A 56128-nucleotide genomic window follows, 5' to 3' on the forward strand; every position below is an offset into this window, starting at 1 on the left:
GGGTGGGGGCGGGAGTCGCGGGGGCGGGGACGGGAGCGGGGGCGGACGGGGGGTATCGGGTGCGGGGGACGAGGGAGTAGGGGACGGGGGCGGTGGGCCAGGGGTGGGGCCGCCGGGCCGGCCGGCCACCCAACCACCCGGCTGCCTGGCCACTCGGTTACCTGGTCACCCGGCCACCGGTCTCGGATTACTCGGATCACTCGGATTACGGTGGGCTTGCCGCGATCGTCGCGAGCGCCGTACCGGAGAGCCGATGCCAGCGAACCCCATGCCCGAGTCCCAGGAGGGCACCGCCCCGCCGGCCGACGAGTGGGGGCAGAGGGACGTCCCCGAGGAAGCGGTCACCCCCCTCGTCCGCGGCATCGCGGCCCTGCGGGAACTGACGGAGGCGGGCGGCACGCTGAGCCTGAGCGGCCTGGAACGTGCCACCGGCCTCGCCCGCTCCACGGTGGACCGCATCACGGCCACGCTCGCCCGCATGGGCTACGTCCGCTTCGACGGCCGGGACGTCCACCTGTCGCCGCGTCTGATGGCACTGGGCAACGCCTACCTGTCCGCCCTGCGCCTGCCCGCTCTGCTCGCCCCGCACGCGGACGCCCTGGCCGACGAACTGGACGAGTCGGTCTCGCTCGCGGTCGCCGACCTCGACGGCATCCGCTTCATCCACCAGGCGACCCGCCGCCGCGCGATGTCCCTCAGCTTCCGCATCGGCGACCTGCTCCCCGCCGAACGCACCGCGCCCGGACCGCTGTTCGCGACGGAGTGGGCGGACACGGACTGGCAGCGCTGGCGGCACCGCAGGGCGGCGGACCCGAGAGACCTGTCCTTCACGGCCGTACCGCCGCGCCGGCCCGGAGCGGACGCGCGGGACGACGAGACGTTCGCGCGCCGCACGCGAGAGGCGGCGGCGAACGGCTGGTCCCTGGACGACCAGCTGATCGAGCCAGGTCTGGTGGCGATCTCGGTACCGGTCCGGGCGCCGGGAACGGACGGCAGGATCGCGTGCGTGGCGAGCGTGGTCAGCCACACGAGCCGCCACACCGCACCCCACCTGCGCACGACGCTGCTCCCGAGACTGCGGTCCGCGGTGGAGACGATGGAACAGGAACTCCGCATCACCCCTCCCCCCGAGCCCGGCCCTCCCCCCTCGGACCTGGCGCGCTGGACGGGGGCGTCCAAACAGCGACTGGGACGCGAGTTCATCGAGTCCCTGGCCCGCGGCCTGACGGTCCTCACGGCGTTCGGCGAGGGCAGGCCGGAGCTGACCCTCACGGAGGTGGCCCGGGCGACGGGCCTGGCCCGGGCGACGGCCCGCCGCGCCCTGATCACCTACGACCATCTGGGCCTGGTGGCCACGACGGGCCGCACGTTCACCCTGACCCCCCGGGTCCTCTCCCTCGGCTTCCCGCCCCTGTCCCGTACGTCCCTCCCCGAGATCGCCCAGCCCCATCTGGCCGATCTGACGTCCCGCATCCACGAATCGACGTCACTGGCGGTGCTGTCGGACTCCGGCGAGGAGATCCAGTGCACGGCCCGGGTCGCGACGGCCCGGGTGATGAGCGTGAACATCGCGGTGGGCACACGCCTGCCGGCGTACGCGACGGCACTGGGCAGGGTCCTGCTGGCGGACGCGCCCGCCGGCACGGCCCCGGACACCGCTGACGAAGGGGCCCTGGCCTCGGTCCGCTCGCAGGGCTACGCCCTGGTGGACGAGGAACTGGAAGAGGGCCTCCGCTCCCTCGCGGTCCCGATCCGCGACCGGTCGGGCCGGGTGGTGGCGGCCCTGAACACGGCGATGCACGCGAGCCGCCACACCCCGAGTGCATGCGTGACCGGCCTCCTCCCGGAACTGACCACCACGGCCACGCGCATCCAGACAGACCTCCACACGGCGTCCCGCTTCACCCGGGTCCCGCTGTCCTGACCGCCCCCGTGTCCGCCGCCGCCCAGGCCACTTCACCGCCGCCCACGCCACTTCGCCGGCGCTCTCACCCACCTCGACGGCCGGGCTTATTCCACTTCCCGCACAGCGCCGCCTTCGCTCGCGAGCACCAGTTGGGTGATGGCGTGGCCGTCGATGGTGCGAACCTTGACACGGTACAAGCCGGGAGCAGTCACGGTGGTCCTGGCCTTGATATGGCCGTCACCCCAGCCTGCCTTGAGGATCCGCGGGTTCTGACCCGCGACGTCGGCTATCTCGCACCGGAGACCGGCCACGGAATCCACGCCGCTGAGTGTGATGTCCCAAGCGGCTCCGACTTCTACCAGGTCAGGGACGTCCAACCCGCAGCCGGGGGCGCCCTGAGGCGGACCCAAGTGTTCGTCGTCCCGCAGTACTTCCGCTACGGCCTTGAGCGCGATGCGATCGGAGGCGACAGCTCCATGCTGGAGGGGCAGTGGTGTGACCGCGGGTCCGACCGCTGCGGACTCCTTGTAGACGGTGCCGTCGCCCTTGACGTCGTAGAACCTCAGGGCGCCGCGCGAGTCGCGAATGAAGTCACCACTGGTGTGCCGGCGAACTCCGTGGTGATGCGGGTGAACCACGCCGTCGCGGATGGTGAGACTTTGCATGGTGGCCTGGTTGGTGCCCGCCACCGCCCAGTGCCCGGGCAGCCTCACGTTGGCCTGCTTCTCCTGGAACTCGACGGCGTTCCGGGCGAGATCGGCGTTACCGCCGATGCCTGTCACATCGCCGGGGGTGAGGCGACGGGCCTCCTTGCCGTCGATGAGACAGGCGTAGTGCGGAAGAAGGTCGTGAAGGCCCGGCATGGTGGCTGCGATGGACTGCAGTTGCCGGTGCGGGAGCGGGACCGGCGCACCGCGCCCGGTGTTGAGGATCGCTGTCGCCTTCACCGCGCCGTAGAAGGGCGTACCAAGGGTGAGGACGGCGCGGGTGTCGTCGGCCAGGGCACCGTCGTACGTGGAATCGAGGGCGGCCCGGGTGACGAGACCTCCCATGGAATGGGCGACGAAGACGAGGCGTGCGGGACGCTCGTCGACGCGGTTGCGCCGGGCGGCGTCGTGAGCGGGATGCAGTCGCCAGGCGGTCAGGTGGCGGCGGGCGGCCTGTGCCAGCAGACGGCCGTTGACGGCGACGGGCAGGCGCCAGTCGTAGGCGAACTCCAGGACGGCGGCCGGATCGGCGACACAGCCCCGGACAGCGTTGATCAGGTCGGTGTAAGGCTCGAACCCCTGGAGGTAGGGAGTCCAGGACGAGTGGCGCATCAGCTGAGTGGGCTTGATCCGGGTGGTCTCGCCTTCCAGCTCCTCCGGAGTCAGGCGCAGCGGCTCGAGGCCCTTGGGCCGTGTCCATGCCTTCAAGAGCCACGACACGCCGGATAAGCCCCAGACGGTCCTCTGGGTGACGGTGTCGTAGAGCTCACTGCCCATGATGCCCGGGACGATGACAACGGCGTCCTGGGTGATGTCGGCAGTCACGGCTGACGCGGCGGAGGAGTTCGCGGGTTCCGGCCCGTGGCGATTCATGGCTGTGAACAATAGAGAACATGCAGGGGGAGCACGGGGAGATTGGCTTAGCCGGGCAGGCCGAACCGTCACAGGGTGAGAAGGACGCGGGGCCGGCCGCCGGCTCACTGGTCATCCTGACCGTGGAGGACGGAGACCCGGAGTTCGCCAAGGCGATCGAGGAACAGCTCTCGGTCGTGACTGCCTGGTGGAAGGCCGGGCCCGCGCCGGGCGAAGGGTTTGTACAGACCGTTCTGCGTGCGCCGGAAGAGCGCCACGATGTGGAGCGTTTCCTGCACAGCTCCGGCCTCCGTGAGGCGGCGGAAGACGAAGCGCTGGTCCTCTACGTCACGTCACACGGCGCTGTCGGCACATCCACCAGGCACTTTCTGCTGCTGCCCGGCACCGACACCGACCGGCTGCCGGCGACGGGCATGCCGACGAACGAGGTCGTCATCGCGGCTCTCGACTCGCATGCCCGCCATGTACTCGTGATCGTCAACGCGTGTGAGGCGGAAGGCATCGATGCGGAGCTCAGGAAACTGGCCCGCGACCTTGTCCGTCCGGGTACGCCGGCGAGGGCGCTGAACGTCGTGGCGACGACGGGGGTGCGTTCCCCGGTGCTGGGCCGCGAGTTCGCCGTCGTCCTGCGCATGGCCTTCGAGTGGTTCCAGGACGCGGCCGGAATCACCCGTCCGTACCTGTCGATCTCCGAGTTCATGCAGGCTCTCGAGCAGGCCACCGAGCGACTCAACGAAGAACGGGATCTCTCACTCGCGGGCCCTCGGACGGTCCTCCAGGGCAAGCTCGGTGCCCCGATCCCCACCCTGCCCAACCCTGGCTACCGGCCCCGGCCGCAGGTGGTCACAGAAGCCAGGGAGGAAGTCGCGGCCACGCCCCAGGAACTGGAGTACTGGCTGGACCGCGCCAGCGGCCGTGCCAGCCGCGACGATCCCGGCTGGTACTTCTCCGGCCGCCAGGAACTGAACCGCCGGCTGACGAGCTTCGTCAAGGGTCCCGCGGGCGTCCTCATCGTGACCGGCACGGCCGCCAGCGGGAAATCCGCGGTACTGGCCCGGGCAGTGACGCTCAGCGATTCCGCCTTCCGGGCCTCACCCCGCTACGCGGAGGCAGTGGACAAGGCGCCTGCGGACACCGTCCCGGACGAGGGATCGATCCACGTGGCGGTGTCGGCCCGCAACCGTGGGCCGCTGAGTCTGATCGAAGCCATCGGTACCCGGCTGGGCGGTGAGCGGGACCGTACGCAGCCCGCGGCAGATGCCCTTCGGCAGTGGCAGGAAGGGATGCGTGCCTTCTTCACGGCACGTCAGGAGGGCACGGTCACGGTGGTCGTCGACGGGCTCGACGAATCCCCGGATGCCGGTGCCTGCATCCGGGATGTCCTCGTGCCCCTCGTCGGCTATGCCGGCGGGGCCGGTGGCGCGGGCAGCATCCCCATCCCCGTGCAGGCTGCCGACTCCAGGCCGGCCGAACCGCCCTCCGGCCACTGCGGCCTGCGTCTGCTCATCGGGGTCCGCAGCACCAGTCCGGGCACCCCGATCGCAGCCGCCGCCACCGGCCTGCGAGGGCTGTTGCAGGAACTCCTGCTCGTCTTCCCGGCGGCCCAGGTGGTGCGCACGGACGGAGAGGGGGTCCAGGAGGACATCGCCGCCTACGTGACTGCTCTGCTGGCCGGGGCACCATGGGGCGCCGACCAGAAGGTGATCGCCTCCGCAGCGGAGCGAGTGGCACGTCATGTCGGCCGGTCCTTCCTGGACGCCCGCCTGGCCGCCGAACAGGTGCGTCGCGGTGACGGAATCACACTGCTCCGCGACCGGCTGTGGCTGTCACGGCTCGACCGGGGCACCGTGGGTCTGTTCGAGCAGGATCTCAACCAGGTCGGCGACGACGGTCTGAAGAAGGAGGAGGCGCTCGCGCTGCTGCGCGCCACCGCCTTCGGGCTGGGGCGTGGGATGCCGTGGGCGCAGGTGTGGCCGGCCGTGGCTTCCGCGCTGCTGGAGGCCCGCATCGATCACGCCGACGAGAAGATCCGACGGCTCCTCGAAGGCCGGCTCGCCGGCTACCTCACGCATGACATCGAGGATGAGCACGTCGTGTACCGCCCCGCCCACGAGCAACTCGGGGTGATGCTGCGCCAGTGGCCTCAGCCGCCGTACGAGACGAGGAGGGCCTTGGATGGATCCGGATGAGCGGCAGGGGCATGCCCACGCCGGTGAGCAGCAGGCCCACGCACGCATCGCGGCCGCGCTGGCGCGTCTGGTCAAGCATGATGCAGCGACCGTGCCACACCCGTATCTGACCCGGCATCTGGCTCATCATGCCGCGCTCGGCGAGACACTGGACGACAGCCACGTTCCGCCTGGTCTGCTGCCGTGGATCTCCGGCGGCCGGGTCCGGGGACTTCTCGGTCTCTCACCCGCCCGCCGAACGGACCGGGCATGGCTCACCGCATGGGCCGCCATCGAACCCTACGTCCAGGACGCGGATCTCCCCTCCTGCTGCTCCAGTCTGCATCTGGCCTACACGGCCTTGTGGTTTCCCGGTGTTCCCCGTCAGGGCCTGCCTCGAGAGGCGGCGGAGTTCGCGGGCTCCCGTCTGCGTGTCCTCTGGTCGCGATGGGCACCGCCCTCCAACGTGCTCGCGACACTCGGCCGTCGCAGTACGTCGCTGGCCGCGGCCGCATCGCCCGGTGGTACTGAACTGCTCGTTGTGGGAGATGAGTCGGGCGGCATCGAGCTCATCGACACGGCCGGCGGTACGGCTGTCGGGGATCGGATTCCCGCGCACGACGGCGAGGTGCGGTGCCTGTTCTCCGTGGCGAACCCCACCGGCGAGGGAACGCTCGTCTCCGGCAGCACCGACGGCACGGTACGCGTCTGGGACACGATCCGAGGAACACTGCTCGACCGTATGACGTTCGGCGGGCGCACCTGGACCGCCGCTGTCACCGGATACCACGACGACGCCGGGACACTGACCGTGGCGGCGGTCAGTGGTGAGGGCGCGGTGAAACTCTGGCGGGAGCACGCGGAGGAAGTCCACCTGGCCGACCTGAGCGCTCATCCGGGGGAACGGGCCGCATTCGCTCTGGCCCTCGCCGTCGGCGACGACGGTCGGCGGCTGCTGATCGGCGCCGGCCGCACACTGAGAGTCTGGGACACCACGGATCACCGGTTACTGCGCGAATACCCTGTCGGCGCTCCGGTCAGGTGCCTGACCGACACGACCGCGCCGGGCCGGGTCGCAACCGGCCACGGCGACGGCTCCATCACCCTGTGGGATACGGCCTCAGGCTCCCGAGCCACCTTCCGGGGGAAGGAGGAACCCGTCACCGCCCTGGCGGCACTGCGCGTCGACGGCGCGCACCTGCTCGCCTCGGCCGGCTCCGGGCCGACGATCGACCTGTGGGACGTGGACACCGGGCACAGGACCGGTCAGCTCACCGGACACACGGACGCCGTGACCGCCCTGCGCACGATCTCGGCCGACGACCGCGACCGCCTCGCCTCCACCGCCCGGGACAACACCGTCCGGCTGTGGGACACGCATGCCATCGAACGCGCGATCCGGGGCACCGCCACCGCCCCCGCCGCCGTGGCTGCGGCAATCACCCCGGAGTCCGTCGACCCGCCCCACCTGGCCGTCAATTACAGCACCGCGCAGACCCAGGTCTGGGACACCCTCACCGGGACGGTCACCGGCTCGTTCGGCAGGGACTCGAAGCATGCCTCGTCAGCCCTCGGCTGGGCGCCGGAGAAGGAGGGCCGGCGCTTACTCCTGTGGGCGGCATCCGACCACAGCATCAGGTCCTGGGATCCTGTACGCGGTGCCGCCGCGGGCATCCTTCTCGACGGGCACTCCCAGCCCATACGCGCCCTCGCCTCGACCGCGGCCCGCGACGGACGGCGATTGGCCATCAGCAGCGACGATTTCACCGTCCGGCTCTGGGACCTCGACGGAGAACGACCGCTGCGGCTGTGGCGGCACCCCTACACGGTCCGAACCGTAGCGGCGGCGTCCGACGGAGTCACGGCGGACTGGTTCGCCTTCGGCAGTGCTGACGGGACGGTGCGCCTGTGGGACACCCCTGACGATGCGCACGGACGCGTTCTCTACTGCAGGCAGGGAATCATCAACGCCGTGGCCATCAATGCGGGTTCCTCCCCATTGCCGCCTTTCCTCGCCAGCGGTGGAGACGACCACACGGTGCGCCTGTGGGACCTGTGTACGCTCGCGCCCATCGGCGGAGGGCTTCGAGGGCACACGGCTGCCGTCGAAGCCGTCGCCACCTGGACGACGTCGGCTGATGTCCCGCGCTCCTACGTCGCCAGTTCCTCCCGGGACGGCACGATCCGGGTCTGGGATGCGGCGACATCACGGTGTGTCCTGCAGCTGGCCACAGGCAATCCTGTGCACACGCTGTCCGTGCGCCTGCCGGGCGATTCCGTCAGCGAGGTCGTCCTCGCCATGGCGGGTGAGGCCGGAGTGGCTGTTCTCGAGTTGGACCTGGAGGACCCGTCGCCTGCGAATGAGGCCGTGCGCCCCCTCTGATCCTTCATGCGCCCCTCATGGGATCGGCAGGACCAGTCGCTCTCGTCTGTCCAGCAGCAGAAAATGATCGTTCGGCTGTGCTCGGACATCCGGACACCCGGCAGGACGTGCCGACGCCCGTCCCTGCCGGTCCACGGCAAGCAACGAGCCAAAACCCGATAGAGCCACATGTTCGAGTTCGTACCTGAGCGAGGAGCGGCCCATGAGTGAGGGCACACCGTTAGAGGCAAGTCTCATACCGGCACCGGAACGCGGGGTGTGGCGCCTGGGCAAGGCGGAGAACCCCCGCAAGTACAACAAGATCAGCCGGGAGGACGACAGCCGCTCGGGGGGCAACAGGTGGAGCCTGGTGAGCTACGGCACCCTGTACTGCGCCTCCGATCTCGACGGGTGCTTCGCCGAGGCGCTGGCTCCTTTCCGTGTGGATCCCGAACTGCGTGAATTCATCGGCGACGACTGGAACGAGCCCTACTTCATGAGGCCCGGCCACCTTCCCCAGGACTGGCGCACCCGGCACACGCTGGTGCGGTTACAGCCGGCCAAGGAGGCGCGGTTCCTGGACGTCGACGACGAGCGGACGCTGCGCACGTTGTCGCGAGAGCTCAAAGGAGAGCTGGAGCGGTTCGGCATCACCGACCTGACAGCCGAACACATCCAGGGCACGAACCGCAGGGTGACCCGCCAGCTCGCGGCCTGGGCGATCGCGCAGCGTGACCCGCAGCAGGGCCGGCTGATTCACGGGATCGCCTACCGCTCCCGCTTCGGGATGCGTCAGTGCTGGGCCGTCTTCAGCGATGTCGATCTCGAAGAGGTGGAGAGACAGCCGATCTGGCCGGAGACGGAGGGGCTGCGCAGAGTCGCCGACGAGTACGGACTCACCATCCGCTGACGCCGCGATGCCACACTCGCCATTCCCCGCTCGCATCCACCTCGAAACCTCCACCAACCGCGTAGCCCGAACGAAGTAAAACCTCAGTGACCACCAGATGCCCTCAGGCCACCGGATAGAACGAAGCCGCATGTCAGCGCCCCAACCTGGCTGCGCAAAACCGATCTTGACGGTTCTTCAGGCAGCAGAAGTTAGCGCAAAAGCGGTGGAGTTAGAGGTGGATTCTGGGTAGCCTTAACTCATGAACCATTGGGGAGGGTCCATGAACACAGTCAGCCACCGGTTACAAGCAGCCGCCATCGCCACACCTGCGATCGCGCTGATACCTCCTGACGGCGCTCCGCAGGCCGGCCAGCCGAGCAACCGGCGTCGCAACAAGCTCCTGCACAGCCTGCACCCCCTCAGTCAGCCCAGCACCGGATCCGTCTCCGAGACCGGCATGCAGCGATGCTGACCACAGGCGTCTAGCGCCGTCGCGGTCCGCAGAGGTCACGCTTCCCCGCGGATCCCCCTTTCAGAAGCGTCACATCAGTCAGCGGCGCCGAGCCCGCATCTGCACTCCATCGGACGTGCGGCAGGCCGAGTTGTCCGCGATCAAGTCCTGCACCCGTTGCCTGACACGCGACCAGTCGGCCATCCGCCAGGCGTGCAGTCAGAACACGAGGGAGGAAGTGCCATGGTCACCACAGCCAACAATCCCGCAGCCGCCAAGAGCGCAGCAAGCGCCGAGCGAGCCCACGCCACCACGGTACGCATGTCCATCGCGGACATCGCCCGTTTCCTGCAGGACAACCTCGGCCAGCGCCTGACGGCTCGCATCACCAACATCAACGATCCCCGACAGGTCGGCAAATGGGCCTCGGGAGATTCAGCACCCCGCCAGGACGCCGAAGACCGTCTCCGCGCCGCCCTGCAGGTGTTCCAACTCATCCAGGACGCTGAGAGCCTTTACACAGCACGTGCCTGGATGATCGGGATGAACCCCCAACTCGAGGACGAAGCCCCGCTGACGGTGATCGCCGAGGGGCGCTTCCGGGACGTCATGGTCGCCGCGCGCGCTTACGTCGACGGCGGCTGACCCACCGCAGCCGGACACGCGCGGCAGAGGGACTTCCGGGCCGCGGGAAGGCTCAGATCCTCGGCACCTGGCCGCTCATCGGCTCCCTGGCGGCCATGGCCAGGTGCTCCCGCCCGCGGCTGCCGCGCCCAACAGATCACCGAGGCACCGCCGGGCGGTCGGCCAGTTCGCACACGGGCCCCTGGCCCGGAACGCCGAGCGCGGTCCGGCGGCGATCACACCCTCTCCCCGGGGTCGGCTGCCCCGCCTGCACGACATGGCGGACGGAGACCGGCGAGCGGTTACCGCCAGCACTCTCTGACCGCAGCACACGCGCATTCAACCGTCACCCGAGCTCTCGACGGCGACGTCCTGCCGATCGGCACCGTGCCGCGGATGGCGGCGGAACTCAAGGCGCACCCGTCACGACCGCAGCTCCACGCCGACGACGGAACGGACAAACCGAACCTCCGTCACACGCGGCCGGGGACGAAAGCCGGCCAGCCCAACCCATAAACCCGCAGCTCAAGCCCTTCGCACCGCCCCACCCCCCTACTCCACACCTCCGCTCCGCCTCGATCCGCTACGCTGTTCACGTCAGCGGTCAGGTCGCGCCAGCTGCCCGCCCGGGAAACCGAGGCGAGCACCAGCACACCCCCGCTGATCAGCGGGCCTGTACACCTCGGCCGAAGATCCCTCGCTGGTTCTTCGCTAAGGTTTCCTACAAGCCACTGCTTGCCTTCGTAGCTCAGGGGATAGAGCACCGCTCTCCTAAAGCGGGTGTCGCAGGTTCGAATCCTGCCGGGGGCACCGGCCAAAAGGCCCTGGACCGATCATGGTCCGGGGCCTTTGACGGCACCATTTGACGGCGACGGGCGTGACGTCTACTGGTCGGCGCGCTCGTCCTCCGGTGCAGCCAGCTCGATTCCTCGCACACCACGTAGCCAACGCGCCAGGACAAACAACGCCGCGCCAGCGATGCCACAAGGCTCCCAGACATCTGTAGCTAGGGCAGTTACGCCCCCGTCGCCGACGATGTAGACGGCTTGTGCACCCACCACCGCAGTGATGAATGCGTTGGTGCGTGCGGGCACTCGAAGCAGCCAATCCACTGGGCGCCACGCTGGCCGGCCGAAGTCATGCAGCCGCATGCGGATGGCCGCGACGAGGAAGCCCAGAGCCAGTACGCGTTGGCGGGCACTGGACAGCGACATGCCGTCCTCGGGACTGCCTGCCAACAGCGACTGCCACTCGTCGTGGAGGTGGGGGCGGCTCACTCCTGCGATGCGAGCAGCGAGGCCCGTTGTGGAACGGGCGATGGGAGGTGGTTGGCGGCTGGACACCTCCTCACTGTTGTCCAGTACCTCTACGTCTCGGATACGCAAGATTCCCCGATCGAAGTCAGGGATGAAGGTGACGGCGAGTGAAAGCCCGCGCGATTCATTGCCAGCCGTTACGCGCAGTTCCCTTCCAGAATGCTCCCGCAGGTTCAGTTGCTCCGGGATTCGGCGGAGGATCGTTTCGATGAGTTCTTGAGTCATTGGCGCGTCGGAGCAGCTCTGGCGCGCTGACCCTGACCACACCAGCCTCAGCGGAGAAGTGTCGCTCATGCACGACCGCCTGCAAGGCCGAGACCGAATCGGCGCATTCGACGGCTCGCCAGTGCGTCACTGGCCTGCTGACGTCCAGTTCCAGTGAGTTCGTAGTAGCGGCGGGGAGGTCGGCCAGGATGCGAGCCGGTCTCTCCGAAACTCATGACCCAGCCGCGTTCAGCGAGGCGATCGAGGATGGGGTAGACGGTGCCGGGGCCGAGATCAGCATCCCGGCAGATGCTGAGCCCCCAGGCCGGGTTGTCGCTCGTCGCGGAGATGAGTGCCTCCAAGACAGCGATCGTCGGCTTGGTGAGCCGGATGTTCGTCATGTCACCAGTGGAGCATGTATCGAGTACGAGATACATGCGTATATCGAGTACGGCATTTGGGCCGCTCGAGTGGACACCGTGCGCAGTCCACCGGAGCGGCAAACCAACCGGACACGGCTCCGCCTACGCGGCAGGCAGGCGACGTTTGAGCAGCCGATCCATGTGGCTGACCGCTTCTCGCTGGGTGTCGCGCACAACGTGCGTGTACATGTCCATCGTGATGCTGATCTGGCTGTGTCCGAGGATCTCCGTGATGACTCGGGGGGCGACGCCGGCCGCCGTCAGCAGCGTGGCGCAGCCGTGCCGGGCATCGGCCTCGGATGCGTGGCACGGAGGCTACTCTGGAAAGCTGGCTTGTCGGGGGAGGGGAGCGCATGGTGGGGGTCTGGGGCAAGCGTCGGAAGGACCGCAAGGCACGCGCAGGTGAGGTCTCGGCAAGCGGCGACAGGTCTGTCGCAGTCGGCGGAGAGATCGGCGTGGTTGTAACCGGGGGCAACGTCACTCTCAACCAAGTTCCACAGCTACAGGGAGCCGCCGCCGACCTCCAAGGGCTCGCCATCGAGCGACAACGTCTCCGGATGGACACGTTCCGTCAGGCTCTCCGACACGCTGAGGCCACGTTTCGCTTGAGCGTCGCGTTTATGGCGGGGGGAGCAGCCATCATCCTCGCCGGCGGCGTCCTGGCCCTAATTCACGCAGGTAACCCAGACCTTAGCTACCTGCCGATTATTACCAGCCTGTTAGGAGCTCTCATCACCGGAGGTGGTGGAGCTCTCGCGATCCACGCCAACAGGGCACGTAAGCACTTGACTGAACAGGGCGAACGCCTGGACGCGCAGATCGCAGAGGATCACAAGGTGGAGAGGCTCAGAGGCTGGATCGATCGTGTCGTAAACCCAGAGACGAGAGATCAGTTGAACACAACCGCAGCGATCAAGGATATGGGTCTTGATCCGGACCCGGCAGCTATTACCGATCGCGTACTTCCAGAGACCCAACAAGCCTCCGGCGAGATCGAAGCAAGTCGGCCCGACACCGGCACGCCAGGTCAGCCCTGACGATCCTTGCGCACCGGATCTGGCGGGGAGCAGCGGGGAATCACGGTGAAAGCAGCCGTGTCGGACTGAGGGCCTTTTTCCCCCCGGAGCCAACAGGCTGGGTTGCCGGGATGCCACCCGAGTCCGTGCGGACCCTTCCCGGGTGCGGTTGCAGTCAAGGCCGATGCGATGGCGCATTGTCATCGTGAGGGGAAGCGGGCCGATCGTCCGACCGCCGACTTAGAACTCCGTCCCTCTTCGCCTCTGTTGCACCAGGACCCCGGGGAACCGTCGTCCCGGTATGCGAACCACTGCGTCGTTGCCACCATCTGTGAACAGCTCGGCCTCAATGCGTTCCATCGGATCATCCAACCGACATCACCGGCTGGCATCAACGGCGGTGGACGCAAGGGGCTTTGAGCGATCGCCCACGCCGTACCGACAGGACGGCCTGGGCCGTTTGAGGGCCGCTCGTTCGAATGCCCCCGCCGGGACGCCGCCAGAAGGGCCCGCGCGATGCTCCCCGTCTGGCCCTTCTGCCGTTTCCGGCGCCCTGCCACACCGATACGGTCCCGTCATGGCGAATGGCAGCGGTGTGCCGGAGAAGGTGGCGTGGGTGCTGGTCCGGGACGGTGCGGTGCTCGTGGCGCGTAGTCACGGCAGGGATCGCTTCTACCTTCCGGGCGGTCACCGTGAGCCGGGTGAGTCCGACGGCGAGACCCTGGTGCGGGAGATCGACGAGGAACTGCGGGCGGCGATCGACCCCAGGTCCATGGTGCACTTCGGCTCCTTCGAGGTCGGCGAGGGCCATCCGGAGCACGGCCCGTTCCGGATGATCTGCTACACCGCCGATCACCGCGGCGAGCTGACCCCTGCACGGGAGATCGCCGAGAAGGCGTGGTTCCGCTACGCCGATCGGGACCGCGTCTCCGTCATCGACGGGTTGGTCTTCGACGCGTTGTACGAGGCCGGCCGGCTGACCTGACCTCGTGGCCGTTATACGGGATCGGGACAGGCCGGAGTCGTGGCCGACGCAGGTTGCAGCCACGGTCCACGGCCATGCGGGGCGCGTGCGGCCGAAACTCCGTCGAGTCCGATCTACGACGGCTCTACTCTGGCCGCATGGCCCACGGAAAGTCCTCGTATGTCTGCCTGCCCTGCCGGGCCTCGTACAAGCAGCCCTACCCCGGCTACCACGACCACGACCGGGTCTGTCCACGCTGCGCCGAACCTCTGATCCATGTCGGCTCCGCCTTCGCGGCACCCAAGAGGCGGGACGCCGCCGCCTGGCGCACTCTCTCCGTGCTGCTGCACGCCGGTGTGCGCTTCCACAAGAGCTGTTGCGGTGGACCCGGATACCGCCCACGCACCCTCAGCGAACTACGCGAGCGGATGGCCTACGCCCGGGCCACCGGAGAACCGTTCGCTCGGGCGTTGGTCCGCCGAGACCTGCCCTAGCTTCCCGGAAGCGGGGGGCGCGCGGGTGGGCGGCCGGTCGCTGATGGCACCCACCCGGCTGTGTTGTGCCCGGGGCGGACCGAGACGACCAGGCGGCCCCGCCGGGAACAGCAGGCCCCGCCCGCACGGTTGGATCGGTCGAGGGACCGGTGCCGCGCGGGCGACGGGCTCGGGGGCCCGGGGGTCGTCCGTTTCATCAGGGTGGGGCCCGGGGTCGCGGTATGCCCGCCACGCACTCGGGCCGAAGACGTATCTCTCCAGGAGGACTGCTGCATGACTGACCGGCCCTTGACGCTCATGGCGGTACACGCCCACCCCGACGACGAGGCCACCGGGACCGGAGGGGTCCTGGCGCGGTACGCGGCGGAGGGCGTCCGTACGGTTCTCGTGACGTGTACCGACGGCGGTTGCGGTGATGGGCCAGGGGGTGTCAAACCAGGCGACCCCGGGCACGATCCGGTGGCGGTCGCCTCGATGCGCCGTCGGGAACTCGAGGCGAGCTGTGACGTCCTGGGGATCAGCGACCTGGTGACGCTGGATTACGCCGACTCCGGGATGATGGGCTGGCCGGGCAATGACGCCCCCGGGTCCTTCTGGCAGACCCCCGTGCAGGAGGGCGCGGCCCGGCTCGCGGAACTCATGCGGCGGTACCGGCCTGACGTGGTCGTCACGTACGACGAGAACGGCTTCTACGGTCACCCCGACCACATCCAGGCCCACCGGATCACGATGGCGGCACTGGAGATGACCGAGCCGGCACCGAAGGTGTACTGGACGACGATGCCCCGCTCGATGATGCAGCGGTTCGGTGAGATCATGCGGGAGTTTCACCCGGACATGCCGGAGCCGGATCCCGCCGAGGCCGCCGCGCTGGCCGAGATCGGGCTCCCCGACGATGAGATCACCACGTGGGTGGACACCACCGCGTTCAGCGGCCGGAAGTTCGACGCCCTGGCCGCGCACGCCAGTCAGGGCGAGAACATCTTCTTCCTCAAGATGGGCAAGGAGAGGTTCGGCGAGTTGATGGGCATGGAGACCTTCGTACGGGTCAGGGACGCCACCGGCGCGGCCGTGCCCGAGAACGATCTCTTCGCCGGGCTGCGTTGATCTGATCCCTGGACCGGCCGGCCGTCATGCCTGTGCGAGGAGCGGGTCGTAGGGGGTGGTGCGGCGGCGGCCGGTCATGAAGGACAGGAAGTCCTTGATGAACGCGCTGCGCGTGTAGTGCGTCTCGGTGCCGGCGCATCCGGCGGTGTCGCGCCGGAACGCCGTGCGGAACAGGGCGCGGTATTCGTCCGCGTCGATGATCTGGTTGCCGTCCTTGTCGGTGGCGTCGAAGAGGACTTCGGCGACTCTGATCAGTGCGGGTCCGGCCAGGGACGGCACGGCCGCGGCGTACTCCTGGGCGCTGACGCGGCCGTCGCCGTCGGTGTCGAGGGCCGCCTGCAGTTCGCGCCACCAGCCGGCGAAAGCGTCGTAGAGCCGGGTCTCCTCGGGTTCGTCCAGGTCGAGGCGGCTGGACAGTTCGCGGGCCATGGCGGCGAGGTCGGGCCAGTCCAGGTAGCCGTTGCCCGTCTGGTCCAGCACCTCGGTGAAGAACTGCTCGGCACTGCGCCGGGTCGTGCCTTCCTGGGCAGGCTCCGGTTCGGGAGGGAGCGGGGCGATGAGCCGGATGAGGGCTGCGGCCCGGTTCATCTTGTCGCGCAGGGCGGTGACCGTGCGTGCTCTCGGGTCGTCACTGTCCAGGGAGAGGGACAGCAGGTCGGTGACGATGGCGGCCTGGATCCAGCCGTCCGGCAGGAGACGGGCCAGGCCGGCGGCCAGGTAGGCGCCTTGCATCACGGTCTGGGCGCCGGGCAGTTCCGGCAGCCCGGCCCGGCGGCGGAACGGCTCGGGCAGGGACGCCACGGTGATGGCCCCGATGAGGGGACCGACGACGGTGCGGCCTGCCGCCCACAGGGTGGGCAGGCCGTGCAGCAGCGGCGGGGCCGGGAGGTGGTCGAAGAGCTTGTAGAGGACGATGCGCATCGCCTCCGTGTTCTCCAGCTCCTCCTCCACCACGCGGTCGAAGTAACCCCAGAACTCGTGCAAGGAGGGCGGCAGATGACCGCCCTCGTCACCCATGGCCGCGAGGAACGCCTGGAACTCCGCGTACAGCCGCTCCATGGTCTGCTGGTCGAGGGGCCGGCCGCTGAGCCGGCACATGGTGACGGCGCTCTCGAATATCGTCGCGACCACCCAGGCCCGCACCTCGGGGTCGAGCGCGTCGTAGGGCCGGCCTTGCCGGTCGGTGCCGTTCAGCCGGGCGTGCAGGCGGTTGAGGCGGGCCGCCTCCCGTTGCCGGACCTGGTCGTCGGCGCCGAACATGCGCTGCAGGCTCAGGAGGGTGTTGCGCAGCCGCCGCCAGGGATGGGCGACGAACGTGGAGTTGTCGATCAGGGCGCCCCCGATCTGCGGATGGGCCGCCTCCAGGACGGTCGCCCGGACCATGGCCAGTGCCCAGCGGGGGTCGTTGAAGAACTCGTGGAACTGCGAGCCGGGTCCGAACAACGGCCCTGTTCCGCCTGCGGCGTCGTGAAAGCCGCCGTCGCTCTCCGTGCCGCCGGCACCGGTGCCGCCGAGAGGGGCGCTGTCTGGGTGGGTCACGGTCGGGGTTCTCCGTTCTGATGGTTCTGACGCGGCAGCACGCCACCGAAGCGGCGTTCCCGTTGCCGGTAGGTGTGCAGGCACTCGAGGAAGTGCGATGCGCGGAAGTCGGGCCACAGCACCGGCGGGAACACCCACTCGGCGTAGGCGACCTGCCAGAGCATGAAGTTGGAGATGCGCTGCTCCCCGGACGTCCGGATGACCAGGTCGACGTCGGGGGTGTCGGGGAAGGGCAGGTGCGCGGCGAAGCTCTCCTCGTCCACCGCCTCGGCCGGCACTCCGCTGCGGATCAGTGAGCGTGCGGCCTCCACGATGTCCCTGCGCCCGCCGTGATCGAAGGCGACGGTCAGCGTCATGCCGCGGTTGTCGCCGGTCAGGGTCGTCAGGTCGGCGAAGTCCCGGGCCAGTGCCGGGGGCACCCGGGCATCGGTCACGCCGAGGAAGCGGCAGCGGATGCCGCGCGCGTGCAGCAGCGGGGCGTGTTTGCGCACCACACGGCGCACCAGGTGCATGAGGAAGTCGACTTCGGCGCTCGGGCGGCGCCAGTTCTCGGTGGAGAACGCGTACAGGCTCAGCCAGCCGACACCGGCCGAACGGGCCGCCTCGATGACGTCGATCACCGCCGTCTCCGCGGCACGGTGGCCCGACGTCCGCGGCAGTGAACGCTGCGCGGCCCACCGCCCGTTGCCGTCCATGACGCAGGCGACGTGACGTGGAGGGCTGCGCGGTTCCTCGCCGCCCGGACCGGATGAGGTGGATGTTCCGACGGTCTGCCGCTGTGTCACATGCGCCCCCCGCATGAGCCGTGACGTCTCCCCGAGGTGGTCGAAGCTCCCGGCTGGGGCGCTTCAACACCGTTCTTGAGAGTGCCAGTTCACGTCTTCGCAGACGGTGTCACATGCGCCTTTTCACCCTTGGTACGCCTGTCCGAGCCGGGTCCGAGCCGGGTCCGAGCCGATTCCGGGGCGGTGTTGGGGAGGGCCTGACGGGGGAACTGTATCCACACTTGTATTCAGGATGACCCGTTGGGCGTGTCTCAGCCTGTGACGTCCAGCTGGACGTCCGCCTTCAGCGTCAGATCCTGGCTGGTCAGACTCTCGATGAGCGCGGTCAGGGTCTGCGCGAGGTGGTGCCGGCAGGCCGCCTCCGCCGCCTGGGCGTCCCCGTGCAGGACCGCCTTGAGCATCGCGCGGTGCTCCTCCAGCGAGGTCAGCATGCGGCGCGGTCCACTGTGCGAGAGGTGGCGCAGACGCACGGTCTGACTGCGCAGGTCGCGGATCGTGCGGGCGAGGTAGGGATTGCGGCAGGCCGCGATGACCGCTCGGTCGAACGCCTCGGTGATGTCGTAGAACTCCTGGTACGAGCTTGCCTGCGCGGCGGGATCCAGCGCACGGAAGGACTCGTCGAACGCCTCCAGCCGCTCCAGCAGTTCGCGGAACGGTGCCAGCACCCGCTCGTCGGCCGAGCCCGCCGTGGCGACCGATGCGGCCGCCCGGGGCTCCAGCAGCATCCGGAACTCGAACAGGGCGCGGACACCGCCCAGGGAGATGGCCGCCACCCGGGCCACCTCCCCCGGCACGAAGTCGACGAGCCCTTCCCGGGCCAGCCGCCGGATCGCCTCCCGCACCGGCGTGCGCGAGGCCCCCAGCTCCTCGCCCAGCTGGACCTCGCCCAGTCTCGCCCCCGGCCGCAGCCGCAGCGACTCGATGTCACCCTTCAGCCGCTCGTAGACCGCCTCGCTCTTGCCAGTCGCCCGGGCCATGAGACTCCCTGTCCGTCCTTGCGCACCCTTGCCTGTATACAGACTACGACCGGCGACGCGTCGATCCCCGGCGGCCGAAGACCGACACCCGGAGGATCGCAGGGCTCGCGGATCAATTCGCATCCGGACCGTTGACGCCGCCACCCGGCTGCGTCTCATAATCGGGCAGCCACTGTCATCGATGACACCTGTCAACGATGACACCCTCGGTCGATGGCGGGTGAACCTCCGTCGGCCCGGGTGCACTTCACGGTCTGTCACGCGGGGGGACTCGGTCGCCGCTGCGTGGACGGCCGCGGGACAAGGAGACACGATGAGCCGTGTACGCGTATCCCGGCATGCCCGCATACGGATGGCGACGGTGGTGACCGTCTGCGCCCTGTCGGCAGCCTCGCTCGCCCCCTGGGCCTGTGCTGCCGACGACGCCCCGGCGTACACCGAGACCTACCGGCCCCAGTTCCACTTCACTCCGGAGAAGAACTGGATGAACGACCCCAACGGCCTCGTGTACTACCAGGGCGAATACCACCTCTTCTACCAGTACAACCCGAACGGCAACTCCTGGGGCGACATGTCCTGGGGGCACGCGGTGAGCAAGGACCTGGTGCACTGGGAGGAGTTGCCGCTCGCCCTCGCGCACGACGACGAGGAGATGGTCTTCTCCGGCGGCGCGGTCGTCGACCGGGACAACACCACCGGGTTCGGCACGAAGAAGAACCCGCCCATGGTGGCGATCTACACCAGCGCCTACAAGGACGGCGGCAAGCAGGCCCAGTCGCTGGCCTACAGCACCGACCGCGGCCGTACCTGGACCAAGTACCAGGGCAATCCCGTGATCGACATCGGGTCCAAGGACTTCCGCGACCCCAAGGTGCAGTGGTACGCGCCGACCAAGAGCTGGCTGATGACCGTATCGCTGTCCGCCGAGCACAAGGTGCAGTTCTACTCGTCGAAGAACCTCAAGGACTGGAGCCTGCTCAGCGAGTTCGGGCCGGCCGGCGCGACGGGCGGCGTGTGGGAGTGCCCCGATCTGTTCCCCCTCGCGGTCGACGGGGACAGCGGGAGAATCAAGTGGGTCCTGGTGGTCAACATCAACCCCGGTGGCATCGCGGGTGGTTCGGCCGCCCAGTACTTCGTCGGGGACTTCGACGGCAAGACCTTCACCCCCGAGGACAAGGGCACCTACACGCCGCCCGCCGGCGACGTCGTGCAGGACTTCGAAGGCACCGGCTTCGGCGACTGGACTGCGACCGGGAGCGCGTTCGGCCAAGGGCCGGCAACGGGTGCGGTGGACGGTCAGGGAACCGTGTCGGGCTTCGACGGCAAGGGTCTCGCCAACAGCTTCCACGGCGGTGACGGTACGACCGGCGTCCTCACCTCTGCCCCCTTCACCGTGAACAGCCCTTATCTGAACTTCAAGATCGGTGGCGGGCGGCATCCCCACGAGGCCGGTACCGTCCTGGACGGCACCCCGCCCGAGGGCACGGTCCTCGCCGACTTCGAGGGCGGGACGTACGGCGACTGGACGGCGACCGGGGACGCCTTCGGCACGGCACCGGCCACGGGCACGCTCCCCGGCCAGCAACAGGTGTCCGGATACCTGGGCGGCGGCCTGGTCAACACCTTCCGCAACGGCGACTCCACCACCGGCACCCTCACCTCGCCCGAGTTCACCGTCGACAAGAAGTACATCGGCTTCCTCGTCGGCGGCGGCAACCACCCGGCCGGCTCCGACCACCCCACCGCGATCGAACTCGTCGTGGACGGCCAGGTCGTCCGTAGCGCCACCGGGAAGGACGCCGAGGCGCTCAACTGGGCCTCGTGGGACGTCGGCGACCTCGCCGGCAAGAAGGCGCGGATCCGGATCGTCGACGACAACACCGGCGGCTGGGGCCACCTCAACGTCGACCACGTCGTCCTGTCCGACAGCCCGGCCCAGCGCGTCTCCCAGGAGACGTCGGTCAACCTGATCGTCGACGGCAAGGTCGTGCGCAGCGCGACCGGCACCGACAGCGAGGCCCTGGACTGGGCGTCCTTCGACATGCGCCCGTTCGCCGGCAAGCAGGCGCGCATCCAGATCCGCGACATGAACACCGGCGGCTGGGGCCACGTCCTGGCCGACCGGTTCACCGCCGCCGACCAGCCCGCCAAGTCCGTCGTGCAGCGCGCCGACTGGGCCGACTACGGCAGGGACTACTACGCGGCCGTGTCCTGGGAGGACGCGCCGGGCGGCAAGCGCTACATGATCGGCTGGATGAACAACTGGGACTACGGCCAGTCCGTCCCGACGACCCCCTGGCGCGGCGCGCAGAGCATCCCCCGGGAGATGGCCCTGCGCACGATCGGCGGCCGGATCCAACTGACCAGCAAGCCGGTGGGCAGCCTGGAGTCACTCCGCATGACGGACCCGGCGGCGGCGTCCAGCCTTTCCGTCAAGAGCACCTCGAAGTCCCTGACCGGCTTCGGCGCCCAGGGCAAGGCACTCGACATCGAGGCGACCTTCTCCCTCGGGGACGCGAACCGCTTCGGCCTGAAGGTGCGTACCGGAGCGGGCGGCGAGGAGACCGTCATCGGCTACGACACGACCACCCAGGAGCTGTACGTCGACCGCACCCGCTCCGGTGCCGGGGACTTCAACAGGACCTTCCCCGGCGTCCAGACCGCCCCCCTGAAGGCCGAGAAGGGCAAGGTCAGGCTGCGGATCCTCGTCGACTGGTCGTCCGTGGAGGTCTTCGGCGGCAGCGGCGAAGCCGTGATCACCGACCAGATCTTCCCCGACCCCTCCAGCACCGGCGTCGAAGTGTTCGCCGAAGGCGGCACCGCCACCCTCGACCGCATGCAGGCGTGGAAGCTGACGTCCATCCGGAAATGACGAGACGTCCCCCTCGGCTCCCGCCGAGGGGGAACCGGCCCGCCGGTCGACCTGGCCGGGTCAGGACGGGTCTGCTTCGGGCTCTCTCCCCCACCGCGCCCCGGCGGGCGCCGGCTCACGGCTGCGGTGTCCCAACCCGACCGTCCGAGGACGTCAACCGAAGCCGGTCTTCCCGGTCGCTGACGACCAAGGTGGTGGCCATCTTGTCCCACAGTTCCTGCCGATTTCGGTCCCACAGGAGCCAGAAGTACGGAATAGCGAAGGTAACGGCGGCCAGGAATCCGACGATCGTCTTCGCGACGATTTCCCGGAAGGCCATTCTCCACCATCCCGCGGTGCGGGCCTGCGGAATGTGGACGACTCTCATGTGCAGCAGCTGCTTGCCGGGTGTCTGGCCGTACTGGAAGACAATGAGAGTCCAGACAAGCCAGCCGATCACCAGCGTGCAGATGATGAGGACGCCTTCGAGCAGGTACCCGCCGAACCGGAGTCCGGCAGTCGAGAGCGTTATTCCTCGCGGCAGGAACAGCACTTGGCCGCAGAACTGGCAGGACAGTTCGTCACCGGCCGCTTTCCCGCAGGTCGGGCATTCGACCAATGGCTGCAATGCCGCCGGTGCTGCCGGAGCCACTGGATGAGGGTGCTCGGGGCGCTGTTCCCACTGCCGGGGCCCGGCAGGAGCCTGGTGTTCCGCTCCCGTCCCCCAAGGCTCGTCATGATTCTTGGTCATTACCGTCTCCACTTGCCGCTGCGCAGCTCGGATGCAGGGCCGCGTACAGACTCCAGGGGGCAGGAGAGCCTCAGAGGTTCCATGGTCGCCCCCGAGCAAGGGACCTCACACGTACGGTTTGTGTTCCCTACCTCTTTCCAGGTCAGCACAGGATCGAGATTCACGCACGACGATCACGAGCGCACCCCGGAACAGATCGCGGACAGCCGACCGGCGTCCCCAGCGCCTCCTGTCGGCGCACGCGCAGACGGAGAGGCGCCGCGCGGGCGCCTCTCCGTCGAAGTCGAGGGCGAGGAGAGCGAAGGAACTCGATTTCATGTGGAGTGAATGAGAAGGAAGCCCCTTCATGGCCTCGCCGTCGGCAACGCTAGCACTCAGGCCGGGATCAGGTCGCGCAGATTTTCGGGGGTGATGATCCGGGAGTCCGGGTGCAGCCCCTCGGGACGTTCGAGACCGATGTATGTCACGGGCTCCTCCGGGACCGGCCCGCCGTCCCACAGATCCACGACCGCGGTGTCACGGGACATCAGGTCGATCAGGTATCCGATCGTCAGCTGCTCGCGCTCCACGAGGGCGCGCACCACCTTGGACACCGACACCTGGTTCTCCTCCACCCGGTTCGCCACCGAGATGCCCTTCAGGTACAGGTGGAGCCACTTCGCACGCCATGTGCCGTCGTCCCCGCGCCGGAAGACCAGCGGCAGTGCCACCCGGCCGGCCCCGCGCAGGTCCGACTTCATCCGCACCGTGCGCGCCTCGAACGGACGGCCCTTCTGCTCGCCGTCGCGCAGCATGAACCCGAAGAACGACTCCTCTGCCTCCTCGAAGCCTTCGCCCGCGTAGATGTTGACCTGCGGAACGATGTACGTGCTGCGCACCCGGCCCAGGGACAGGTCGATGAACTCCGAGGCCCCGTCGGGCGCCTCGGTGACATCGCCCGAGTGCCGGCCCCCGACGGATTTGAGGGACGTGTAGGAGAGCCAGGAGTCGGTGCTGTAGTCGCGGTGCAGGAGCAGGGCCGACAGGTCGTAGTCGGTGCGGACCTCCGTCTGCTTCCAGTACACGAAGAAGCGCAGCAGCTCGCCCTCGACCCGCGAGGAAGAACCCCGCGGCAGTACGCCGAACCCGCCCGTGGTCGCCCTGCCGCTGAGCGGGAGCGCCACGTCGAGGACCTCGGGGTCGAGCAGCAGCCGGCCCGGTGCCGGGAGCCGGCGGCGCATCTCGGCGTCGAGGACGGCGATCAGACGGTCGCGCTCCGCGGCGGGTACCGGGGGCCGGCCGTCGGGGGTCACCCAGGCGCGGCCCCGGCGGTTGAGAAAGATGCGGGGCGCGTCGGTCTCCCGCTCCCGGTTGTGGAAGTGCTCACGGACCGAGAGGACGACCCGGCCGGAGACCTTGGGGGCTGCCTCGACCGCGGCGGCCACCACCGCGTCCCGTTCCTCCTGGCCGGCGGCGATGCGCAGCAGGAGGTCCAGGGCGCGGAACAGCTTGCCGGGAGCGGACTTCAGCAGCTGCACCGCACCGGTGACGTCGTACGCGTCGAGCAGCTTCTCGACGCGGCTGTCGAAGGTCCGTGCCTCCTTCTCGCCCCGTGCCACGGCGAACACGTCGGCGGCGTGCGGCCAGCGCGGGTACTCGTGCGGATGGAGACGCTCGCCGAGGCGCTTGAAGGGCTCCCGGTGGGCGTGCACGTCGGCGAGTTTCGCCGGGTTGGCCGCGACCACCGCGTCGAGGCCCGCGAGCAGGTGCCGGCGGACCGGCCGCGGCAGCGTGCGGAACCGGGTCGGCTCCTGGAGCGTGACGTCGCCGCCCGACAGGGCGCAGGCCAGACGCAGCACGTCGGTGACGGTGTCCAGCAGGAGGCCGGCGCCGACGCCGAGGCGGGCCTCGTTGACGACCGCCCGGTTCTCCCGGACGGGGATCGACTGCGGCTGGGGGCCGTCGGCGCAGCGTTCGGCGAGAGCCCTGAGGTCGCGCAGGTGCTCCTCGCCCAGGGGCGTCGTGCTGCCCGCCAGGGCCAGGTAGAGGTCCGTCAGTTCGGCGTCCAGGTCCCGGCCGAGGTGCAGGACGGTCACCCGGTCACCCGCCGAGGCGATCAGCTCGTCGTGTGCGGCGAGCATCTCCTCGTAGGTGTGCTGGTAGCGGCCGTACGTGGGGAGGCTGAGCAGGTTCAGGACTCCCTGCTTCAGCTGCGCCGGCACGTTCTCGCGCGAGGTGTCGTCGGCGAGCGCCTTCGTCACGCACCGCATCCAGAACTCTTCGGTGTCCGGCACGTTCGCGGGGAAGTCGATGAAGTAGGAGTTGTGCCGGACGTGGTCGCCCACCATCTCGCTCACGGTGGCCAGCGTTCGCCGGGCGGTGTGCACGACCGCGGCCTCGGACAGCCCGGACAGCCGCTCCAGGAGCTCGGCGGAGAGCTTGAAGCCCACAGAGGTCAGGGCCGCGTCGAACTGCCGGGCGGCGGTGGCGCCTTCCCCCGCGGATCCCTTGGGGGAGGGCAAGCGATGGGTGTGCCGGATGACCAGCGATTCGAAACTGTGCGCCATTCGGGGATGATCGCAGAGGTGCGCGAGGCGACGCACAGGAGTTTTTCGCGCGACGCCGTGCCCCGGGGCATCCGGCGCGCGGGCTCCGGCCGACGCCCGTCAGGGACGCGTGGCCAGTGGGTCGAGGAACGTCAGTACGGAGGCGTCCTCCTCGATCAGCGGGGTGAGGGCGGCGTTGAACGGGCCGCCGTACGGGGCGTTCAGGTGTGCCTGGAAGGCGTCCTCGTCCCGGTACACCTCGAAGATCCAGTAGGCACGGGGGTGGGCCGCCTTGGTGTAGACGTCGAAGGCCAGGTTGCCTTCCTCCTCGCGCACCTTCAGGGCGTACTCCTGGATGAGGCGGGTGACCTCGTCCTCCGCTCCCTCGCGGGCGGTGAACTCGGCGAGCAGGGTTTTCGTCATGGTCTTCCGTCCTTGTCCGGGGGTCTCCGGGGGTGTCCGGGGGTTCAGTGGGTGGAGTCGAGGTGCCGGACCGCGGGGGCGTCCGTCGTGAGCGGCCCCAGCCGGTCCTGCCAGGGCGGGTTCGGGCCGGCGACCGAGCAGGTCAGGGCGGCCACCTTCACGGCGAACAGGCAGGCGGCTTCGACGTCGGCGAGGCGCAGGTCCGTCAGTCTGCCGCCGAGGAGTCCGTGGGTGCCGAGGTGATGCAGCAGGCCCGCGGTGAAGGAGTCCCCGGCACCTACCGTGTCGACGACCGGCGTCGACACCGCCGGCACCCGCACGCGTTCCCCGTCGAGCGAGGCCAGGACTCCTTCGGCGCCGCGCGTGATCACGACGAGCCGTGCCCCTGCCGCGTGCCAGGTGTCGCACGCCTGCTCGGGCGGTGTTCCGGGCAGCAGGAGGTCCAGGTCGTCCTCGCTCAGCCGCAGCACGTCGGCGAGGCCGCACCAGTGCGCGAGCCGGGCGCGGTAGACCTCGGGGTGTACCAGGAGCGGGCGGACGTTGGGGTCGATGCTGATCGTGGTCCGCGGTGCGGCCGCTGCCAGGAAGTCCTCCACCACCGCCGCCCCCGGGTCCCTGACCAGGGCCAGGGACCCGGTGTGCAGGCAGGCGGTGCCGGTCAGGTCCACCCCGGCCAGCTCCGCGCTCGTCCACTGCCAGTCGGCCGTGGCCTGGGCGTGGAAGGAGAACGCGGCCTGGCCCCGGTCGTCCAGCTCGGCGACGGCGAGCGTGCTGGGCTCGGCGGCCCGCACGGTGTGCGAGAGGTCCACGCCGGAGGCCGCGAGGTGGGACCGGAAGAGGCGGCCGAACACGTCGTCGGACAGCCGCGCGAGGAAGCGGGCCGGGGTGCCGAGCCTGGCCAGGGCCACCGCCGTGTTGGCCGGTCCGCCGCCCGGCAGGACGCGCAGGGCGAGTTCGCCCCCGGCGGGCGCGGGTTCCGTGAACGCGTCGGCGACGCATTCTCCGAGGACGGTGATCTGGGGCGGGCTCATGGGCTGCTCTTCTCTGAGGTGCGCACGGAGCGGAAACGGGCATGACCCGGGCATGCCGAGCGGCGGCTTCGGGACGGGCGGCCGCCGTGGGGCGTTGCCGATTTGTGACGAGTGCAAGGCATTGACGTTGCCGGTGAGCGGAGTCCATCATCCTCGCCAAGCAGTGTCAACGATGACATCAGTCATCGTTGACATCGCGGGACGGCAGGCCTCCCTGCCGGCCACCCGCCCGACATCCCGCTGGAGCCGTTCATGTCACGCACCTCTCGTCTCCCCTCCTCCCTGCTCCGAGTCGCCGCGTGCACGGGCATCGCGGCCCTCACCCTGACAGCCTGTGGATCCGGATCGGGTTCGGGCAGCGCGAGCACCGGCTCGGGCGAGGTCAAGGTCGGCCTGATCACCAAGACGGACACCAACCCGTTCTTCGTCAAGATGAAGGAGGGCGCGGAGAAGTCCGCGAAGGCCGAGGGCGTCAAGCTCATGACCGCGGCCGGCAAGTTCGACGGTGACAACGCGGGGCAGGTCACCGCGATCGAGAACATGGTCGCCGCCGGTGTGAAGGGGATCCTGATCACCCCGAGCGACTCCAAGGCGATCGTGCCCGCGATCGAGAAGGCCAAGGCCAAGGGCGTCCTGGTCATCGCCCTGGACACCCCGACCGAGCCGCAGAGCGCGGTCGACGCCCTCTTCGCCACCGACAACCTCAAGGCCGGCGAGCTGATCGGCGAGTACGCCAAGGCCGCGATGAAGGGGAAGAAGGCGAAGATAGCCGCCCTCGACCTGGCGCCGGGTGTGTCCGTCGGCGTCCAGCGCCACAACGGTTTCCTCAAGGGCTTCGGCGCCACCGACAAGGACGTCGCCTGTGCCCAGGACACCGGCGGCGACCAGTCCAAGGGCCAGACGGCGATGGAGAACTGCCTCCAGAAGGAACCCGGCATCAACGTCGTCTACACCATCAACGAGCCCGCCGCGCTGGGCGCGTACACCGCGCTCAAGGCCAAGGGCCGGGAGAAGGACGTCCTGATCGTCTCCGTCGACGGCGGCTGCACCGGCACCAAGGCCGTCAAGGACGGCAAGATCGCCGCGACCTCGCAGCAGTACCCGCTGAAGATGGCCGCCGAGGGCGTCAAGGCCGTCGTGACGTACGCCAAGGACGGCAAGAAGGCGTCGGGTTACACCGACACCGGGGTCACCCTGATCACCGACAAGGCGCAGGACGGGGTCGCTTCCAAGGACACCGCCTACGGCCTGGACAACTGCTGGGGCTGAGCCGCCGGCTCCTGCCACCGTTCGACACCCCTCGGCGGGGCGGCCGGCCCCTCCTCCCCAACGGGACGGCCGCCTCCTCGTCCTCCTGCCTCCCGCAAGGGACGGACAAGGACTTCTGTCTTCGACAAGGACCTCGCATGACTGCCACGTCCACGCCACCCTCCACGTCCACGCCGTACTCCGACCTCAAAGCGCCGACCACGGTCCGCAGGGTGCTCACCCAGCCGACCACCGGCCCGCTGATCGCGCTCCTGCTGGCCTGTGTCTTCTTCTCCGTCTCGACCGACCAGTTCCTCACCGGGGGGAACTTCTCGCTGATCGTCCAGCAGGTCATGGTCGTCGGCACGCTGGCCATCGGCCAGACGCTCATCATCCTCACCGCGGGCATCGACCTGTCCTGCGGAGCGGTGATGGCGTTCGGCAGCATCGTGATCGCGAAGATGGCCGCCGAGGGCAGCCTGCCGCCGCTCGCCGCGATCGCGCTGGGCCTGGTCGTCTGCGGCGGCTTCGGCATGCTCAACGGGGCGCTCGTGCAGAAGATCCCGCTGCCGCCGTTCATCGTCACCCTCGGCATGCTCAACGTGGCGTTCGCGCTGACGCACATCTACTCCGAGGAGCAGACGGTCAGCAACCTGCCCGGCCCGCTGACGGCCCTCGGGCAGACCTTCCCGCTCGGCAAGACCGACATCACCTACGGCTCGCTGGTCACCATCGCCCTGTTCCTCCTCCTCGCCTACGCGCTGAGCAGCACCGGCTGGGGCCGGCACGTCTACGCGCTGGGCAACAGCCCGGAGGCGGCGCGGCTGAACGGCATCCGCACCTCCCGGCTGACCATCGGCGTCTACACCGTGGCCGGTCTCCTCTACGGCATCGCCGCCCTGCTGCTCATCTCCCGCACCGGAGTGGGCGATCCGCAGGCCGGGCAGACCGACAACCTCGACAGCATCACCGCCGTGGTGCTCGGCGGCACCAGCCTCTTCGGCGGACGCGGCTCGGTGCTGGGCACGTTCATCGGCGTCCTCATCGTCGGCGTCTTCCGCAACGGGCTCCAGCTGATGGGCGTCGCCTCGATCTACCAGACGCTGATCACCGGCGTGCTGGTGATCCTCGCGGTGACCGTCGACCAGATCTCCCGGAGGAAGGCCCGATGACCACGACCACCACCGAGACCCCCGTGCTGCAGGCCCGCGGTCTCGTCAAGCGCTACGGCCAGGTCACCGCCATCGACGGCGCCGACTTCGACCTGATGCCCGGTGAGGTCCTCGCCGTCATCGGCGACAACGGCGCGGGCAAGACCAGCCTCATCAAGGCCCTCACCGGCGCGGTGGTGCCGGACGAGGGGGAGATCCGCCTGAACGGCGAGCCGATCCAGTTCTCCGGCCCGCAGAGCGCACGCGCCCACGGCATCGAGACGGTGTACCAGGACCTCGCCGTGGCGGCGTCCATGGACATCGCCTCGAACATGTTCCTCGGCCGCGAGCTGCGCCGCCCGGGCGTCCTCGGCACCGCCTTCCGCATGCTCGACAAGAAGCGCATGCGCCAGGAGGCCGCCGAACACATGGCGGACCTGAAGATCGGTCTGCGCTCGCTGACCCAGGCCGTCGAGACCCTTTCCGGCGGACAGCGGCAGGCCGTCGCGGTGGCCCGCGCGGTCGCCTGGGCCCGCAGCGTCGTCGTCATGGACGAACCGACCGCCGCCCTCGGCGTCAAGGAGTCCGGCCAGGTCCTCGACCTGATCCGCCGGGTCCGCGACAGGGGCATGCCGGTCGTCCTGATCAGCCACAACATGCCGCACGTCTTCGAGATCGCCGACCGGATCCACGTCCACCGGCTGGGCCGGCGCGCCGCCGTGATCAAGCCGTCCGACTACTCCATGGCGGAGGTCGTGGCCATCATGACGGGCGCGCTCACCGTCGACGAGGCCGGAGATACTGTCGTAGCGGATTCCGAGGCCGCGAAGGCCGCCGGAGTACAGGCCACCTGACAGCGCAACCCGCTCCCGCACGTTCCGGCCGAGGCCGCGGCCCGGAACCGGGAGCATCCAGGAGACGGTTTACTCCATGGCAGCGAGCCGCAGACCCACCCTGGCCGATGTCGCCAGAGAGGTGGGTGTCAGCGCCAAGACGGTCTCCCGGGTCCTCAACGAGGACGGGCCCGTCTCGGCCCGGACGCGGGAGCAGGTACTGGCCGCGGTGGCCGAGTTGGGTTTCCAGCCCAATCTCATGGCCCGCAACATCCGCGTCGGCGGTCCCGACACGACCATAGGGCTTGTCATCCCCGACCTGGGCAACCCCTTCTTCGGAGCGGTGGCCCGCGGGATCGAGGACACGGTCCGGGACCGCGGACTGACGCTGCTCATGGGCTCGTCCGCGGACGACCCCGAGCGCGAACGCGCCCTGACGGCCCAGTTCCTCGCCCGGCGCGTCAGCATCCTGATCGTCGTGCCGTCCGTCGGCGCCGACCACTCCGACCTCAAGTCGCACCGTACGGCGGGCCTGCCGGTCGTCTTCCTCGACCGGCCGGGGGTCGGCCTGTCCACGGACAGCGTCGTCAGCTCCAACCGTGCGGGAGCCCAGGAGGGCGTGGCCCACCTGATCGCCCACGGGCACCGCCGCATCGGGTTCGTCGGCGACCTGCCCGTCAAGCTGTACACCCGCCGCGAACGGCACGCCGGATACCGGGCCGCCCTGCGGGAAGCCGACATCCCCTACGACCGTGCGCTGGTCGTCAGCGCGCACGACCAGCAGGGGGCGGAGGCGGTGACGGCGCGGCTCCTCGATCTGCCCGATCCCCCCACGGCCCTGTTCGCCGGGAACAACATCATGGCGCTCGGCATCGTCGCCGAACTCGCCCGCAGCAAACGCAAGCACGTGGCGGTCGTGGCCTTCGACGACGTGGCCCTCGCCGAAGCGCTGGAACCGGCCCTCACGGTCGTCGCCCAGTCCCCCGAGGACATCGGCCGCAGCGCCGCGACCACCGCGCTGGCCCGGCTCGACGGCGACCGCTCCCGGGCCCGCACGATCACCGTGCCCACCCGGCTGGTCGTCCGTGGGTCGGGGGAGCAACGCGTCTGAGGCGACGGTCGCCGACGGGCCGAAACGCCGCCCGCGAGCGGTGCGGCCCCGGACGGAAGAGCAGTTGAGGGGCCGGCCGGCACCGGGCGACCGGAAATGTGTGCAGGGCAGCTACTTCCGCGGGTTCGGGTACTGTACGGCCGTGGGAGAACGGGCGACCATCGGCGATGTCGCGGCCCGGGCCGGGGTGGGCGTCGGCACGGTTTCGCGCGTCCTGAACGACAGCCGGAACGTCAGCGAGGACACCCGCGAGCGGGTGCTGCGGGTGATCCGGGACCTGGACTACCGGCCCAACCGGCGCGCTCGCGCGCTGTCCACGGGACGCACCCAGAGCATCGCCGTCATCGCGCCCTTCGCCACCGAACCGTCCGTCGTCGAGCGGCTGCGCGGCATCTCGCACGTGCTGCACGGCAGCGACCACGACCTCACTCTGCTCGACGTGGCCTCGCCGGACCAGCGTGATCAGCAGTACCGGGCGGTGGCGGCCGGGGACCGCTTCGACGGGCTGCTGGCGATCTCGCTCGCGCCCACCGACGACGAAGCGGAGCAGCTGGCGCGGGCCGGTCTGCCCGCGGTGCTGCTGGACTGTGAGCACCCGGACCTGCCGCGCGTGGTGATCGACGACGTGCGCGGCGGCATGCTGGCGACGCGCCATCTGCTGCAACTCGGCCATCGCCGCATCGCGTTCATGGGCGACGTCGCCGACGATCGTTTCCGTTTCAGCGCGAGCGCCCGTCGGCGCGAGGGCTGCGAGCTGGCGCTCAAGGCGTACGGCCTGGCGCTGGAGGAGCGGTACGTCCGCGTCGGACCGCACGGCCGCGCGGTGGCGCACCGCCTCACCGACGAGTTGCTGGCCCTTCCGGAGCCCCCGAGCGCGATCGTCACCGCGTCCGACACCCGGGCGCTCGGGGTGATCGAAGCGGCGAGCTCGGCAGGCGTGCGAGTCCCCCGGGAGCTGTCCGTGGTCGGCTTCGACGACCTCGACGTGGCGGCCTACGTCGGGCTGACCACGGTACGCCAGCCCCTGCGCACCAGCGGCGGGATCGCCGCGCGTCTGCTGCTGGAACGCATCGGCCGGCCCCTCGGCGAGCCCGTCGAGCAGAGGCTGGAACTGGAGCTCGTGCGCCGGCACACGACGGCCGCCGCCGGAGCCTGATCCGCACTGCGCGGAGGACGCTGGATCGGTTTCCATCAACTTCCATGGCGCGAAACCGATCACCGCTCGTACGTAAATCTTCACCTCACAAGTTCACCCTTTTCCCGCAAACCTGAGGTAGCGTCAGCGATGGAACCGGCTCCACAGCTTCCATTCGTTCCCTCTTCCCCCCAAGGGTGACGTATGTACAGAGCAAGACGAGCGGTGCTCCGGCTGGCGACGGGTCTGGCAGCCTTCGCGACGCTGAGCGGCATCATCACTCCCGCTTCCGCCTCCCCCCACGAGGTGTCCAGGACGGACACACGGCAGTACACCGCCGACGACGACCACACAGCCGTCTGGTCCCGCGCGGACGCCCTGAAACTCAAGCAGGACAGCACCAACACCGCCCCTCGCGTGTCACCCGACTTCCCGGTGATGACCGACAAGGTGTGGGTGTGGGACACCTGGCCGCTCACCAAGCTCAACACGCAGACCGCCACCTACAAGGGCTGGCACGTCATCTTCTCGCTGACGGCCCCGCGCTCGGTGCCCTTCGGTGACCGCCACTGGTACGCGAAGATCGGCTACTTCTACTCGCGTGACGCCAAGAGCTGGAAGTACGGCGGCGACCTGTTCCCGGCCGGCACCTCGTTCGGCTCACGTGAGTGGGCCGGCTCGACGGCGCTCATCGGCGACAAGGTGCAGTCCTTCTACACCGCCTCCGGGCGCGACAACGGCGGGGTCGACCCCAGCGACGCGCTGCAGCGCCTGGCGCAGGCGACCGGCAAGATCCACGCGGACAAGAACCGCGTGTGGTTCTCCGGCTTCCGGGACCACCGCATCATCGCCGAGGCCGACGGCAAGATGTACCAGACCCTCGAACAGTCGCAACAAGGCCCGATCATCTACGCCTTCCGCGACCCGTACGTCTTCCGCGACCCGCGGGACCGCAAGGTCCACCTGCTGTTCGAGGGCAACACGGGCGGTACCGCGGGCTCGTACCAGTGCACCAAGCGTGATCTGGGTGACCTCCCGGCCGGCCACGACGTGCCGGCGGACTCGAGGTACTACACGGGCAACATCGGGCTGGCCACGGCCGACGGCGACAGCTTGGACAACTGGAAGCTCCAGCCCCCGCTGCTCTCGGCCAACTGCGTGAACCAGCAGACCGAACGGCCGCATCTGATCATCCGCGGCGGCAAGTACTACCTGTTCACGATCAGTCACAAGTTCACGTTCGCGCCGGGACTGAGCGGCTGGGACGGCCTCTACGGGTTCGTCGGCCCGGGGCTGCGCAGCGACTACCGGCCGCTCAACGGCAGCGCGCTGGTCCTGGGCAACCCCGAGGACGCCCCCACACAGCAGTACTCGCACTACGTGATGCCCAACGGACTGGTGGAGAGCTTCATCGACACGGTCCCCACGGCTGACGGCGGGACCCGCTTCGGCGGCACCCTCGCCCGCACGCTCGTGCTGTCCCTGAAGGACGACCGGACGAGGCTGGCCGGTCAGTTGGACTACGGCTACATTCCGTAAGCCGGCCTGAGCGGGTCGGGGGGCGGCTGGTTCGATCAGCCGCCCCCCGACCGTCCGGGTGGTCGGAAAAAGGCTTTGAGCGCGGCGGCGAGCCGCTGCTACGGTCCCGGTCGGACCGTGAAGTCGCCGTAGGGAGGTGAGCCCCGTGAACGCAGTTACCCGTGGGTGCTCCCTCAACCCGTCACGGTCCGGCGGCTGACGTTCGGTGTCGCCAGGAGCGCCTGAGATCGAGGCACTCCTGGAGGGAGACTCCGATGGACACACAACCTTTCGCCTCCGGCCTGAGCGAGAACGCGGTGCTCGTCACGCGCGTCGCGGACCGGCAATGGCACGCACTGGAAGACGACCTGGTGGTCGGTCGCGGGCATGCGCTCCGCCGGCCCGACGGACGCCTGTTCGTCAGCATCGACGCCTGGCACGACGTCGCCTTCGACCGGCTCGCCGAGATGATGGTGGCGCACCTGCCGGCGCCGCTGTACACGGTGGTCGACGAAGCGGACGCCGAGCTGACGGCCGGCTGGCGGCGGGCCGGTTTCACGGTCCGGCGCCGCGAGTGGGAGTACGCCGTACCGACCGACCCGCGGGTCACCGGGCTCGAAGGGGTCCTGCCGCCCCCGGGCGTGACGATCGTGCCCGCCGGGCAGGCGGACGAGAATCTGCTGCGGGAGGTGGACCGCGCGATCCGGGACGAGGTCGAGGCGACTGCCGGTTGGTGGCAGTCGATGCCAGCCGAGGTGGTGCCCCGCACCGAGGGCGACACCGTCGTCGACCCGTCGAAGTACGCGGTGGCGGCGGCGCCGGACCGCTACCTGGGGCTGATCCGGGTGGTCACGGCGATCCGGCCGCGCATCGGGCTGGTCGCGGTCCGGGCGGGCGAGCGGCGCCGCGGCATCGCGCGGGCCCTGCTGGCCCATGCGCTGGTGACGGCGCACCGCTCCGGGTACACCACGGCCTGGACCGAGGTCCACGAATCCGGCCACGCGGCCACGGCCCTGTTCGAGGGCGCCGGCGCACGGCCGGTGAGCAGCAACCTGGAGCTGGTGCGATGACGAGGAACAAGAACGTCATCGAGGTCGAGGGCAGGGTCGTCGAGTGCCTGCGCAGCGCCATGTTCACCGTGGAGCTGGAGAACGGCCACCGGGTGCTGGCGCACGTCAGCGGGAAGATCCGCAAGAACTACATCAAGATCATGCTGGAGGACCGGGTGCTGCTGGAGCTCCCTCCGTACGACCTGACGCGCGGGCGGATCGTGTTCCGGTACCGGAACTAGCCGCCTGCGGCCACTTCGCCGGCAGGGGCAGCCGGAGCGGGCGCCCCGGCCGTAGCGGGGGCTGACCTCCGGGTTCCGGTCACGGGCTGCTCCGTGGCCGGAACCCGGGTGGCGGGCCCGGACGTCGGTCGCCGGTCCCGCGCTTGACCCTGACACGGTGAGAAGGTCTTCACTTGGGCGCAGGAGGTGGTCCCGATCAACACGACCGACGCGACCCCGCAGAACACCCGTGTGACCGACGCCCTGAGCGCTGACGACTCGTCGGTCCGGCTCCGGGCGGCCCTGGCGGCCGGCTCGAAGCCCGATCCCGCGTTCCTGGAGACACTCGTCGAACGGTGCGCGGCCGAACCCGACTTCTTCGTACGGGACATGCTGTCCTGGGCGCTGACCCGTCTCCCACCGGAGGCCACCCTGCCCCGGATCCGCCGGGAGCTCGACTCCGAGCGGCCCCGGGCGCGCAGCCAGGCACTGCACACACTCTCCAAGGTCGGCGACAAGAGCACGTGGGCATGGATCACCCGCGACATGCTGCGGGACGCCGACGACGAGGTCGCGCGGACCGCGTGGCGCGTCGCGGTCGTCCTGGTGCCCGAGGGCGAGGAGAGGGACCTGGCAGCCGATCTGGTCCTGCAGCTCGGCCGTGGCGACCGCGATGTGCGGCTGAGTCTGAGCCGGGCCCTGGTCGACCTGGGTGACGTCACCGAGCCCTTCCTGCAGAGGGCCGCGGAGAGTTCCGACCCGGCGGTGGCCGCGCACGCCCGTGCCACCGAACTGCTCCGGCAGCACCCGGAGACCGGTTTCGACGAGGCCCTCGACGAGGCGAAGCGCGTCGTCGCCCTCGGCGCGGAACGAGCTGCTGCCGTGACCGCGTCGGCAGCCACCGGAACCTCGGAGACGGGCGAGCCCGCGGAGACGGCCCGGCCGAGGGAGGCCGCAGAGGAGGAGGGGGCGGATTGCTGATCGGCGATGTGGCCCGCCGCTCCGGGGTGAGCGCCCGGATGCTCCGGCACTACGACGCCCTGGGGCTGGTGCGGCCCACGGGGCGCACGGTCGGCGGCTACCGCGAGTACTCCGCCGAGGATGTCCGCAGGATCTTCCACGTGGAGAGCCTGCGGTCCCTCGGGCTCTCGCTCAAGCAGATCGGGCGCGCGCTGGAGGACCCGGCCTTCACCCCGTCCGCCCTGGTCAGTGACCTCATCCGGCAGACGGAGGACCGCCTGGCACGGGAGAAGGAGCTGCTCGAGCGGCTCCGTGCGATCGACGCGTCGACGCCCACCGACTGGCAGGGAGTGCTGCGCATCGTCGAACTCCTGCGGGAACTCGATTCCACCAGTGCCGCGCGCAGACAACAGGCCGTCCTGGCCCCGCCGGAGAACGTGTCGGTCCCCGCCGAACTGCTGGCCGAGGCGGTTCTGACCGAATCCGACCCGCACGTCGCGGGCGCCCTGCGCTGGGCGCTCGCCCGATCCGGCGGCGGCGTGGCGACGCTGCGTGCCGGCACGCACTCGCAGGACGCCGGTGTCCGGCGGCGTGCGGTGCTGGCGATCGCCGGGATGCCCGAGGCTCCGGGGGCCGTCGAGGCGCTCGCGCACGCTCTCGGGGACCCGGACACGACAGTGCGCAGGCACGCTGCTCTGGCGCTGGGCAGGCAGGGCGTGGTCGCTGCCGTGCCCACGCTCGTCGGCATGGTGGTGGAGGGCTCCAACGACGTGGACGCGACGGAGGTTCTGGGAACTCTGTCCCTGGACCCCGGGTGCACGGACCTGATCACGACCGCCCTGGTGGACGAACTGGCCGCCCCCACCGCGGACTCCGCGACACGGATCCGCCTCGCCCAGGCGCTGGTCGAGCTCGCGGGACCCACCGCGCGGAAGGCCCTGCGCCAACTGACCCACGACGACGACGGCGATGTCGCCCTCGTCGCCACGGCCCTCGTCGAAGTTCTCGCGGAGCGCTGCCCCGACGACCGCTGACGTCCGTGAGGCGGCGTCAGAACCAGTGCAGGCAGTGCGGGGAGGACTCGGCCCGGAACAGCGTGTCGGCGAGGGTGGCCGCGTCCGGGTGGTGGGCCCTGACGTGTCCGGCGCGCACGAGCGTGCTCGGGGCGGTGCCGCCCAGGTAGACCGAGCCCAGATCGCGGATGTCGAGCGAGAGGTCGGGCTTCCGGTCGGTCGGGGCGCAGTCGGCCTTGCCGTCGCGGACGGTCAGCAGGTAGCGGTCGCGCTCGCCGAGGAAGGGGTCGTGGACGTCGAGGACGAGCTCGCCGTCGGTGAACCAGCCACGCGCGCTCAGCGCACCCGGGACGTCCAGCAGCCGTACCCAGAGCCAGTCCATGTCGCCGCTCACCCGGCCGCCCGGCCGCCGCCACTTCCCCGGCAGGCGGCAGGTCCGCACCGGGGCTCGGGGAACGTACCGAAAATCAATCGCACCGGCTCTCCTCGCCCGGTACGGTCGCGAGCGCCTTCCCGCCGCGGGCTGCTCGAGAGCTCCGCGCGCGATGAACCGGCCGTTCCGACACCGAGAGTGGGTTGCGTCCATGGCATGTCGTATCAGTGAGCTCGTGCTCGGCTGCCGCGATCCGGAGCTGCTGGCACGGTTCTGGTGCGAGGTCCTGGACTTCGTCGTACTCGACCGCGAGGACGACGGATCCGTCGAGATCGGGCCGCGCGAAGGGTTCGGCGGCCCGCACCCGACGATCGTCCTCAATCCCGGTCACGAGCCGGAGTCGGGGAAGTCCCGGCTGCACATCGACGTCAACGCCACCGACCGCGACCAGGACGCCGAGCTCGAACGCCTCCTGAGGCTCGGGGCGCGCCCGGCCGACATCGGCCAGACCGGCGAGGAGCCGTGGCACGTTCTCATGGACCCCGAGGGTGAGTTCTGCCTCCTCAAAGCCCGTCTCGGGCCGCTCTCATGACACAGACCCCTGGGCAACGGCCCGGCACAGCACCAGAGCACCAGGAAACGCTTCCGGAAGCACCCGACGCCGTCTGGGTCCTGGAGGGTTTCAGCAAGGCGGACGACAGCTTGCGGGTCGAGCACCCCATCAGCCGTGAACAGCTCCTGCTGTTGCGGGAGGTGATCACGCCGGATGCCGACGATCCCTGGATGATCCACTGCTATCCCGTGCCGGTCGAGGTGTGGCCGGCGGTGGACGCGATCCTCCACTGCGGGCCGCCCAGTCCCGAGCTGGACTACCTGACGGGGGCCTACGCGGCCGAGTAGGCCCGTGGACCGAACCTAACCGCGCAGCGCCAGGTGGTACGAGGAGGCCCACAACACCAGCGCGCAGCCCAGGCCCACCACGATCCGCACGGTCTCGCTCGCGAGGCCGGCCGCGACGAGGACGAACCCGGCGACCGCGACGGCCGTCAGCAGCGACGCCGTCCATCGGTACTGCCACTGGTCGTACAGGCGGGCGAGCGGGAAGAAGTGCAGGCCCACGACGAGGGCGATGCCCGCGGGGACGGCCTCGGGCCGGTCCGCGGCGTTGGACGCGGCGATGACCGCGAAGACCGCCACCAGCTCGACGGTGTTGACGATCCCCACGCCACGCGCCCAGTTGGCGGGCAGGTTGACCGTCCGGGGCGAGGGTGCGGCTCCCTTGCGGTACCCCAGGCGGATCGCCGCCGCGGTGAGCAGCAGCGCCGCCACCTCGATGCAGAGCGGCACGGCATCCGTCGCCGAGCCGGTCCCGGAGGCCGCCGCCACGGCCCACAGCAGGGCGAACACGGAGAGCACCAGCACGCCTCGGCGGCGCAGACTGCGGGTGAGGGCGAGGCACTCGGCGCCCTTGTCGGACGGAGTGGCGGGTGTCGCGGCGGACGTCGAGGTCACTCCCGGAGCGTACCGGGGCCGGCCCCGGCGTGACGTCGGAATGACCCCTCAACCCCTTCGAAACATTCGAAGAGTGGGATTCAGGGTTCGGTACCGACAGGGCTGCTCAAGGATGGAGACGAACTCGTCGCGGCCACAACCCCTCAATGAGCAGCGATAATTCAGAGCAGCACTCATCCGCGGTGTCGCGAACCTTTCGCAATCAACGTCGAAACCATTGACAGTTGGAAGGGTCCGGCCAACACTCCCCGATGACACAGCTCCCCCGTCGACCCACCCCACTCGGACGAGGAGGAAGCACCCCCATGAAGAAGTCACCAGGCCGCTTCCGGCTGCTCATCAGCAGTACCTGCACCATGCTGCTGGTCGCGGCCGCGGCGCTCACCATGCCGGGCACCGCGCACGCCGACACCGTCGTCACCAGCAACCAGACAGGCACCAACAACGGTTACTACTACTCGTTCTGGACGGACGCGCCCGGCACGGTCTCCATGACCCTGTCCTCCGGCGGCAGTTACAGCACCTCATGGCGCAACACCGGTAACTTCGTGGCTGGGAAGGGCTGGAGCAACGGCGCCCGCCGCACCGTGACCTACTCGGGCTCGTTCAACCCGTCCGGCAACGCCTACCTGACCCTCTACGGCTGGACGGCCAACCCGCTCGTCGAGTACTACATCGTCGACAACTGGGGCACCTACCGGCCCACCGGTACTTACAAGGGCACGGTGACCAGCGACGGCGGCACGTACGACATCTACAAGACGACGCGGTACAACGCCCCGTCCGTCGAGGGCGTCCGTACCTTCGACCAGTACTGGAGCGTGCGGCAGTCGAGGCGGACGGGCGGCACCATCACGGCCGGCAACCACTTCGACGCCTGGGCCCGGGCCGGGATGCCCCTGGGCAACTTCAAGTACTACATGATCATGGCGACCGAGGGCTACCGGAGCAGCGGCAACTCCAGCATCAGGGTCGGGTCGTGAGGACGAGGCCCGTGCCGGCCGTGGCGGTCGTGACGGCGGTGGCCGCGGCCCTCACCCTCACGACCGTCACGGCCTCCGCCGCCGAACCGGTGCGGCCCGCCGCCTGCACCGGCTACGTCGGGCTCACCTTCGACGACGGCCCGTCCGGCAACACGACGAAGCTGCTCGACGCGCTCCGCCGGAACGGGCTGCGGGCCACGATGTTCAACGTGGGCCAGTCCGCGGCGGCCAACCCGTCCCTGGTACGGGCGCAGGTGGCCGCCGGAATGTGGGTCGGCAACCACAGCTACACCCACCCGCACCTGACCCGGCTGAGCCAGGCACAGATCGACTCGGAGATCTCCCGCACCCAGCAGGCCGTCGCCAACGCGGGAGGCGGTACGCCGAAGCTGTTCCGCCCTCCGTACGGCGAGACCAACGCGACGGTGAAGTCGGTCGCGGCGCGGTACGGCCTGACCGAGATCATCTGGCACGTCGACTCACAGGACTGGAACGGCGCGAGCACCGACGCGATCGTCCAGTCCGCCGCCCGCCTCACCAACGGCCAGATCATCCTGATGCACGACGGTCCCGCCAACACCGTGGCCGCCATCCCCCGCATCGCCCAGGGCCTTGCGTCCCGAGGCCTGTGTGCGGGAACGATCTCCCCACAGACGGGCCGTGCTGTGGCCCCGACGTGAGCGCACGGCGCGACGGCGGCCGCGTCGTCGCGCCACCCGCACCGGTGTGCGACGTACTTGAGTACGCGTGCTCATGACGGTTCCGCGGCGTCCGGCGATCCTGGCTGTATGAGGAAACGGGGAATCGTGGCGGCCGGAGCCGCTCTTGCCGGTGGTGTGCCAGTGGCCGCCTGGGGACTGATGGGGCAGCAGAACCACGACGGGCTGCCGGCCAGTGAGCTCGACTACGCGTTCCAGCCGTGGGACATCGGGGACGGCGTGGCCGCGGTCGCCGGTGGGCTCGCACTGGTGCTGGTGGTGGCCGGTGCGGCGGTGCTCGTGCGGGCCTCGCTGCGCGGGGCGATGGACCAGCGGTGGTGGGGGGTGCTCGGGCCGCTGGTGGCACTCGGGCTCATGGCCGGTGTCGGCTGGCGGATCCTGACCGCGGGGGGCATCGGAGCGAACATCGGGGCCGGGCTGCTGATCATGTTCGGTACGCCGATCGCCGCCGGGCTGCTGATGTGGTCCCTGGCGTGGTCGTTCTGGCTGGTCACCCAGCGCCACGGGCACGAGGGCGGCGGGGAGTTGGGCGGTTTCGCCTCCCGCGGGATCTAGCACGGCCGGCCGTGGCCGAAACCCCACGGCAGGCAGGAGCCGGGCGGGGCGACAGCCCCGCGCGGCGGGGAAGTTCCCCTAGGTTGGTGGGCCGGTCCCCCTTCCCCACCCCCCAGGAGGCCCCGCCGTGTCCCACGACAGCCTGCGCGACCGCATCGACACCTCGAAGCCGCACTCGGCCCGCTTCTGGAACTACTTCGTCGGCGGCAAGGACAACTACGAGGTCGACCGCGAGATCGGCGACCAGATCAAGTCGATCTTCCCGGGGCTCGTGGACGTGGCGGTCACGAGCCGGCGCTTCCTGGGGCGGGCCGTCGCGTACCTGGCCGGTGAGCAGGGTGTACGGCAGTTCCTTGACGTCGGCACGGGGCTGCCCACCGCCGACAACACGCACGAGGTGGCCCAGCGCGTCGCCCCGGACGCCCGGATCGTCTACGTCGACAACGACCCCATCGTGCTGGCCCACGCCAACGCGCTGCTCACCAGCACCCCCGAGGGCAGGACCGCGTATCTGGACGCCGACCTGTACGACCCGGACGCGGTGCTGAAAGCCGCCGCCGGCACGCTCGATCTGTCCCGGCCGGTCGGCCTGATGATCCTCAACACCCTCGGTCACGTCGCCGAGTACGAGCGGGCGCGTGAGCTGGTGCGGCAGCTCATGGCCGGGTTGCCGGCCGGCAGCCACCTGGTGATCAGCGACAGCACGGCGACCAGTGAGGGCATGATCGCCGCGTCGCAGGCGTACAACGCGAGTGGGGCGGTGCCGTATTACGTGCGGCCGGTCGAGGAGATCGCCGGGTTCTTCGAGGGGCTGGAGCTGGTGGAGCCGGGGGTGGTGAGGGTTCCCGAGTGGCGGCCGGAGGGGGGCGGGGGTGCCGGTGCGGCCGTCGATGCGTATTGCGGGGTGGGGCGTAAGCCGTAGGTTCGCGTCGTCGTCCGGTGCCGCGCCGTGGGGGCTTGTCGCGCAGTTCCCCGCGCCCCTGGGTGGGAGCGGTGGCGTTCGTCGGTCGGTCAGGGTGGGGCCTGATCCGTAGGTTCGCGTCGTCGTCCGGTGCCGCGCCGTGGGGGCCGGTCGCGCAGTTCCCCGCGCCCCTGGGTGGGAGCGGTGGCGTTCGTCGGTCGGTCAGGGTGGGGCCTGAGCCGTAGGTTCGCGTCGTCGTCCGGTGCCGCGCCGTGGGGGCCGGTCGCGCAGTTCCCCGCACCCCTGGTGTTTGTCACCCGTCCGGGCCGGTCGTCTCAGCCTTTCGCCTCGGTCACGCGATAATCAGGGCATGCCCGCCCCTCCCCACGTCGCCGAGTCCGTCTCCGAGCCCGTCGGGCGGCTGCTCGGGGATCTGGTGGCCGTGGGTGAGGACTACTCGCTCGTTCTCGCCGGGAGCTGCGCCGTGCTGGCGCACGGGCTGGTGGAGCGGGCCGGGCGGGATCTGGACGTGGCCACCGAGCACCCGGCCGCGACGGAGGTCATCGCGGACGCCGTCCGGAGCGGACTGGTCGGACGCGGCTGGCTGGTGCAGACCCTGGAGGCCGGGCCGTTGTCCGCCCAGTTCCTCGTGACCGACGCGCCGAGCGGCGTCGAGTGCGAGGTCGCCCTGCGCAAGGAGGTGCTGTGGCGGCCGCCCGTGGCGACGGAGCTCGGGCCGGCGCTCGCCCTCGACGACCTCGCCGGCACCCGGGTGCGGGACCTGGCCGACCGCGGGCTCGCGCGCGACCTCGTCGACGTGCACGCCGCCTCGGCCCGCTGGAGCCACCCCGAACTCGAGGAGCTGGGCCGCCGTCACGCTCCCGACACCTTCGACCTCACCGACCTCCAGGCCCGGCTGACCGGCACGGACTGGCTCGACGACAGGGCGTTCACCGTCCACGGCGTCGACGCCGCCGCCGTCGCCGGGCTGCGCCGCTGGGCCCAGGAGTGGGCCGACGACATCGCCGAACGCCTCATCGAGGGCGAGGCCCCGGACGAGGAGTGACCCGCAGCCCCGCACGGCGACCTACCGGTCGGTACCCTGACCCGATGGGGAACGGGGCAGCCGGGCAGGTGGGGGTCGTCGCCGCGCTGGTACGCACGGCGTTCCTGGTCGACGGTGTGTACGCGGAGGCCGGGCGGGCGTACGGACTGACGCCCCAGCAGGGGAAGTTGTTGTGTGTGCTGCTGGAACGGCCCTACGGCATGAGCGAGTTGGGCGAGACGCTCGGGCTCGCGAAGTCGAGTCTGACCGGGCTGGTGGACCGGACGGTACGCCGGGGACTGGTGCGGCGGGAGGCCGACCCGCGCGACGGTCGGGCCGTGCGGGTAGGGCTGACGGACGAAGGCACCGCGCTCGCCGGGAAGTTCCACGCCGAGACCTGCCGCCGTGTGGAGGCCCTGCCGTCCGGGCTGAGCGGCGCCGAGCGGGACCGGCTGGCCGTCCTGCTGTCACGGGTCGTGGTGGACAACGAGGTCCCCGAAGTGTTCGCGGAGGCCACCATGGCCCCGGCCCCCGGCGGCGGCTAGCGGATCCCCTCCCCGGCCGGCCGGCCGGCCTCCACCGTCTTGCGCTCCTCCCGTTTTCCCGCGCCCATCAGCAGCAAGGTCACCCCCGCCGAAGCCACGGCCATCGCCGTCATCGCCGCAGCGGGGGAGGTGAGTTGGGCCACCGATCCCGCGAGGGCCGCCGCCACCCCCTGCATCGTGAGCATCCCCGCCGAGTGCAGGCCCAGGGCGTGTCCCGTGAGCCCGTCGGGCGTGAGGGCCACCAGGTGCTCCTGCTGCACGAGGCTCGCGCCGAACCCCACGGAGGCCAGCGTGACCGCGGCTGCCGCGAGCGGCAGCGCCGGGTGCAGGAGGAACGGCACGTAGGGGACGGCCAGAAGCAGCAGGAGCGGGAAGCCCAAGCGGTGGCGAAGGCGCGGTGGGAGCACCCGGCCGACCAGCACGTCCCCGGCGAGCATGCCCAGCGCGGCGCAGGCGAAGAGGGTGCCGGCGGAGCCGGGGTCGTAGGAGACGTAGAGGGATTCGCAGCCGACGATCAGGCCGTTGGGGATCCACAGGGCCAGATAGATCCGGCGGCGCGGCGGGGAGGACCAGAGCAGCGCGTTGGCGCGCCAGGTCGCCGCCGCCGAGGGGCGGCCCGCGGTACGGGGCGGGCGGCGGGTCAGGCCGAGGCGGACGACGGCGGCCGCCAGGACGTACAGGCCGGCCGCCGCCAGCAGCGACAGCCGTGGGGACAGCAGGGCCACGAGGGCGCCGCCGGCGGCGTAACCGGCGATCTGCATCAGGCCGCTCATCATGTTGAACACCGAGCGGCCGAGCAGATAGCCGTCCTTGGAAACGATCTCGTTGAGCAGGCCCCAGCGCACTCCCCCGCCCACCGACTCCACCAGCCCCTTGGCGAAGACGAGCGCGAAGACCGTCCAGACGGGCAGGCCGGGCAGGGCCAGGGCGGCGGTGGCCGCGGCGAAGAGCAGGGGCAGGGCCGTCAGGGCCGCGCGCGGGGGCATCCGGTCGGCGGCGGAGAGCAGGAACGTCGCGCCCAGCACCTGCACCAGTGACGAGCCGAACATGCTCACCGCGGACAGCAGCGGTGATGCGGTCGCCCGGTACACCAGGACGCCCAGGGCGAGTCCGCCCATGGTCTGGGCGACCGTCTGCGCCGACGCGGCCAGGAAGAACGGGCTGAACTCGGGGGTGCGGAACAGATCGCGGTAGCTGCGCATACGCGGAGTCTTCGACGCCCCCGTGCGCGTGGATATTGTTTCGCGCAGACGCGAAACCTCGTGCAGGGGGCCGGCGGAAGGGGGGCCTGTGGGCTGGTGGGAGGTCAACGCCGACACCCTGGCGGGGAGCCGGTTCGTCATCTCGCCGTTCGCCGAGGCCTTCGCGAGTCTGCGGCTGCTGAAGACGGCCGAGGCGGCGCATCCCGGCGAGCGGCGGTGGCTCGACGCCCATCTGCCGGCCTATCGGCGGCGGCTGGCCGGCGACCCGGTGACCGCGGAGCTGATCCGTGCCGGGATCGGGCGCGAGTGGACGGCGGACTTCCTCTCCCCCACCCCGCGTGACGGTGAGTCCTTCGAGCAGGGCGTCGCGCGGGTGCGGGCGGCGGACCCGGACGCGGCCCGCGCCGACCTCACCGTCTCCTCGGACGGCCCGGTCCCGGCCCTGCTGCACCGGGGCGATCTTCCCGAGCGCGCCGCGGACCTCCTGACGTACGTCTGGACGACGGCCGTGCTGCCGTACTGGCCGCACCGCCGACGCGTCCTCGAAGCCGATGTGGTCGCCCGGACCGCGCAGGTCAGCCGGGGCGGCTGGGCGAGTGCGCTGGACACGCTGCGGCCGGGGACGCAGTGGCTCGGGGAGAACCGGCTCCAGGTGAACGCGCGCGCGTACCCGCCGCGCGAGCTGTCCGGCGCCGAGCTGGTGTTCGTGCCCATCACGACGCAGCGCATCGGCTGGGTCGCCTGGGAGGGCACGGACCGGTACGCGCTGGTCTACCCGTGTGCCGGGGCTCTCGCCGACCCGGGCGGCAGGCCCGTGCCCACGAGCCTCGGCGCGCTGCTCGGCACCGCCCGCGCCGGGGTGCTGGTCCGGCTCGGCTCACCGCTGAGCACCAGCCAGCTGGTCGCCGTGACGGGACAGGGCCTCGGCTCGGTCGGCCGCCATCTGCGGGTGCTGCTGGACGCCGGTCTCGTGGAGCGGCGGCGGGCCGGCCGGTCGGTGCTGTACTCGCGGACGGCGGCGGGGCAGGTGCTGGTGGAGGCCGGCGAGGCCGGGAACCGGCCCGGCGCCCGCCGGAGCTAGCATCCGCTCATGACGACCAACAACGGTTCCTCTCCCCTCGACGTCGAGATCGGTGCGCTGCAGGGCGGTTCCGCCGACCTGTCCCAGTACGCGGGCAAGGCGGTGCTCGTGGTGAACGTCGCCTCCAAGTGCGGCCTGACCCCGCAGTACACGGGCCTGGAGAAGCTTCACGAGCAGTACGCGGCGCGCGGCTTCACCGTCCTCGGCGTGCCCTGCAACCAGTTCCTCGGGCAGGAGCCCGGCAGCGCCGACGAGATCGCCGAGTTCTGCTCGGCGACCTACGGTGTGACCTTCCCGATGACCGAGAAGGTCGAGGTGAACGGCGAGGGGCGGCATCCGCTGTACGACCGCCTGACCGGCTTCGCCGACGCCGAGGGCCACAGCGGGGACATCCGCTGGAACTTCGAGAAGTTCCTCATCGGCCGGGACGGCGGCGTGCTGGCCCGCTTCTCGCCGCAGACCGAGCCGGACGCGCCTGAGGTCGTGGCGGCCATCGAGGCCCAGCTGGCCTGAAGCCGGGCCCGCGGCGCGTTGACCTTCCCCCTGGGTCAGGCCCGAGTGTCCTCCTCGTCGGGCGGAGGAGCCGCCCGGTGACGGAGGATGCCGTGGTGGACGGACCGGACCAGGAACTGCTCACCATCGGGGCGTTCGCCGCACGCGCCCGCCTGTCGGCGAAGGCCCTGCGGCTGTACGACCGGCTGGGCCTGCTGGCCCCGGCGCACGTCGACGAGGCCAGCGGCTACCGCTACTACCGCGCCGGCCAGGTCGAACAGGCCCGGCTCGTGGCGATGCTGCGGCAGCTGGACATGCCGCTCGCCCGGATCGCCGAGGTGGTCGGCGCGGGCGACGGGCCCGCGGCGGCCGGGCTGCTCGGTGCCTACTGGGCGGACGTCGAGGCGCGGGTGGCGGGGCAGCGGACGCTCGCCGAGTACCTCCGTGGACGACTGTCGGGGAGGAGCTCCGAGATGTACGGGAAGTTCACGGTCGAGACGGTGGAGGTGCCCGCCCAGGTGGTGATCTCCGAGAAGCGGCACACGCTGGCGGACGAGCTGCCGGCGTGGATCGGGGCGGCGCTGGGCCGGCTGGAGGAGGCGGCCCGGGAGTGCGGGGGCATGGCCGGGGTGCCGTACGTCGCCTACCACGCGGAGGTGTCCATGGAGAGCGACGGCCCCGCCGAGGCGTGTGTGCCGGTGGCCGACGAGGCGGCGGCCCGGGCCTGGGCGGAGCGGCGCGGCCGGGCGTGGGAGACGGCGGTGCGGGTGGAGCCGGCCCGGCGGCTGGCGTACACCAGGATCACCAAGGCGCAGGTGGCACACCCGCAGATCCTGGCGGCCTTCGAGGCGGTGGAGGAGTGGATGGCGGCGCGGGGGCTGACGGCGACCGGGCCCTGCCGGGAGCTGTACTTCGCCGACTGGGAGGCGTCGGGGCCCGGGGACCCGGTGTGTGATGTGGCGTTCCCGGTGAGCTGATCTCCCTCTTCGGGACATCCGGGCACAAGCGGAGCCCTCTCGGCTAGGACGGCGATGCTGGTCGAGAGGGCTCTGGCGGTGGTGCTTGTGGTGCTGCCGATCGCGGGGTCAGGCCTTGACCGAGGCCACGAAGGCGTTCCACGCGTCGGCGGGAAACGCGAGCTTGGGGCCCTCGGGGACCTTGGTGTCCCCGAGCTCCAGGGCCTCGTCGACGGTCGACCTGACCATCACGCACGCGCCGTTGTTGTTGGTGTAGGAGGAGGTCGTCCACGTTTCCGTGGCGCCCAGACGAATGGCCATGTTCGCTCCGTTGCGAGTTGCGTTTACGCCAACCTGTGCTGGTGGTTGGCGTGATCGACGCTACTCGCCGGCCTCCTCGTTCGGCGCAGTCATTCACTCGACCGGATGGCATATTCCAGGGGAGTCTTCCAGCGGGCATGTCAGGGGTGTAACATCCCGCGCTTTGCCCGACGGAAGGTCATCCTCCGGCCCCGTCTCAGCGCGCGTACTCCTTCGCCACGCGCTCGATGAGCTGCCGGGACTGGTCCACGTTCAGCGACTGGGCGCGCAGGTGCTCGTACATCACCGTGTACTTCTGCACGTCCAGCGGCTTCTCCAGGTACAGGTCGCTGGTCACGCCCTCGATGTAGACGACGCTCGAGTCGGCCGCGTCCGCGAACTCCAGGATCGAGTACTGGCCGTTGATGCCCGCGTGCGCGCCGACCTCGAACGGCAGGACCTGCACGGTGATGTGGGGCAGCTGCGACATCTCGATGAGGTGCTCCAGCTGTTCGCGCATCACCGGCCGGCTGCCGACGACCCGGTGCAGGGACGCCTCGTCCAGGACCACCCACAGCCGCAGCGGTTCGGTCTCGGCGGTGATCCGGCCCTGCCGTCGCAGCCGCACCTCGACGCGCTTGTCGTTGTCGGCCTCCGACGCCTCGGGCGAGCCGCCGCGGATGATGGCCTCGGCGTACGCGCGGGTCTGCAACAGGCCGGTGATGATCTGGGGTTCGTAGACCCGCAGCGACTCGGCGTCCGTCTCCAGGCCGATGTAGACGCTGTACGGGATGTCCCCGAAGGCGTGCCACCAGCCCTGCTGCCGGGAGTCCTTGGCCATCTGCATCAGCGAGTCGACGATGCGCTGGTCCTCCACCTCGTAGACTCCGCACAGGTCGCGGACGTCGCGCTGGCTGATGCTGCGCCGGCCGTTCTCCAGCCGGCTGATCTTGGACTGCGACACCAGCAGCCGCTCCGCCACCTCTTCGGCCGTCATGCCCTTGAGCTCGCGGAGCCTGCGGAGCTCCTGGCCCAGCCGGCGCCGCCTGACGGTGGGATTGACATTGGACGCCACGGGACGTGCACCTCCGGCTGCGTGCCTCTACTTTGCGTGTCTGCTGTTGAGCAGACTGCCACCAAGGTGCTTACTACCGCTGGGAAACGGTGGATATGCGACGGGTACACGCCAGTTCGGGCATCGTGCACGGCACGCCGAGCGGGGCGGAGAGAGTGTGCGCTCTCTCCGCCCCGCTCGGACAGCGGCTCCCGTGACCGGGTTCGTGGGTCCCGTGATGCGTGCCGGTCGTAGGTCGTGCGGGCGCGGCGCGCGCGGCTCAGTGGGCCACGGCGCGCGCCATGCTTCCGTGGCGCGGTTGCATCGGAACGCCGCGGGCGGGTTCCGTCGCGGGCCTGGTTCCGCCGACGGCCGGACGGCCGGACGGTGCCGGGCTGCGGCGCGGCTGGGCCGCGACGCCGTTCTGGACGTCCATCACCGCGTGCGCGACGAGACCGCCCATGGGGTCGTGCCTGATCAGGTCCCTGAGCCGGGAGCGAGAGGAACGTCCCTCGTTGCCCGGGTACAGGTGCTTGCCGAGGCCGACCGCGTGAGCGAGGGCGGCGAGTGCCGCGGTCCGCGGGTCCGGCGGTACGCCGGTGCGGATCGCGGAGTCCAGACGGGACCTGATCTCCCGGCTGATCTCGGTGTCCGTCGCCTGGTAGCGAGTCGTCGGCAGCACTCCGCACATCTGGCCGGCCACGGCGTGCACCATGCCGCACCGCTCCAGATGCGAGAGGTAGGTCTGGCGCAGCCCCAGTCGCGGCCCGCCAATCCAGTTCACTGCCCGCACGGGAGCGCCACGCCTTCGCAGCAACTCCAACGCGCAGTCCAACGTTGGATCTCCAGTCGGCCGTGGTGCCACCACGGCGATACGATCCCCGTCTGGGGCTATCCGTCCGGCCAGCGCCAGCTCTACTAGCTGTGCTCCGGCCAGACCGAGGTCGAGCGACTGCGGCTGTGCGGTGGTACCCGTGGTCGGGTCCAGCGCCAGCAGCAGAAGCTCCTCCGGAAGTGTTCTGCGGCTCCTGCCCATCCATGCCTCCCCGCGTGGATGAAAGACAGGGTGACCCCTCTCACATTGGTCTGTCGAGGGTGCGTGACCGGTTCGTAGTGGAACCAGTAGGTATGTCGTTCTCGTCTACCGGATGGGTTTGGCCCGCGCACAGGACACTGGTACATGGTTCGGACAGCGCCGGGGCGGTGTCACGGGCGGCGGTTCACGGTTCGGTACGCGCACGCGGGGAGTGCGGCGCGAGGAGGAGGCATCGGTGGCGGGCGAGTCCCCCGACAGGTCGAAGCAGCGCGAGTCGTCGGCAGGAAAGACGTCGGGGAGCGCGAGTCCGGTTCCGGAGGCCAGGAGCGAAGCCGCCGACCCGCGGCTCGCGGTGGCCCGGGACGCGGAGAAGTCCTCGGCACGGGGCGGCGCCGATACGGCGACCCGTGTGCTGTCCACGCGGACGGCGGAGGAACCGGAGAACTCCGAGCGGCCCGAGAGCGACTCGGACGCGGAGCGCGCGGCGAGCGACTCTGACGCCGCGGGGCCCGGGGGCGCTGGGTCCTCCGACGGCGAGGGCGGTGACGGGCGGCTGCGGGATGCCGTGGCCGCGTGGGTCGCCTCTGCGGACGGTGAGAAGGAGGCTGCCGCCGAGGGCGACGACGAGGAGCCGGCGGCCGAGCGCGCGCAGAAGCCCGGGAGGGCGGATGCCGGGACCCGGGAGGCCGGGAAGGCCGACGCGGGCACCCCGGGCGGTCGGGAAGCCCCCGAGGGCCCGGGAGAGGACGCGGGCGCGTCCGCGGGCCCCGACCGGGGCGACGAGGACGGCGCGGTAGCCGCGGAGGCGGCGTCCGAGGGCTCCGAGACGGGCCGGGACGACGCCGACGAGCCGGAGGCGGACCGTTCCGCCACTGCCGGGACCGACACCGGGTCGAAGGCCCCCGACGCCGAGCCCGAGGCGAAGGCGGACGACACGGACGCGGAGGTGACCGACGCCGGGTCCGGGTCCGAGTCCGAGGCGAAGGCGGACGACACCGAGGACGACGCCGACGCGAAGGTGACCGACACCGAGGACGACGCTGCCGAGCGGGCCGGCGACAAGGGCCGCGCACCCGCCGACCCTCGGGTCTCCACCGGCTCCAAGGCCGCACCGAAGGCGGGCGACGCGAAGACCGGCGACGCCGAGACCGCCGACGATGTCGAAGCCGCCGAGGACGAGCCCTCGGCCACCGGCACCCCCGAGGACAAGCCCGCCACCGGCAAGACCCCGAAGACCGGCGAAACCACCGGCACCCCCGAGGACAAGCCCGCCACCGGCAAATCCCCGAAGCCCGGCGAAACCACCGGCAGTGGCTCCGCCGCGGCCGGTGCCCGTGAAGACGGCGACGCCCCCGCCGAGCCCCCCGTCGACCAGCCCACCGCCGTCTTCAAGGTCCAACGGCCCCCGGTCGATCAGCCCACCACCATGCTGAAGCTCGGCGGCGCGGCCAAGGACCTTCCGAAGTCGGACCTCCCGAAGACGGCTGCTCCCAAGGCCGACGCTCCCACGACGGACGCTCCGAAGAAGGCCGCTCCGGAGAAGGACGCCGAGCGGACCAGCAAGTTCGTCGCGCTCAAGCACCTGGACGACCCGGCGACCAGGAAGCCGCCCGCCCCGCCGGAGGCCACCGCGCCCGTCCCCACCGTCGGCCCCGAGCGGACCACGCAGCAGCCGCTGCCGCCCAAGCCGCCGCTGGATCTGCTGGCCGAGCTGACGAACACCCCGCCGCCCCCGGACACCCCGCTGCGCACCGCGGCCCGGCGGGTGAAGATCTGGACGCCGCTGGTGCTGCTGCTGGTGGTCGTCTTCGCGGTCGTGCAGAGCGTGCGCCCGCTGCCGACGCCCACCCTGGAGCTCACCGCCAAGGACAGCTACACCTTCGAGGGCGGCAAGGTCGACATCCCCTGGCCCGCCGACGGCCAGGCCGCCCTGGATGTCCAGGGCATCGGCACGTTCGGGTCGTCCGGCGAGCAGAAGCCCGTCCCGATCGCGAGTGTCGCCAAGGTCATGACCGCCTACCTCATCCTGCGCGACCACCCGCTCAAGAGCGGTGAGAAGGGCCCGAAGATCGACATCGACCAGGCCGCCCAGGACCAGTCCGACGCCGGCCAGGAGTCCACCGTCGACGTCACCAAGGGCGACAGCATCACCGAGCGGGAGGCCCTGGAGAGCATCCTGATCGCGTCCGCGAACAACATCGCCCGGCTGCTGGCCCGCTGGGACGCGGGGTCCGAGAAGGGCTTCGTGCAGAAGATGAACGACGCCGCCAAGGACCTCGGCATGAAGAACACGACGTACACCGACCCGTCGGGCCTGAACAACACGACCGTCTCCACGGCCGTGGACCAGGTGAAGCTCGCCAGGGCGGCCATGCAGCAGCCCGCGTTCCGCGAGGTCGCGGCGATGATGTCGTACGTCGACTACAAGGGCACCAAGCACGACAACTGGAACCGTCTGGTCGGCTCCAACAACGTCACCGGCATCAAGACCGGCACCACCACGTCGGCGCTCGGCAACCTCGTCTTCGCGGCCAGGAAGGACGTCGACGGCGAGACCCACCGGATCATCGGCGCGGTCGTGCGCCAGCCCGCCGGCGGCCCGGACAACACGATCCTGGGCGCCGCCCTGTACGAGGGCGACAAGCTGATCCGGGCCGCGCAGGGCGCGCTGGAGTCGGCGACGATCCTGAAGAAGGGCGACGTCGTCGGGTACGCGGACGACGGTCTCGGCGGCCGCACCCCGGTCGCCGTCACCGAGGACGTCACGGCCGTCGGCTGGGCGGGCCTGTCCGTCAAGCTGACGTTCGCCGGGGACGACCTGCCGCACACGGCCAAGGCCGGCACGAAGGTGGGCACGCTCACCGTCGGTGACGGCACCACCAGCGCCGTGAAGGTCCCGGTCGCCCTCCAGAAGGAGCTGACGGAGCCGGGCTTCGGGGCCAAGCTCACGCGCATCGGCTGACCCGCACCACCGCACCCCGCCGGTAACGGCCCGTCCGGGCACCGCCCGGCGGGGTGCGTGCTAGCGTCCCGAACCGGGACAGGTCGCCGCTCGCGCCGGCGCGGCGGCGCGAGCCGCAAACAGAAGACGGGACACGGGGAGTGCCTTCGAGTGGCCACTGCGGAGCCGACACGCGCAGACGACGCCGAACCGGGCTCGGTATCAGGCCCGCGAATACGCCTGTCCGAAGCACCGGAGGTCAACGCGCCGGACGCCGACGCGCCTGAAGGCGGTGCACCCGGGAAGAGCGGGTCGGGCTTCCAGTGGCCCGCCCCCGTCCTGGCCCTGCGCGAGCGCATGCTGCGGCACCCGGTCCTGTCCGTCACCGGTCTGGCCGCGGCGCTGCACATCCTCTGGTTCTTCACGTTCGCGAACAGCGGCGGCGATCTGGCCGCGCAGGACGCGTGGGCCGAGTTCGTCGGCCGTCACCCGGACTCGGCGTACAACCTCGCCTGGTACGGCGGGATGCACCCGGTGTCGTACAGCGTGGTGTCGCCGTATCTGATGTCGGTGCTCGGCGTGCGCACCACGATGATGATCGCGGGGACGGTCTCGGCCGGTCTGCTGACCCTGCTCCTGCTGCGCAGCCGGTCCGTCCTCAACCCGCTGTGGGCGTCGCTGGCGGGCGTCTTCGGGCTGTTCTGCAACGCGGTGTCGGGGCGGGTGACGTTCGGTCTCGGCATGATGTTCGCGCTCGGCGCGGTCGCCGTCGTGTTCTGCTGGCCCTACCGGTGGCGGTACAAGCGCTGGGCGAAGGCCCTGAGCGCGGCGCCGCTGGCCGCGCTGGCCACCATGGCGTCGCCGGTCGCGGGCCTGTTCGTGGGCCTGGTGGCGGTGGCGCTGTTCCTGCAGAAGCGGCGGCCGGGCGCGTGGGCGCTGGGCCTGGCGCCGACCGCGGTGGTGGCGGTGTCGGCGTGGCTGTTCCCGTTCTCGGGCACGCAGCCGATGGTGATCGGCTCGGTGCTGCTGCCGCTCGCGTTCTCGATCCTCGCCTACGTGCTGGTGCCGCGGGAGTGGAAGACGGTCCGGCTCACGGCCGCGGTGTACGGCCTCGGGGTCGTGCTGGTGTGGCTGATCAGCTCCCAGATCGGTTCGAACATCACCCGGCTGGCGATGCTGTTCGCCGGGGTCGCGCTGGTCGCGGCCCTGCCGTTCACGGTGCCGCGCAGCCGCAAGTGGTACGCGGCCGTCGTGGCGCTGTGCGGTTTCGGGGTGTGGATCGGCTTCAAGACGGTCGACGACATCGTGCACACGGCCCCGGCGGCGTCCTGGTCGCGCGAGCTCGCTCCGCTCGTGAACGAGTTGCAGCAGGTCGGCGCCGAGAAGGGCCGGGTCGAGGTCGTCCCCGCCCGCTCCCACCGCGAGGCCTCCGCGCTCGCGCCGTACGTCAACCTGGCCCGCGGCTGGAACCGCCAGGCCGACATGGAGCGCAACCCCCTCTTCTACGACGACACGCTCAACTCGGCGAACTACCACGAGTGGCTGAAGCGCTGGGCGGTGCACTACGTCGTGCTGCCGAAGGGCGAGCCGGACGGCGACGGGGGGCAGCGGGAGCGGGCGCTGGTGCAGCGCGGGCTGCCGTATCTGACGCAGATCTGGGGCAACGACACCTGGCAGCTGTTCAGGGTGACGGCGCCGACCCCGCTGGCCGAGCCGAACGCGGTGGTCGACCGGGCCGAGCAGGGCGAGATGATCCTCCAGGTGAAGAAGCCGGGCCGGATCCTGGTGCGCATCCCGTACTCGCCGTGGCTGAGCATCGTCGACGCGGAGGGCAAGAGCCTGAAGCCGCCCCAGGAGACCGAGGAGTCCAGGAACCGTCCCGAGGACGAGCCGAAGACGTACGTGAACGTCAACGGCTGTCTGACGGAGACGGAGGAGGACGCGCAGGGCGACAAGTGGACGGAGCTGCTGGCGCCGAAGGCCGGGACGTACCGGCTGGCGGCGCCGTACCAGCTCCCGCGGGGCACGCCCTGCCCGGAGGAGCTGCGCTGAGCTTCGGCGCAGCGGTCCTCAGCGCAGCCGGTCCACGTAACGGTCCGTGCCCGGCACCGTCGGGATGAACGGCGCGACCAGTTCCACCCTGCCCAGGCCCGACTCCGCCACCGCCGCGTCGAGGCCGGTGAAGGAGGAGTCCCAGCACTCCCTGGGGTCGGTCTGGAGGAACCACAGGAGCGTCAGGCGGGTGTCGACGCCCTCGACCTGTTTGACGTAGGTCATGCGGTCGCCGGGGAGGGGCGTCGGGCGGAAGAGCGTCACCAGCGCGGCCGGGGAGCCCGCCAGGCGCCTGGGGAGGTGGCGGGTGCGCAGCCACTGCAGGAGCGGGGCGCGTTGCCCGGGGGTGTCCGCCTCGACGACCTGGAGGACCAGACCCGCGTAGGGGTGGTCGAGGGCGTGGACGTCGCGGGGACCGGCCGCTCCGTCGCGGTAGACCGTCCCCTCGTGGTCCCAGAACGCCGTGAGGACGTGCGTGCGGTCGTGGTAGACGCGGGCATCCCGGTTGAGGCGGGTGTTGATGGCGACAGTCCAGCGCATGTGGTCGTCGTAGCGGCCGTCGGTGATCCAGTAGGTGGAGAGGTAGCAGCCGGCGGTGACGGGCTGGGCGACGGCCGACTTCTCGGGGTAGCGCAGGAGCTGGAGGTCCCGGGTCGCCACCCAGCGGCGGCCGGCCTGCATCCAGGGCATGGCCATCGCGCCGGCGTAGTAGTGATCGTCCTCGTACCAGCGGTTGTAGGCGTACTCGTGGCCGGGGTGCGGCTCGACCATGGTGATGAGGGCGTGTCCGGGGTGGGTGCCGTAGGGGCCGACGGCGGCCAGTTCGGCGTACTGCTCGCTGCGGGTGTCCTCGCTCATGCCCTTCCCCTTCGTCGGTGGCTGACCCATACTCTGACGCTCCGTCAGATAGAGCGCCAGGGTTCCGGTCCGGGGAGGTCCTGCCATGTCACTGCTCGCGGGGAAGACGGTCGTGGTGTCGGGGGTCGGGGCCGGGCTCGGGCGGCAGGTCGCGGCGGCCGTGGTACGGGACGGCGGGCGGGCCGTGCTCGGGGCCCGCACGGAGGCGAGCCTGGCGAAGACGGCCGCCGAGGTGGATCCCGGCGGGGCGCGCACGGCGTACCGGGCCACGGACATCACCGACGAGGCGCAGTGCGAGGCACTGGCCGGGCTGGCACGGGAGCGGTTCGGCGGGATCGACGCCGTCGTGCAGGTGGCCGCGCTCGACAGCCACTTCGGCGGGCTGGAGGACGCCGACTTCGAGTCCTGGCGGTCGGTGCTGGACGTGAACCTGCTCGGCACCCTGCGGATGACCCGGGCCTGTCTGCCGTCGCTCAGACAGGGCGGCGGGTCCGTGGTGTTCGTCGGGACGCAGTCGGCGGTGGCCGCCCCGTCGCAGGTGCGGCAGGCGGCGTACGCGGCGTCGAAGGGGGCGCTGACGAGCGCGATGTACTCGCTGGCGCGGGAGCTCGGGCCGCACCGGATCCGGGTCAACACCGTGCTGCCGGGCTGGATGTGGGGGCCGCCGGTGCAGGCGTACGTGCGGTTCGCGGCCCATTCGGAGGGCGTGCCGGAGGCGGCCGTGCTGGAGCGGCTGACCGAGCGGATGGCGCTGCCGGAGCTGGCCACGGACGCGGATGTGGCGGACGCGGTGGCGTTCCTGGCGTCGGACAGGGCACGGTCGATCACGGGACAGTCGTTGCTGGTCAACGCCGGGGAGCTGATGCGATGAGTTCATGTGCATGAACAACAACCAA

General features: G+C 70.5%; 52 protein-coding genes, 1 tRNA gene and 2 pseudogenes. 36 read left to right on the forward strand and 19 right to left on the reverse strand.

Features of this window, described 5'->3' with window-relative positions; translation table 11 throughout:
* The first annotated feature begins 268 nt into the window (after positions 1-268).
* Entirely contained in the window at positions 269-1924 is a 1656-nt protein-coding gene (locus ADK65_RS25010) for an IclR family transcriptional regulator domain-containing protein (protein WP_053672804.1), read from the forward strand.
* 86 nt (positions 1925-2010) lie between these two features.
* On the opposite strand, the gene ADK65_RS25015 is transcribed toward ADK65_RS25010, so the two are convergent.
* A complete protein-coding gene (locus ADK65_RS25015; protein WP_234352942.1) occupies positions 2011-3486 on the reverse strand; it encodes a lipase/acyltransferase domain-containing protein in 1476 nt (491 codons plus the stop codon).
* 20 nt (positions 3487-3506) lie between these two features.
* Here ADK65_RS25015 and ADK65_RS25020 point away from each other — a divergent pair, with 20 nt between their 5' ends.
* The 6 genes from ADK65_RS25020 to ADK65_RS25040 all read left to right on the forward strand — a co-directional run bounded on the left by ADK65_RS25020 (position 3507) and on the right by ADK65_RS25040 (position 10793).
* The gene (locus tag ADK65_RS25020; protein ID WP_053672806.1) at positions 3507-5675 is read left to right on the forward strand and encodes a hypothetical protein; all 2169 of its coding nucleotides are present in this window, start codon (positions 3507-3509) and stop codon (positions 5673-5675) included.
* A complete protein-coding gene (locus ADK65_RS25025) occupies positions 5662-8037 on the forward strand; it encodes a WD40 repeat domain-containing protein (RefSeq protein WP_053672808.1) in 2376 nt (791 codons plus the stop codon). Before ADK65_RS25020 ends, ADK65_RS25025 begins: the two co-directional genes overlap by 14 nt.
* 202 nt (positions 8038-8239) lie before the next feature.
* A complete protein-coding gene (locus ADK65_RS25030; RefSeq protein WP_053672810.1) occupies positions 8240-8926 on the forward strand; it encodes an RES family NAD+ phosphorylase in 687 nt (228 codons plus the stop codon).
* 262 nt (positions 8927-9188) lie between these two features.
* Entirely contained in the window at positions 9189-9380 is a 192-nt protein-coding gene (locus ADK65_RS38620; RefSeq protein ID WP_159038816.1) for a hypothetical protein, read from the forward strand.
* 222 nt (positions 9381-9602) lie between these two features.
* Entirely contained in the window at positions 9603-10004 is a 402-nt protein-coding gene (locus ADK65_RS25035; protein WP_053672812.1) for a hypothetical protein, read from the forward strand.
* A 716-nt stretch (positions 10005-10720) separates the two neighbouring features.
* A tRNA-Arg gene (locus ADK65_RS25040) sits at positions 10721-10793 on the forward strand.
* A 74-nt stretch (positions 10794-10867) separates the two neighbouring features.
* On the opposite strand, the gene ADK65_RS38625 is transcribed toward ADK65_RS25040, so the two are convergent.
* The 3 genes and pseudogenes from ADK65_RS38625 to ADK65_RS37405 form a co-directional block, all read right to left on the reverse strand.
* The gene (locus tag ADK65_RS38625; RefSeq protein WP_159038817.1) at positions 10868-11593 is read right to left on the reverse strand and encodes a hypothetical protein; all 726 of its coding nucleotides are present in this window, start codon (positions 11591-11593) and stop codon (positions 10868-10870) included.
* Complete coding sequence (locus ADK65_RS37400) at positions 11590-11904, reverse strand: PadR family transcriptional regulator (RefSeq protein WP_078956125.1); 315 nt, start codon at positions 11902-11904, stop codon at positions 11590-11592. Before ADK65_RS37400 ends, ADK65_RS38625 begins: the two co-directional genes overlap by 4 nt.
* A gap of 123 nt (positions 11905-12027) precedes the next feature.
* Positions 12028-12216 (reverse strand): annotated as a pseudogene (locus ADK65_RS37405) (tyrosine-type recombinase/integrase); the annotation flags it as partial.
* Positions 12217-12482: 266 nt separating this feature from the next.
* On the opposite strand from ADK65_RS37405, the gene ADK65_RS38630 reads away from it, so the two are divergent.
* Positions 12483-12962 (forward strand): TRADD-N-associated membrane domain-containing protein, encoded by a 480-nt coding sequence (locus ADK65_RS38630; protein WP_159038818.1) that lies wholly within the window; start codon positions 12483-12485, stop codon positions 12960-12962.
* A 219-nt stretch (positions 12963-13181) separates the two neighbouring features.
* Here the strand turns inward: ADK65_RS38630 and ADK65_RS39985 are convergent, their stop codons facing one another.
* Positions 13182-13301, reverse strand: coding sequence for a DUF6959 family protein (locus tag ADK65_RS39985; protein ID WP_420709074.1), 120 nt, complete (start codon positions 13299-13301; stop codon positions 13182-13184).
* Between the two features lie 217 nt (positions 13302-13518).
* Here ADK65_RS39985 and ADK65_RS25050 point away from each other — a divergent pair, with 217 nt between their 5' ends.
* From ADK65_RS25050 to ADK65_RS25060, 3 genes are all read left to right on the forward strand, one after another.
* The gene (locus ADK65_RS25050; RefSeq protein WP_053672816.1) at positions 13519-13926 is read left to right on the forward strand and encodes an NUDIX hydrolase; all 408 of its coding nucleotides are present in this window, start codon (positions 13519-13521) and stop codon (positions 13924-13926) included.
* A 137-nt stretch (positions 13927-14063) separates the two neighbouring features.
* A complete protein-coding gene (locus ADK65_RS25055; protein WP_053672818.1) occupies positions 14064-14399 on the forward strand; it encodes a hypothetical protein in 336 nt (111 codons plus the stop codon).
* A 273-nt stretch (positions 14400-14672) separates the two neighbouring features.
* Complete coding sequence (locus ADK65_RS25060; RefSeq protein ID WP_053672820.1) at positions 14673-15506, forward strand: PIG-L family deacetylase; 834 nt, start codon at positions 14673-14675, stop codon at positions 15504-15506.
* A 24-nt stretch (positions 15507-15530) separates the two neighbouring features.
* Here the strand turns inward: ADK65_RS25060 and ADK65_RS25065 are convergent, their stop codons facing one another.
* From ADK65_RS25065 to ADK65_RS25075, 3 genes are all read right to left on the reverse strand, one after another.
* On the reverse strand, positions 15531-16949 hold the full coding sequence (locus tag ADK65_RS25065) for an oxygenase MpaB family protein (RefSeq protein WP_053672906.1): 1419 nt from the start codon (positions 16947-16949) through the stop codon (positions 15531-15533).
* 92 nt (positions 16950-17041) lie between these two features.
* The gene (uppS, locus tag ADK65_RS25070; RefSeq protein ID WP_078956127.1) at positions 17042-17845 is read right to left on the reverse strand and encodes a polyprenyl diphosphate synthase; all 804 of its coding nucleotides are present in this window, start codon (positions 17843-17845) and stop codon (positions 17042-17044) included.
* Between the two features lie 236 nt (positions 17846-18081).
* Positions 18082-18807, reverse strand: coding sequence for a GntR family transcriptional regulator (locus ADK65_RS25075; RefSeq protein WP_053672826.1), 726 nt, complete (start codon positions 18805-18807; stop codon positions 18082-18084).
* 313 nt (positions 18808-19120) lie between these two features.
* On the opposite strand from ADK65_RS25075, the gene ADK65_RS25080 reads away from it, so the two are divergent.
* A complete protein-coding gene (locus tag ADK65_RS25080) occupies positions 19121-21679 on the forward strand; it encodes a glycoside hydrolase family 32 protein (protein WP_053672828.1) in 2559 nt (852 codons plus the stop codon).
* A gap of 115 nt (positions 21680-21794) precedes the next feature.
* Here ADK65_RS25080 and ADK65_RS25085 read toward each other — a convergent pair whose 3' ends face one another.
* The 4 genes from ADK65_RS25085 to ADK65_RS25100 form a co-directional block, all read right to left on the reverse strand.
* Entirely contained in the window at positions 21795-22409 is a 615-nt protein-coding gene (locus tag ADK65_RS25085) for an RDD family protein (protein WP_078956128.1), read from the reverse strand.
* Between the two features lie 374 nt (positions 22410-22783).
* A complete protein-coding gene (locus ADK65_RS25090) occupies positions 22784-24955 on the reverse strand; it encodes a TerD family protein (RefSeq protein ID WP_053672832.1) in 2172 nt (723 codons plus the stop codon).
* 99 nt (positions 24956-25054) lie between these two features.
* Positions 25055-25357 (reverse strand): putative quinol monooxygenase, encoded by a 303-nt coding sequence (locus ADK65_RS25095; RefSeq protein WP_053672834.1) that lies wholly within the window; start codon positions 25355-25357, stop codon positions 25055-25057.
* A 44-nt stretch (positions 25358-25401) separates the two neighbouring features.
* Positions 25402-26388, reverse strand: coding sequence for a carbohydrate kinase family protein (locus ADK65_RS25100; RefSeq protein ID WP_053672836.1), 987 nt, complete (start codon positions 26386-26388; stop codon positions 25402-25404).
* Between the two features lie 252 nt (positions 26389-26640).
* Between ADK65_RS25100 and ADK65_RS25105 the strand changes: the two genes are divergently transcribed.
* From ADK65_RS25105 to ADK65_RS25150, 10 genes are all read left to right on the forward strand, one after another.
* A complete protein-coding gene (locus ADK65_RS25105) occupies positions 26641-27657 on the forward strand; it encodes a sugar ABC transporter substrate-binding protein (RefSeq protein ID WP_053672838.1) in 1017 nt (338 codons plus the stop codon).
* A gap of 137 nt (positions 27658-27794) precedes the next feature.
* Entirely contained in the window at positions 27795-28808 is a 1014-nt protein-coding gene (locus ADK65_RS25110) for an ABC transporter permease (protein WP_053672840.1), read from the forward strand.
* On the forward strand, positions 28805-29641 hold the full coding sequence (locus ADK65_RS25115) for an ATP-binding cassette domain-containing protein (protein ID WP_053672842.1): 837 nt from the start codon (positions 28805-28807) through the stop codon (positions 29639-29641). The genes ADK65_RS25110 and ADK65_RS25115 overlap by 4 nt, the downstream gene beginning before the upstream one ends.
* A gap of 76 nt (positions 29642-29717) precedes the next feature.
* Positions 29718-30731 carry a LacI family DNA-binding transcriptional regulator gene (locus ADK65_RS25120; protein WP_053672844.1) on the forward strand — a complete coding sequence of 338 codons (1014 nt, stop codon included), beginning with the start codon at positions 29718-29720 and terminating at the stop codon, positions 30729-30731.
* A gap of 142 nt (positions 30732-30873) precedes the next feature.
* Positions 30874-31887 carry a LacI family DNA-binding transcriptional regulator gene (locus tag ADK65_RS25125; protein ID WP_234352943.1) on the forward strand — a complete coding sequence of 338 codons (1014 nt, stop codon included), beginning with the start codon at positions 30874-30876 and terminating at the stop codon, positions 31885-31887.
* A gap of 183 nt (positions 31888-32070) precedes the next feature.
* Complete coding sequence (locus ADK65_RS25130; protein WP_053672848.1) at positions 32071-33405, forward strand: glycoside hydrolase family 68 protein; 1335 nt, start codon at positions 32071-32073, stop codon at positions 33403-33405.
* A gap of 254 nt (positions 33406-33659) precedes the next feature.
* The gene (locus tag ADK65_RS25135) at positions 33660-34454 is read left to right on the forward strand and encodes a GNAT family N-acetyltransferase (RefSeq protein ID WP_053672850.1); all 795 of its coding nucleotides are present in this window, start codon (positions 33660-33662) and stop codon (positions 34452-34454) included.
* Complete coding sequence (gene infA / locus ADK65_RS25140) at positions 34451-34675, forward strand: translation initiation factor IF-1 (RefSeq protein ID WP_053672852.1); 225 nt, start codon at positions 34451-34453, stop codon at positions 34673-34675. The genes ADK65_RS25135 and infA overlap by 4 nt, the downstream gene beginning before the upstream one ends.
* A 186-nt stretch (positions 34676-34861) precedes the next feature.
* Positions 34862-35635 carry a HEAT repeat domain-containing protein gene (locus ADK65_RS25145; protein WP_053672854.1) on the forward strand — a complete coding sequence of 258 codons (774 nt, stop codon included), beginning with the start codon at positions 34862-34864 and terminating at the stop codon, positions 35633-35635.
* Positions 35629-36648, forward strand: coding sequence for a HEAT repeat domain-containing protein (locus ADK65_RS25150; RefSeq protein WP_053672856.1), 1020 nt, complete (start codon positions 35629-35631; stop codon positions 36646-36648). Before ADK65_RS25145 ends, ADK65_RS25150 begins: the two co-directional genes overlap by 7 nt.
* Positions 36649-36664: 16 nt before the next feature.
* Here ADK65_RS25150 and ADK65_RS25155 read toward each other — a convergent pair.
* Positions 36665-37027 (reverse strand): annotated as a pseudogene (locus tag ADK65_RS25155) (sterol carrier protein domain-containing protein); the annotation flags it as partial.
* Between the two features lie 184 nt (positions 37028-37211).
* Here ADK65_RS25155 and ADK65_RS25160 point away from each other — a divergent pair.
* Both ADK65_RS25160 and ADK65_RS25165 read left to right on the forward strand, forming a co-directional pair.
* Positions 37212-37592 carry a VOC family protein gene (locus ADK65_RS25160; protein WP_053672860.1) on the forward strand — a complete coding sequence of 127 codons (381 nt, stop codon included), beginning with the start codon at positions 37212-37214 and terminating at the stop codon, positions 37590-37592.
* On the forward strand, positions 37589-37900 hold the full coding sequence (locus tag ADK65_RS25165) for a DUF7683 domain-containing protein (protein WP_053672862.1): 312 nt from the start codon (positions 37589-37591) through the stop codon (positions 37898-37900). The genes ADK65_RS25160 and ADK65_RS25165 overlap by 4 nt, the downstream gene beginning before the upstream one ends.
* Before the next feature lie 15 nt (positions 37901-37915).
* Here ADK65_RS25165 and ADK65_RS25170 read toward each other — a convergent pair whose 3' ends face one another.
* On the reverse strand, positions 37916-38512 hold the full coding sequence (locus tag ADK65_RS25170) for a DUF7010 family protein (RefSeq protein ID WP_053672863.1): 597 nt from the start codon (positions 38510-38512) through the stop codon (positions 37916-37918).
* Between the two features lie 305 nt (positions 38513-38817).
* On the opposite strand from ADK65_RS25170, the gene ADK65_RS25175 reads away from it, so the two are divergent.
* The 6 genes from ADK65_RS25175 to ADK65_RS25200 all read left to right on the forward strand — a co-directional run bounded on the left by ADK65_RS25175 (position 38818) and on the right by ADK65_RS25200 (position 43260).
* Complete coding sequence (locus ADK65_RS25175) at positions 38818-39495, forward strand: glycoside hydrolase family 11 protein (RefSeq protein WP_053672865.1); 678 nt, start codon at positions 38818-38820, stop codon at positions 39493-39495.
* On the forward strand, positions 39492-40175 hold the full coding sequence (locus ADK65_RS25180; protein ID WP_078956129.1) for a polysaccharide deacetylase family protein: 684 nt from the start codon (positions 39492-39494) through the stop codon (positions 40173-40175). Before ADK65_RS25175 ends, ADK65_RS25180 begins: the two co-directional genes overlap by 4 nt.
* A 108-nt stretch (positions 40176-40283) precedes the next feature.
* On the forward strand, positions 40284-40769 hold the full coding sequence (locus ADK65_RS25185; protein WP_159038819.1) for a hypothetical protein: 486 nt from the start codon (positions 40284-40286) through the stop codon (positions 40767-40769).
* A 127-nt stretch (positions 40770-40896) separates the two neighbouring features.
* Positions 40897-41691 carry an SAM-dependent methyltransferase gene (locus tag ADK65_RS25190; RefSeq protein WP_053672871.1) on the forward strand — a complete coding sequence of 265 codons (795 nt, stop codon included), beginning with the start codon at positions 40897-40899 and terminating at the stop codon, positions 41689-41691.
* A 349-nt stretch (positions 41692-42040) separates the two neighbouring features.
* Positions 42041-42736 (forward strand): hypothetical protein, encoded by a 696-nt coding sequence (locus ADK65_RS25195; protein WP_053672874.1) that lies wholly within the window; start codon positions 42041-42043, stop codon positions 42734-42736.
* A gap of 44 nt (positions 42737-42780) precedes the next feature.
* Positions 42781-43260 carry a MarR family winged helix-turn-helix transcriptional regulator gene (locus tag ADK65_RS25200; protein ID WP_199825698.1) on the forward strand — a complete coding sequence of 160 codons (480 nt, stop codon included), beginning with the start codon at positions 42781-42783 and terminating at the stop codon, positions 43258-43260.
* Here ADK65_RS25200 and ADK65_RS25205 read toward each other — a convergent pair.
* Positions 43257-44462: an MFS transporter gene (locus tag ADK65_RS25205; RefSeq protein WP_053672878.1), complete on the reverse strand. Its 1206-nt coding sequence runs from the start codon at positions 44460-44462 to the stop codon at positions 43257-43259. The genes ADK65_RS25200 and ADK65_RS25205 overlap by 4 nt on opposite strands.
* 88 nt (positions 44463-44550) lie before the next feature.
* Between ADK65_RS25205 and ADK65_RS25210 the strand changes: the two genes are divergently transcribed.
* The 3 genes from ADK65_RS25210 to ADK65_RS25220 all read left to right on the forward strand — a co-directional run bounded on the left by ADK65_RS25210 (position 44551) and on the right by ADK65_RS25220 (position 47012).
* Positions 44551-45543, forward strand: a complete 993-nt coding sequence (locus ADK65_RS25210) for an ArsR/SmtB family transcription factor (protein ID WP_053672880.1) — start codon at positions 44551-44553, stop codon at positions 45541-45543.
* A gap of 9 nt (positions 45544-45552) precedes the next feature.
* Positions 45553-46056 (forward strand): glutathione peroxidase, encoded by a 504-nt coding sequence (locus tag ADK65_RS25215; RefSeq protein WP_053672882.1) that lies wholly within the window; start codon positions 45553-45555, stop codon positions 46054-46056.
* Between the two features lie 77 nt (positions 46057-46133).
* Entirely contained in the window at positions 46134-47012 is an 879-nt protein-coding gene (locus ADK65_RS25220; RefSeq protein ID WP_053672884.1) for a MerR family transcriptional regulator, read from the forward strand.
* A 108-nt stretch (positions 47013-47120) separates the two neighbouring features.
* Here the strand turns inward: ADK65_RS25220 and ADK65_RS25225 are convergent, their stop codons facing one another.
* From ADK65_RS25225 to ADK65_RS25235, 3 genes are all read right to left on the reverse strand, one after another.
* Positions 47121-47312 carry a DUF397 domain-containing protein gene (locus tag ADK65_RS25225; protein ID WP_030849723.1) on the reverse strand — a complete coding sequence of 64 codons (192 nt, stop codon included), beginning with the start codon at positions 47310-47312 and terminating at the stop codon, positions 47121-47123.
* A gap of 196 nt (positions 47313-47508) precedes the next feature.
* Positions 47509-48366, reverse strand: a complete 858-nt coding sequence (locus ADK65_RS25230) for a helix-turn-helix domain-containing protein (RefSeq protein WP_053672886.1) — start codon at positions 48364-48366, stop codon at positions 47509-47511.
* A gap of 259 nt (positions 48367-48625) precedes the next feature.
* Positions 48626-49381 (reverse strand): GOLPH3/VPS74 family protein, encoded by a 756-nt coding sequence (locus ADK65_RS25235; protein ID WP_053672888.1) that lies wholly within the window; start codon positions 49379-49381, stop codon positions 48626-48628.
* A 235-nt stretch (positions 49382-49616) separates the two neighbouring features.
* On the opposite strand from ADK65_RS25235, the gene ADK65_RS25240 reads away from it, so the two are divergent.
* Together ADK65_RS25240 and ADK65_RS25245 are read left to right on the forward strand one after the other, a co-directional pair.
* Positions 49617-52343 (forward strand): D-alanyl-D-alanine carboxypeptidase, encoded by a 2727-nt coding sequence (locus tag ADK65_RS25240; RefSeq protein ID WP_053672890.1) that lies wholly within the window; start codon positions 49617-49619, stop codon positions 52341-52343.
* A gap of 150 nt (positions 52344-52493) precedes the next feature.
* On the forward strand, positions 52494-54374 hold the full coding sequence (locus ADK65_RS25245; RefSeq protein ID WP_053672893.1) for an MFS transporter: 1881 nt from the start codon (positions 52494-52496) through the stop codon (positions 54372-54374).
* 18 nt (positions 54375-54392) lie between these two features.
* On the opposite strand, the gene ADK65_RS25250 is transcribed toward ADK65_RS25245, so the two are convergent.
* Positions 54393-55232, reverse strand: a complete 840-nt coding sequence (locus ADK65_RS25250) for a hypothetical protein (protein ID WP_053672895.1) — start codon at positions 55230-55232, stop codon at positions 54393-54395.
* A gap of 85 nt (positions 55233-55317) precedes the next feature.
* On the opposite strand from ADK65_RS25250, the gene ADK65_RS25255 reads away from it, so the two are divergent.
* Entirely contained in the window at positions 55318-56103 is a 786-nt protein-coding gene (locus ADK65_RS25255) for an SDR family oxidoreductase (RefSeq protein WP_053672896.1), read from the forward strand.
* Positions 56104-56128 lie beyond the last annotated feature (25 nt).

The sequence above is a fragment of the Streptomyces sp. NRRL B-1140 genome (assembly GCF_001280065.1).
Classification (GTDB): domain Bacteria; phylum Actinomycetota; class Actinomycetes; order Streptomycetales; family Streptomycetaceae; genus Streptomyces.

Excerpts from the sequence above, each read along its gene's own strand:
- ADK65_RS25010 (WP_053672804.1), top strand. The coding sequence starts at position 269 with ATGCCCGAGTCCCAGGAGGGCACCGCCCCGCCGGCCGACGAGTGGGGG.
- ADK65_RS25015 (WP_234352942.1), bottom strand. The coding sequence starts at position 3,486 with ATGAATCGCCACGGGCCGGAACCCGCGAACTCCTCCGCCGCGTCAGCC.
- ADK65_RS25020 (WP_053672806.1), top strand. The coding sequence starts at position 3,507 with ATGCAGGGGGAGCACGGGGAGATTGGCTTAGCCGGGCAGGCCGAACCG.
- ADK65_RS25025 (WP_053672808.1), top strand. The coding sequence starts at position 5,662 with ATGGATCCGGATGAGCGGCAGGGGCATGCCCACGCCGGTGAGCAGCAG.
- ADK65_RS25030 (WP_053672810.1), top strand. The coding sequence starts at position 8,240 with ATGAGTGAGGGCACACCGTTAGAGGCAAGTCTCATACCGGCACCGGAA.
- ADK65_RS38620 (WP_159038816.1), top strand. The coding sequence starts at position 9,189 with ATGAACACAGTCAGCCACCGGTTACAAGCAGCCGCCATCGCCACACCT.
- ADK65_RS25035 (WP_053672812.1), top strand. The coding sequence starts at position 9,603 with ATGGTCACCACAGCCAACAATCCCGCAGCCGCCAAGAGCGCAGCAAGC.
- ADK65_RS38625 (WP_159038817.1), bottom strand. The coding sequence starts at position 11,593 with ATGAGCGACACTTCTCCGCTGAGGCTGGTGTGGTCAGGGTCAGCGCGC.
- ADK65_RS37400 (WP_078956125.1), bottom strand. The coding sequence starts at position 11,904 with ATGACGAACATCCGGCTCACCAAGCCGACGATCGCTGTCTTGGAGGCA.
- ADK65_RS38630 (WP_159038818.1), top strand. The coding sequence starts at position 12,483 with ATGGACACGTTCCGTCAGGCTCTCCGACACGCTGAGGCCACGTTTCGC.
- ADK65_RS39985 (WP_420709074.1), bottom strand. The coding sequence starts at position 13,301 with ATGGAACGCATTGAGGCCGAGCTGTTCACAGATGGTGGCAACGACGCA.
- ADK65_RS25050 (WP_053672816.1), top strand. The coding sequence starts at position 13,519 with ATGGCGAATGGCAGCGGTGTGCCGGAGAAGGTGGCGTGGGTGCTGGTC.
- ADK65_RS25055 (WP_053672818.1), top strand. The coding sequence starts at position 14,064 with ATGGCCCACGGAAAGTCCTCGTATGTCTGCCTGCCCTGCCGGGCCTCG.
- ADK65_RS25060 (WP_053672820.1), top strand. The coding sequence starts at position 14,673 with ATGACTGACCGGCCCTTGACGCTCATGGCGGTACACGCCCACCCCGAC.
- uppS (WP_078956127.1), bottom strand. The coding sequence starts at position 17,845 with ATGCGGGGGGCGCATGTGACACAGCGGCAGACCGTCGGAACATCCACC.
- ADK65_RS25075 (WP_053672826.1), bottom strand. The coding sequence starts at position 18,807 with ATGGCCCGGGCGACTGGCAAGAGCGAGGCGGTCTACGAGCGGCTGAAG.
- ADK65_RS25080 (WP_053672828.1), top strand. The coding sequence starts at position 19,121 with ATGAGCCGTGTACGCGTATCCCGGCATGCCCGCATACGGATGGCGACG.
- ADK65_RS25085 (WP_078956128.1), bottom strand. The coding sequence starts at position 22,409 with ATGACCAAGAATCATGACGAGCCTTGGGGGACGGGAGCGGAACACCAG.
- ADK65_RS25090 (WP_053672832.1), bottom strand. The coding sequence starts at position 24,955 with ATGGCGCACAGTTTCGAATCGCTGGTCATCCGGCACACCCATCGCTTG.
- ADK65_RS25095 (WP_053672834.1), bottom strand. The coding sequence starts at position 25,357 with ATGACGAAAACCCTGCTCGCCGAGTTCACCGCCCGCGAGGGAGCGGAG.
- ADK65_RS25100 (WP_053672836.1), bottom strand. The coding sequence starts at position 26,388 with ATGAGCCCGCCCCAGATCACCGTCCTCGGAGAATGCGTCGCCGACGCG.
- ADK65_RS25105 (WP_053672838.1), top strand. The coding sequence starts at position 26,641 with ATGTCACGCACCTCTCGTCTCCCCTCCTCCCTGCTCCGAGTCGCCGCG.
- ADK65_RS25110 (WP_053672840.1), top strand. The coding sequence starts at position 27,795 with ATGACTGCCACGTCCACGCCACCCTCCACGTCCACGCCGTACTCCGAC.
- ADK65_RS25115 (WP_053672842.1), top strand. The coding sequence starts at position 28,805 with ATGACCACGACCACCACCGAGACCCCCGTGCTGCAGGCCCGCGGTCTC.
- ADK65_RS25120 (WP_053672844.1), top strand. The coding sequence starts at position 29,718 with ATGGCAGCGAGCCGCAGACCCACCCTGGCCGATGTCGCCAGAGAGGTG.
- ADK65_RS25130 (WP_053672848.1), top strand. The coding sequence starts at position 32,071 with ATGTACAGAGCAAGACGAGCGGTGCTCCGGCTGGCGACGGGTCTGGCA.
- ADK65_RS25135 (WP_053672850.1), top strand. The coding sequence starts at position 33,660 with ATGGACACACAACCTTTCGCCTCCGGCCTGAGCGAGAACGCGGTGCTC.
- infA (WP_053672852.1), top strand. The coding sequence starts at position 34,451 with ATGACGAGGAACAAGAACGTCATCGAGGTCGAGGGCAGGGTCGTCGAG.
- ADK65_RS25160 (WP_053672860.1), top strand. The coding sequence starts at position 37,212 with ATGGCATGTCGTATCAGTGAGCTCGTGCTCGGCTGCCGCGATCCGGAG.
- ADK65_RS25165 (WP_053672862.1), top strand. The coding sequence starts at position 37,589 with ATGACACAGACCCCTGGGCAACGGCCCGGCACAGCACCAGAGCACCAG.
- ADK65_RS25175 (WP_053672865.1), top strand. The coding sequence starts at position 38,818 with ATGAAGAAGTCACCAGGCCGCTTCCGGCTGCTCATCAGCAGTACCTGC.
- ADK65_RS25185 (WP_159038819.1), top strand. The coding sequence starts at position 40,284 with ATGAGGAAACGGGGAATCGTGGCGGCCGGAGCCGCTCTTGCCGGTGGT.
- ADK65_RS25195 (WP_053672874.1), top strand. The coding sequence starts at position 42,041 with ATGCCCGCCCCTCCCCACGTCGCCGAGTCCGTCTCCGAGCCCGTCGGG.
- ADK65_RS25200 (WP_199825698.1), top strand. The coding sequence starts at position 42,781 with ATGGGGAACGGGGCAGCCGGGCAGGTGGGGGTCGTCGCCGCGCTGGTA.
- ADK65_RS25205 (WP_053672878.1), bottom strand. The coding sequence starts at position 44,462 with ATGCGCAGCTACCGCGATCTGTTCCGCACCCCCGAGTTCAGCCCGTTC.
- ADK65_RS25215 (WP_053672882.1), top strand. The coding sequence starts at position 45,553 with ATGACGACCAACAACGGTTCCTCTCCCCTCGACGTCGAGATCGGTGCG.
- ADK65_RS25225 (WP_030849723.1), bottom strand. The coding sequence starts at position 47,312 with ATGGCCATTCGTCTGGGCGCCACGGAAACGTGGACGACCTCCTCCTAC.
- ADK65_RS25235 (WP_053672888.1), bottom strand. The coding sequence starts at position 49,381 with ATGGGCAGGAGCCGCAGAACACTTCCGGAGGAGCTTCTGCTGCTGGCG.
- ADK65_RS25250 (WP_053672895.1), bottom strand. The coding sequence starts at position 55,232 with ATGAGCGAGGACACCCGCAGCGAGCAGTACGCCGAACTGGCCGCCGTC.
- ADK65_RS25255 (WP_053672896.1), top strand. The coding sequence starts at position 55,318 with ATGTCACTGCTCGCGGGGAAGACGGTCGTGGTGTCGGGGGTCGGGGCC.